At 71.5% G+C, this 55078-nt stretch carries 57 protein-coding genes and 1 pseudogene (2 of these 58 only partly in view); 26 read left to right on the top strand and 32 right to left on the bottom strand.

The window, feature by feature from the left end; all coding sequences use genetic code 11:
• On the bottom strand, positions 1-470 hold the 5' portion of the coding sequence (locus ACIPPS_RS28535) for an ABC transporter permease (RefSeq protein WP_401437696.1). It extends 313 nt beyond the left edge of the window; 470 of the gene's 783 nt are visible here — the first part of the coding sequence; it begins with the start codon at positions 468-470; its stop codon lies off the left edge, out of view.
• Entirely contained in the window at positions 467-1390 is a 924-nt protein-coding gene (locus tag ACIPPS_RS28530; RefSeq protein WP_401437693.1) for an ABC transporter ATP-binding protein, read from the bottom strand. The genes ACIPPS_RS28535 and ACIPPS_RS28530 overlap by 4 nt, the downstream gene beginning before the upstream one ends.
• Positions 1391-1620: 230 nt before the next feature.
• Between ACIPPS_RS28530 and ACIPPS_RS28525 the strand changes: the two genes are divergently transcribed.
• The gene (locus tag ACIPPS_RS28525; protein WP_401437690.1) at positions 1621-2205 is read left to right on the top strand and encodes a GNAT family N-acetyltransferase; all 585 of its coding nucleotides are present in this window, start codon (positions 1621-1623) and stop codon (positions 2203-2205) included.
• Between the two features lie 97 nt (positions 2206-2302).
• On the opposite strand, the gene ACIPPS_RS28520 is transcribed toward ACIPPS_RS28525, so the two are convergent.
• From ACIPPS_RS28520 to ACIPPS_RS28495, 6 genes are all read right to left on the bottom strand, one after another.
• Positions 2303-3979: a type VI secretion protein gene (locus ACIPPS_RS28520; RefSeq protein WP_401437687.1), complete on the bottom strand. Its 1677-nt coding sequence runs from the start codon at positions 3977-3979 to the stop codon at positions 2303-2305.
• A gap of 1 nt (position 3980) precedes the next feature.
• A complete protein-coding gene (locus ACIPPS_RS28515; RefSeq protein ID WP_401437685.1) occupies positions 3981-5381 on the bottom strand; it encodes an ATP-binding protein in 1401 nt (466 codons plus the stop codon).
• Positions 5382-5435: 54 nt separating this feature from the next.
• Entirely contained in the window at positions 5436-6989 is a 1554-nt protein-coding gene (locus ACIPPS_RS28510) for an SCO6880 family protein (protein WP_401437682.1), read from the bottom strand.
• A complete protein-coding gene (locus ACIPPS_RS28505; protein ID WP_401437679.1) occupies positions 6986-8332 on the bottom strand; it encodes a hypothetical protein in 1347 nt (448 codons plus the stop codon). The genes ACIPPS_RS28510 and ACIPPS_RS28505 overlap by 4 nt, the downstream gene beginning before the upstream one ends.
• Entirely contained in the window at positions 8322-9146 is an 825-nt protein-coding gene (locus ACIPPS_RS28500; protein WP_401437676.1) for a hypothetical protein, read from the bottom strand. The genes ACIPPS_RS28505 and ACIPPS_RS28500 overlap by 11 nt, the downstream gene beginning before the upstream one ends.
• Before the next feature lie 104 nt (positions 9147-9250).
• Positions 9251-9559 carry a hypothetical protein gene (locus ACIPPS_RS28495; protein WP_260230621.1) on the bottom strand — a complete coding sequence of 103 codons (309 nt, stop codon included), beginning with the start codon at positions 9557-9559 and terminating at the stop codon, positions 9251-9253.
• 437 nt (positions 9560-9996) lie between these two features.
• On the opposite strand from ACIPPS_RS28495, the gene ACIPPS_RS28490 reads away from it, so the two are divergent.
• From ACIPPS_RS28490 to ACIPPS_RS28475, 4 genes are all read left to right on the top strand, one after another.
• The gene (locus tag ACIPPS_RS28490; RefSeq protein WP_401437674.1) at positions 9997-11025 is read left to right on the top strand and encodes an NlpC/P60 family protein; all 1029 of its coding nucleotides are present in this window, start codon (positions 9997-9999) and stop codon (positions 11023-11025) included.
• A 195-nt stretch (positions 11026-11220) separates the two neighbouring features.
• Positions 11221-11943, top strand: a complete 723-nt coding sequence (locus ACIPPS_RS28485) for a phosphatase PAP2 family protein (protein WP_401437671.1) — start codon at positions 11221-11223, stop codon at positions 11941-11943.
• A 373-nt stretch (positions 11944-12316) separates the two neighbouring features.
• Complete coding sequence (locus tag ACIPPS_RS28480) at positions 12317-13126, top strand: hypothetical protein (protein WP_401437669.1); 810 nt, start codon at positions 12317-12319, stop codon at positions 13124-13126.
• A 125-nt stretch (positions 13127-13251) separates the two neighbouring features.
• Positions 13252-13425: a hypothetical protein gene (locus tag ACIPPS_RS28475; protein WP_401437666.1), complete on the top strand. Its 174-nt coding sequence runs from the start codon at positions 13252-13254 to the stop codon at positions 13423-13425.
• A 34-nt stretch (positions 13426-13459) separates the two neighbouring features.
• On the opposite strand, the gene ACIPPS_RS28470 is transcribed toward ACIPPS_RS28475, so the two are convergent.
• Positions 13460-13834 carry a metal-sensitive transcriptional regulator gene (locus ACIPPS_RS28470; protein WP_401437663.1) on the bottom strand — a complete coding sequence of 125 codons (375 nt, stop codon included), beginning with the start codon at positions 13832-13834 and terminating at the stop codon, positions 13460-13462.
• Positions 13835-14027: 193 nt separating this feature from the next.
• On the opposite strand from ACIPPS_RS28470, the gene ACIPPS_RS28465 reads away from it, so the two are divergent.
• Both ACIPPS_RS28465 and ACIPPS_RS28460 read left to right on the top strand, forming a co-directional pair.
• Positions 14028-14648, top strand: coding sequence for a DUF47 family protein (locus ACIPPS_RS28465; RefSeq protein WP_361436756.1), 621 nt, complete (start codon positions 14028-14030; stop codon positions 14646-14648).
• 6 nt (positions 14649-14654) lie between these two features.
• Positions 14655-15653, top strand: coding sequence for an anion permease (locus ACIPPS_RS28460; RefSeq protein WP_401437660.1), 999 nt, complete (start codon positions 14655-14657; stop codon positions 15651-15653).
• Between the two features lie 268 nt (positions 15654-15921).
• On the opposite strand, the gene pstB is transcribed toward ACIPPS_RS28460, so the two are convergent.
• The 11 genes from pstB to mshD all read right to left on the bottom strand — a co-directional run bounded on the left by pstB (position 15922) and on the right by mshD (position 27638).
• Positions 15922-16698 carry a phosphate ABC transporter ATP-binding protein PstB gene (pstB, locus tag ACIPPS_RS28455; RefSeq protein WP_384513925.1) on the bottom strand — a complete coding sequence of 259 codons (777 nt, stop codon included), beginning with the start codon at positions 16696-16698 and terminating at the stop codon, positions 15922-15924.
• Positions 16699-16725: 27 nt separating this feature from the next.
• Positions 16726-17805, bottom strand: coding sequence for a phosphate ABC transporter permease PstA (gene pstA / locus ACIPPS_RS28450; protein WP_401437657.1), 1080 nt, complete (start codon positions 17803-17805; stop codon positions 16726-16728).
• Entirely contained in the window at positions 17802-18782 is a 981-nt protein-coding gene (pstC, locus tag ACIPPS_RS28445; protein WP_401437654.1) for a phosphate ABC transporter permease subunit PstC, read from the bottom strand. The genes pstA and pstC overlap by 4 nt, the downstream gene beginning before the upstream one ends.
• Positions 18783-18893: 111 nt before the next feature.
• On the bottom strand, positions 18894-20030 hold the full coding sequence (gene pstS, locus ACIPPS_RS28440; protein ID WP_401437652.1) for a phosphate ABC transporter substrate-binding protein PstS: 1137 nt from the start codon (positions 20028-20030) through the stop codon (positions 18894-18896).
• Positions 20031-20296: 266 nt separating this feature from the next.
• Positions 20297-20701 carry an NUDIX hydrolase gene (locus ACIPPS_RS28435; protein WP_401437649.1) on the bottom strand — a complete coding sequence of 135 codons (405 nt, stop codon included), beginning with the start codon at positions 20699-20701 and terminating at the stop codon, positions 20297-20299.
• The gene (locus ACIPPS_RS28430) at positions 20698-21711 is read right to left on the bottom strand and encodes a CHAD domain-containing protein (RefSeq protein ID WP_401437647.1); all 1014 of its coding nucleotides are present in this window, start codon (positions 21709-21711) and stop codon (positions 20698-20700) included. The genes ACIPPS_RS28435 and ACIPPS_RS28430 overlap by 4 nt, the downstream gene beginning before the upstream one ends.
• Complete coding sequence (locus tag ACIPPS_RS28425) at positions 21698-24040, bottom strand: RNA degradosome polyphosphate kinase (RefSeq protein WP_401437644.1); 2343 nt, start codon at positions 24038-24040, stop codon at positions 21698-21700. Before ACIPPS_RS28425 ends, ACIPPS_RS28430 begins: the two co-directional genes overlap by 14 nt.
• A gap of 319 nt (positions 24041-24359) precedes the next feature.
• Positions 24360-25328 carry a hypothetical protein gene (locus ACIPPS_RS28420; protein ID WP_401437641.1) on the bottom strand — a complete coding sequence of 323 codons (969 nt, stop codon included), beginning with the start codon at positions 25326-25328 and terminating at the stop codon, positions 24360-24362.
• Positions 25325-26242, bottom strand: a complete 918-nt coding sequence (locus ACIPPS_RS28415) for an ABC transporter ATP-binding protein (protein WP_401437638.1) — start codon at positions 26240-26242, stop codon at positions 25325-25327. Before ACIPPS_RS28415 ends, ACIPPS_RS28420 begins: the two co-directional genes overlap by 4 nt.
• Positions 26239-26622 carry a GntR family transcriptional regulator gene (locus ACIPPS_RS28410; protein ID WP_401437635.1) on the bottom strand — a complete coding sequence of 128 codons (384 nt, stop codon included), beginning with the start codon at positions 26620-26622 and terminating at the stop codon, positions 26239-26241. The genes ACIPPS_RS28415 and ACIPPS_RS28410 overlap by 4 nt, the downstream gene beginning before the upstream one ends.
• An 89-nt stretch (positions 26623-26711) precedes the next feature.
• A complete protein-coding gene (gene mshD, locus ACIPPS_RS28405) occupies positions 26712-27638 on the bottom strand; it encodes a mycothiol synthase (protein ID WP_401437632.1) in 927 nt (308 codons plus the stop codon).
• 135 nt (positions 27639-27773) lie between these two features.
• Here mshD and ACIPPS_RS28400 point away from each other — a divergent pair, with 135 nt between their 5' ends.
• Positions 27774-29582 (top strand): bifunctional metallophosphatase/5'-nucleotidase, encoded by a 1809-nt coding sequence (locus ACIPPS_RS28400; RefSeq protein ID WP_401437629.1) that lies wholly within the window; start codon positions 27774-27776, stop codon positions 29580-29582.
• A 199-nt stretch (positions 29583-29781) separates the two neighbouring features.
• Positions 29782-30648: a phosphatidylinositol-specific phospholipase C gene (locus tag ACIPPS_RS28395; protein ID WP_401437626.1), complete on the top strand. Its 867-nt coding sequence runs from the start codon at positions 29782-29784 to the stop codon at positions 30646-30648.
• Here ACIPPS_RS28395 and ACIPPS_RS28390 read toward each other — a convergent pair.
• From ACIPPS_RS28390 to ACIPPS_RS28370, 5 genes are all read right to left on the bottom strand, one after another.
• On the bottom strand, positions 30613-32031 hold the full coding sequence (locus tag ACIPPS_RS28390) for a sensor histidine kinase (RefSeq protein ID WP_401437623.1): 1419 nt from the start codon (positions 32029-32031) through the stop codon (positions 30613-30615). The two genes, ACIPPS_RS28395 and ACIPPS_RS28390, sit on opposite strands and share 36 nt — an antisense overlap.
• 8 nt (positions 32032-32039) lie before the next feature.
• Positions 32040-32768, bottom strand: coding sequence for a response regulator transcription factor (locus ACIPPS_RS28385; RefSeq protein ID WP_401437620.1), 729 nt, complete (start codon positions 32766-32768; stop codon positions 32040-32042).
• Between the two features lie 20 nt (positions 32769-32788).
• A complete protein-coding gene (locus ACIPPS_RS28380; protein ID WP_401437617.1) occupies positions 32789-33838 on the bottom strand; it encodes a S1C family serine protease in 1050 nt (349 codons plus the stop codon).
• Between the two features lie 156 nt (positions 33839-33994).
• Positions 33995-35032, bottom strand: coding sequence for a LacI family DNA-binding transcriptional regulator (locus ACIPPS_RS28375; protein WP_401437614.1), 1038 nt, complete (start codon positions 35030-35032; stop codon positions 33995-33997).
• A 24-nt stretch (positions 35033-35056) separates the two neighbouring features.
• Positions 35057-35872, bottom strand: a complete 816-nt coding sequence (locus ACIPPS_RS28370) for a response regulator transcription factor (protein ID WP_401437611.1) — start codon at positions 35870-35872, stop codon at positions 35057-35059.
• Positions 35873-36158: 286 nt separating this feature from the next.
• Here ACIPPS_RS28370 and ACIPPS_RS28365 point away from each other — a divergent pair, with 286 nt between their 5' ends.
• The 6 genes from ACIPPS_RS28365 (at position 36159) to ACIPPS_RS28340 (ending at position 41009) form a co-directional block, all read left to right on the top strand.
• Positions 36159-36962, top strand: coding sequence for an alpha/beta hydrolase (locus tag ACIPPS_RS28365; RefSeq protein ID WP_401437608.1), 804 nt, complete (start codon positions 36159-36161; stop codon positions 36960-36962).
• A 45-nt stretch (positions 36963-37007) separates the two neighbouring features.
• Positions 37008-37262 (top strand): MoaD/ThiS family protein, encoded by a 255-nt coding sequence (locus tag ACIPPS_RS28360; protein WP_401437605.1) that lies wholly within the window; start codon positions 37008-37010, stop codon positions 37260-37262.
• Between the two features lie 10 nt (positions 37263-37272).
• Positions 37273-38523 carry a hypothetical protein gene (locus ACIPPS_RS28355; RefSeq protein ID WP_401437602.1) on the top strand — a complete coding sequence of 417 codons (1251 nt, stop codon included), beginning with the start codon at positions 37273-37275 and terminating at the stop codon, positions 38521-38523.
• Positions 38524-38633: 110 nt separating this feature from the next.
• Complete coding sequence (locus ACIPPS_RS28350) at positions 38634-39323, top strand: DUF2993 domain-containing protein (protein WP_401437600.1); 690 nt, start codon at positions 38634-38636, stop codon at positions 39321-39323.
• A gap of 523 nt (positions 39324-39846) precedes the next feature.
• Positions 39847-40686: a sulfurtransferase gene (locus ACIPPS_RS28345; protein WP_401437597.1), complete on the top strand. Its 840-nt coding sequence runs from the start codon at positions 39847-39849 to the stop codon at positions 40684-40686.
• A 35-nt stretch (positions 40687-40721) separates the two neighbouring features.
• Positions 40722-41009, top strand: a complete 288-nt coding sequence (locus ACIPPS_RS28340; RefSeq protein WP_319311238.1) for a DUF1416 domain-containing protein — start codon at positions 40722-40724, stop codon at positions 41007-41009.
• Positions 41010-41110: 101 nt separating this feature from the next.
• Here the strand turns inward: ACIPPS_RS28340 and ACIPPS_RS28335 are convergent, their stop codons facing one another.
• Positions 41111-41296 carry a hypothetical protein gene (locus tag ACIPPS_RS28335; protein ID WP_401437595.1) on the bottom strand — a complete coding sequence of 62 codons (186 nt, stop codon included), beginning with the start codon at positions 41294-41296 and terminating at the stop codon, positions 41111-41113.
• A gap of 314 nt (positions 41297-41610) precedes the next feature.
• On the opposite strand from ACIPPS_RS28335, the gene ACIPPS_RS28330 reads away from it, so the two are divergent.
• The gene (locus ACIPPS_RS28330) at positions 41611-41880 is read left to right on the top strand and encodes a DUF3099 domain-containing protein (protein ID WP_401437592.1); all 270 of its coding nucleotides are present in this window, start codon (positions 41611-41613) and stop codon (positions 41878-41880) included.
• A gap of 9 nt (positions 41881-41889) precedes the next feature.
• Here the strand turns inward: ACIPPS_RS28330 and ACIPPS_RS28325 are convergent, their stop codons facing one another.
• Positions 41890-42252: a DsrE family protein gene (locus ACIPPS_RS28325; RefSeq protein WP_361960357.1), complete on the bottom strand. Its 363-nt coding sequence runs from the start codon at positions 42250-42252 to the stop codon at positions 41890-41892.
• 104 nt (positions 42253-42356) lie between these two features.
• On the opposite strand from ACIPPS_RS28325, the gene ACIPPS_RS28320 reads away from it, so the two are divergent.
• From ACIPPS_RS28320 to ACIPPS_RS28295, 6 genes are all read left to right on the top strand, one after another.
• On the top strand, positions 42357-43118 hold the full coding sequence (locus tag ACIPPS_RS28320; protein WP_401437589.1) for a hypothetical protein: 762 nt from the start codon (positions 42357-42359) through the stop codon (positions 43116-43118).
• Positions 43115-44065, top strand: a complete 951-nt coding sequence (locus tag ACIPPS_RS28315) for a hypothetical protein (protein WP_401437587.1) — start codon at positions 43115-43117, stop codon at positions 44063-44065. Before ACIPPS_RS28320 ends, ACIPPS_RS28315 begins: the two co-directional genes overlap by 4 nt.
• Positions 44062-45063 carry a hypothetical protein gene (locus ACIPPS_RS28310; RefSeq protein ID WP_401437585.1) on the top strand — a complete coding sequence of 334 codons (1002 nt, stop codon included), beginning with the start codon at positions 44062-44064 and terminating at the stop codon, positions 45061-45063. The genes ACIPPS_RS28315 and ACIPPS_RS28310 overlap by 4 nt, the downstream gene beginning before the upstream one ends.
• A gap of 231 nt (positions 45064-45294) precedes the next feature.
• On the top strand, positions 45295-45867 hold the full coding sequence (locus tag ACIPPS_RS28305; RefSeq protein WP_401437582.1) for an FABP family protein: 573 nt from the start codon (positions 45295-45297) through the stop codon (positions 45865-45867).
• Positions 45868-45916: 49 nt separating this feature from the next.
• Positions 45917-46354: a Fur family transcriptional regulator gene (locus ACIPPS_RS28300; protein WP_401437580.1), complete on the top strand. Its 438-nt coding sequence runs from the start codon at positions 45917-45919 to the stop codon at positions 46352-46354.
• 10 nt (positions 46355-46364) lie between these two features.
• The gene (locus tag ACIPPS_RS28295) at positions 46365-47345 is read left to right on the top strand and encodes a YgfZ/GcvT domain-containing protein (protein ID WP_401437577.1); all 981 of its coding nucleotides are present in this window, start codon (positions 46365-46367) and stop codon (positions 47343-47345) included.
• A gap of 120 nt (positions 47346-47465) precedes the next feature.
• Here the strand turns inward: ACIPPS_RS28295 and dtd are convergent, their stop codons facing one another.
• On the bottom strand, positions 47466-47891 hold the full coding sequence (gene dtd, locus ACIPPS_RS28290) for a D-aminoacyl-tRNA deacylase (protein WP_401437574.1): 426 nt from the start codon (positions 47889-47891) through the stop codon (positions 47466-47468).
• 126 nt (positions 47892-48017) lie between these two features.
• Between dtd and ACIPPS_RS28285 the strand changes: the two genes are divergently transcribed.
• Both ACIPPS_RS28285 and ACIPPS_RS28280 read left to right on the top strand, forming a co-directional pair.
• Entirely contained in the window at positions 48018-48620 is a 603-nt protein-coding gene (locus ACIPPS_RS28285; protein WP_401437571.1) for an ABC transporter substrate-binding protein, read from the top strand.
• 71 nt (positions 48621-48691) lie between these two features.
• A complete protein-coding gene (locus ACIPPS_RS28280) occupies positions 48692-49936 on the top strand; it encodes a GNAT family N-acetyltransferase (protein ID WP_401437569.1) in 1245 nt (414 codons plus the stop codon).
• A 48-nt stretch (positions 49937-49984) separates the two neighbouring features.
• Here the strand turns inward: ACIPPS_RS28280 and ACIPPS_RS28275 are convergent, their stop codons facing one another.
• Both ACIPPS_RS28275 and ACIPPS_RS28270 read right to left on the bottom strand, forming a co-directional pair.
• Positions 49985-50740 carry an ABC transporter permease gene (locus ACIPPS_RS28275; RefSeq protein WP_401437566.1) on the bottom strand — a complete coding sequence of 252 codons (756 nt, stop codon included), beginning with the start codon at positions 50738-50740 and terminating at the stop codon, positions 49985-49987.
• A complete protein-coding gene (locus tag ACIPPS_RS28270; RefSeq protein WP_401437563.1) occupies positions 50721-51668 on the bottom strand; it encodes an ATP-binding cassette domain-containing protein in 948 nt (315 codons plus the stop codon). The genes ACIPPS_RS28275 and ACIPPS_RS28270 overlap by 20 nt, the downstream gene beginning before the upstream one ends.
• 126 nt (positions 51669-51794) lie before the next feature.
• Here ACIPPS_RS28270 and ACIPPS_RS28265 point away from each other — a divergent pair, with 126 nt between their 5' ends.
• Positions 51795-52610, top strand: coding sequence for a TetR/AcrR family transcriptional regulator (locus ACIPPS_RS28265; RefSeq protein WP_401437561.1), 816 nt, complete (start codon positions 51795-51797; stop codon positions 52608-52610).
• Positions 52611-52827: 217 nt separating this feature from the next.
• Here the strand turns inward: ACIPPS_RS28265 and ACIPPS_RS28260 are convergent, their stop codons facing one another.
• Positions 52828-53754 (bottom strand): LysR family transcriptional regulator, encoded by a 927-nt coding sequence (locus tag ACIPPS_RS28260; protein ID WP_401437558.1) that lies wholly within the window; start codon positions 53752-53754, stop codon positions 52828-52830.
• A 24-nt stretch (positions 53755-53778) separates the two neighbouring features.
• Between ACIPPS_RS28260 and ACIPPS_RS28255 the strand changes: the two are divergent.
• A pseudogene (locus ACIPPS_RS28255) lies at positions 53779-54690 on the top strand (DMT family transporter); the annotation flags it as partial.
• Between the two features lie 55 nt (positions 54691-54745).
• Here the strand turns inward: ACIPPS_RS28255 and ACIPPS_RS28250 are convergent.
• Positions 54746-55078, bottom strand: partial view of a DHA2 family efflux MFS transporter permease subunit gene (locus ACIPPS_RS28250; protein WP_401437555.1) — the 3' end only. The gene runs 1314 nt beyond the window's last position; the window shows 333 of its 1647 coding nt (coding positions 1315-1647); its start codon lies beyond the right edge, outside the window; the stop codon is at positions 54746-54748.

Raw genomic sequence — 55078 nt, 5'->3', positions numbered from 1 at the left:
GCGATGGCGGCGAGGACGCCGTCGTCGGCGAGGGAGGCGGCCTGGTCGGTCTCGGAGAGGAAGATCTGCGCCGTGAGGAAGGTGACCAGGGCGGTCACGAAGGAGACGGTGAAGACGGTGGCGGTGAAGACGGCGGCCTTCGCCCACAGGACGGGGGTCCGGCGCGGTACGGCGGTGAGGGAGGCTCTGATCAGACCGGTCGAGTACTCGCCCGCGGTGACCAGGATGCCGAGGACGGCGAGGCAGATGGCGCCGAGTTGGGAGCCGTAGAGGGTGAGGATGACGGTGTCGACGTCGGAGTCGCCGCCGTCGGAGGTGTAGGTGGCGCCCATGAGGATGCCGACGCCGAGGAGGAACGCGGCCGAGGTGAGGAGGGTGATCCAGGTGGAGCGGACCGTCCACAGCTTGTGCCACTCGGAGCGCAGGACGCGGGTGGTGGTGAGGGCGGGGGCGGGGGCGGAAGTGCTCATGCGGTCGCTGCTCCTTGGTATTCGACGGAGTCGTGGGTGAGGTCCATGAACGCCTGCTCCAGGGAGGCGGTCCGCGGGGTGAGTTCGTAGAGCGGTACGCCGTGGGTGGCGGCCGTGCGGCCGATCGCCGCCGCGTCGAGGCCGGTGATGTGGAGGGTGTCGGGGGCGTGGCCGGGCCCGGTGGGCTCCGTGGTGATGCCCGCCTGGGGGAGCAGCTCGCGCAGCCGGTCCGGTTCCGGGGTGACGACCTTGACCGAGGCGCCGCCCGACTCCCGTACGAGCGCGTCGACGGTCGTGTCGGCGAGAAGGCGGCCCTTGCCGATGACGATCAGGTGGTCGGCGGTGAGGGCCATCTCGCTCATCAGGTGGGAGGAGACGAGGACGGTGCGGCCCTCGGCGGCGAGGGATCTGAGGAGGGTACGGATCCACAGCACGCCCTCCGGGTCGAGGCCGTTCACGGGCTCGTCGAGGACGATCGTGCGCGGGTCGCCGAGGAGCGCGGCGGCGATGCCGAGCCGTTGGCCCATGCCGAGGGAGAACCCCTTGACGCGGCGGTGGGCGACCTCGGTCAGGCCGGTGAGGCCGAGGACGTGCTCGACGCGGGAGCGGGGGATGCCGTGGGTGTGGGCGAGCGCCATGAGGTGGTGGTACGCCGAGCGGCCGGGGTGGACGGAGCGGGCTTCCAGGAGCGCGCCGACCTGGGTGAGGGGTGCGGGGTGGGCGGCGTAGGCGTGGCCGTTGATCGTCGCGCGGCCGCGGGTGGGGGCGTCGAGGCCGAGGAGCATGCGCAGGGTGGTGGACTTTCCGGCGCCGTTGGGGCCGAGGAAACCGGTGACGGCGCCGGGGTGGACGGTGAAGCTGAGGTCCTGGACGACGGTCCTGTCCCCGTACCGCTTGGTGAGTTCGTCTGCTCGGATCATGTCCACGACGTTATGGAGCGGGGGGTGGCGGATCGTCAGACCGGGGGTGGGGCGCGGGCGAGGGGCGTAGTACCGGGGTACGACGGGGTGGGGGTGGGGTGTCGGGGTGGGGGTGGGGGTGCGGCGGTGCGGGGTGAGGGGAGGGGTACGGGGCGCGGGGTGTGGGCAGGGGCTGGTGCGCGGGGAGAAAGCAGTTGTCGGGGGTGGGCGGTCGCGCCGAGGATCGGGCCATGAGCTTTCTGATACGTACGATCCGCGCCGAGGAGTGGGAGCAGTGCCGTGAGATACGGCTCGCCTCGCTCCAGGACCCGGTGGCGGAGATCGCCTTCCTCGACACCTACGAAGCCGCCGTGGTCCAGCCCGAGTCGTTCTGGCGGGAGCGGGCGGAGGGCGCTTCGGAGAGGGGGACGAGGGTCCGGCAGTTCGTGGCCGAGACGGTGGACGGGCGCTGGGTGGGCACGATCACGCTGCTGGTGGAGCGGCCGTCCGACGAGATGCGGTTCGGGGACCCGGCGACGACCGACCAGACGCACATCGTGGGCGTCTACGTGCGCCCCGAGGCGCGTGGGACGGGTGTGATCGACGCGCTGTTCCGGGCGGGTGTGGACTGGTCCTGGTCGCTGCCGGAGCCGGTGATCCGGCGGGTACGGCTGTACGTCCACGAGGACAACGCGCGGGCCGCCGCGTTCTACCGGCGGTTCGGGTTCGTCGCGTCGGGCGTGGTCGTGGCGATGCCGGGGGAGGCGGTGGGGCGCGAGGTGGAGTACGAGGTGCTGCGGCCGCCCGCTTCCGAAGGCGGGACAGGTTTGGGCTGAGGCTTTCGCTCCCCCGTCGCGTGGAGCAGCGGAGCAGCGGAGCAACGGACCAGTGGGTCAGTGGATCCGTGGATCAGCGGATCAGTGGATCCGTGGATCAGGCCTGGGGTACCAGGGGTTCCTGCCAGCGGGCGCGGGCCTGTTCCTGGGAGCGCAGGAGGGCCAGCGTCGGCAGGCCGATGTCTTGGCCGGAGGCGAGCAGGTCCGGCAGCTGGGGGAGGGGGGCCACCGCCGCGGCGTCGTCGAGGACGAGGGTCAGTGGTGGGTCGAGCCGACCGTCGGATGACCGTGCGGCCATGCGGCGGCCGTGCTCGACCACGCTTGCGGCGAGGCCGGTGAGCAGAGGCATCGCGCCGGGGCGGCTGCGCGGGTCCTCGATCGGTTCACCGACCACATAGAGCGTGCCCCCTTCGGCGACGAAAGATTCCAGTGTCAGCGAATCAGTTCGATTCGGGGTGCAGGCGTCCCGGATGTGGATCGAGGAGAGCGCGGAGAGCGCCCGTGCGGTCAGCTCCTGGGCGATCTCGCGCCGTTCCGGGTGCGCGGTGAGCGCCGACTCCAGGAGGCCGGCGTGGCCGGAGGCCGCCTTGGGGTGCGTGCGGAGGATCCGTACCGGTTCGTGGGCGCCGGTGCCCTGCGCCCAGCGGTGGACCTGCTTGAACGGCCGGTCGTCCAGGGCGGCGGCGTGCAGCCAGCAGCGCAGGAGCGTTTCCGCGGTGTCGGCGACCGCCGCGTCCAGGCGGGACGGCGGGCGTACGGGGGCGAGGAGGGCGACGGCCCGTTCCTGGGCCCTGGCCGGGTCCGCGCAGCCGGCGGACGGGGACCAGTGGAGGCGGGCGGGGGTGTCGCAGAGGTGACCGGGGTCGTAGACGAGGACCGGGCCCAGCTTGCCGCGGGCGTCCTTGGTGTCGGCCCAGACGGTCGGGTCGGAGGTGACGACGAGGACGGGGCCCTCGGCGTCCTGGAGGGCCTGTAGGGCGGCGGGACGGCGGGTCGCGGGGGCGCCGTACACGAGGGAGCCGGTGGCCGCCGGGGCGATCGGGGGGAGCGGAGCCGTCGCGGCGGCCGTCACCGTCACCATCTGGTCCATGGGCCTGCGCGGCGCCGGTGGGTGTTCCGAGGGCGCGGTGGCGGAGGCGGGCGCGGGTGTTGGGGCGGAGGCGGAGGAGAGTGCGGTGGTGGGCTCCGGCTGCATGGCGGGCGCGGCCTCGGTGGCCGTCGCGACCCCCGGAGCCGTCGCGACCCCCGGAGCCGTCGCGACCCCCGGAGCCGTCGCGCCCCCCGCGACCGGGCCGGCCCCCGCGACCGGGCCGGCCCCCGCGACCGGGCCGGCCGTGGCGCTCGCGGCCTCCGGCGCGTCGACGGTCCCCGTACGCGCGGAGTTCCGTGCCCCCGCCCCGTACGCGCCCTCGCGCCGTCCCGCCCGTACCGATCGCCAGCGTGCCAGCGTCCCCACCGCGAAGACCGTGAGGACCACCAGCACCATCAGCTCACTGATGAGCAGGCCCCAGAACAGCCCGTACCCCGACAGCGCGTCCGCCGGGGTGTCCGGCCAGGCGCCCGCCAGGTCCTGCGGGCTGCCGATCAGGGCGCGGACGGCCATGGGGGTCCGGTTGAAGGTGACCCCGGCCGGCCAGGCGCCCTTCGAGAACAGGGCCGCCAGGCCGGTCGCCGTCCACACGAGCACCGTCAGGCCGAGGACGAAGCCGACGAGGGCGACCACGAGCCCGTCGGGGATGCCGCCCTGCTGCCGCTCCTGCGCGTCCTTCCGCATCTCACGCCACCGTCGACCGGGAGGGGTCGTTCAGCTGCTGCTCGATCAGGGAGGCCCGTTGCTCCGCCTCCCACTCCGCGGCCTGGAGATCGTCCGGGAGGGAGGACTCCGTCATGGCGCGGTCGGTGTAGACGAGCGGCCGCTCCCTCTCGGTGATGAGGTGTTTGACCACCTGCACATTGCCGTTGACGTCCCAGACGGCGATGCCGGGCGTGAGCGTCGGGATGATCTCGACCGCCCACCGTGGCAGGCCGAGCACCCGTCCCGTCGCCCTCGCCTCGTCGGCTTTCTGGGCATAGATGGTCCGGGTGGACGCCATCTTGAGGATGGCGGCGGCCTCCCGCGCCGCCGCACCGTCGACGACGTCCGAGAGGTGGTGGACGACGGCGACGAAGGACAGGCCGAGGCGGCGGCCGAACTTGAGCAGCCGCTGGAACAGCTGCGCCACGAACGGACTGTTGATGATGTGCCAGGCCTCCTCGACCAGGAAGATGCGCTTCTTCCGGTCGGGGCGGATCCAGGTGTGCTCCAGCCACACGCCGACGATCGCCATGAGGATCGGCATGGCGATGGAGTTGCGGTCGATGTGGGAGAGGTCGAAGACGATCAGCGGCGCGTCCAGGTCGATGCCGACCGTCGTCGGCCCGTCGAACATGCCCCGCAGGTCGCCGTCGACCAGCCGGTCCAGGACGAGCGCGACGTCCAGGCCCCAGGCGCGTACGTCGTCTATGTCGACGTTCATCGCCTCCGCCGACTCCGCCTTCGGGTGGCGCAGCTGTTCGACGATGTCGGTGAGGATGGGCTGGCGGTCGGTGATGTGCTCGTTGACGTACGCGTGGGCGACCTTGAGCGCGAAGCCGGAGCGCTCGTCGAGGCCGTGGCCCATCGCGACCTCGATGATCGTACGGAGCAGGGCCAGCTGCCCGGTCGTGGTGATCGAGGGGTCGAGCGGGTTGAGCCGGATGCCGGCGTCGACGGCGACCATCGGGTCGAGGCGGATGGGGGTTATCCCCAGCTCCTGCGCGATGAGGTTCCATTCGCCGACGCCGTCCTCGCCCTGGGCGTCGAGGACGACGACCTGCCGGTCGCGGAAGCGCAGTTGGCGCAGGACGTACGTCTTCTCCAGCGCGGACTTGCCGTTGCCGGACTCGCCGAGGACGAGCCAGTGGGGGGCCGGGAGCTGCTGGCCGTACAGCTGGAAGGGGTCGTAGATGTAGCCCTTGCCGCTGTAGACCTCGCGGCCGATGATCACGCCGGAGTCGCCGAGGCCGGGGGCGGCCGTCGGCAGGTAGACGGCCTGGGCCTGACCCGTGGACGTGCGGACGGGCAGGCGGGTCGTCTCCACCTTCCCGAAGAGGAAGGAGGTGAACGCCTCGGTGAGGGCGGAGAGTGGATCTCGCATGTGCACGGGCCCCTTAGCGGCTGGCGTGGCGTGGCTGGCGGCTAGTGGCGGTGGCTAGCGGCGGATGCCGGTCGCGAACGGCAGGGTGTTCACAAAGGCCCGGTGGTGCTCGCGGTCGCACCACTCCAGCTTCAGGTACGACTTGCCCGCGGAGGCCCTGATCGTGCGCTTGTCCCTGGCCAGGGCTTCGGGCGAGCGCGACGACACAGTGATGTACCCGACGAGGTTGACTCCTGCCGCGCCGCTGGCGAGATCTTCACCCCGCTGGTCGAGCCGGCCGTGCGCGGCGATGTCGCGCGGGTCGACCGTGCGGTTCATCTTTGCCTGGCGGGAGGCCTCGGCCTCGTCGTTGGTCTTCTCGGTGAGCATGCGCTCGATGGCGACCTCGGTGGGTTCGAGGTCCATCGTCACCGCGACCGTACGGATCACGTCGGGGGTGTGGACGAGGAGCGGGGCGAGGAAGTTGACGCCGACGGGGGTCATCGGCCACTCCTTCACCCAGGCGGTGGCGTGGCACCAGGGGGCGCGGGTGGAGGACTCGCGGGTCTTGGCCTGGAGGTAGGTGGGCTCCATGGCGTCGAGTTCGGCGGGCCAAGCGTTTCGTTTCGTCATGGCCTGGATGTGGTCGATGGGGTGGTCCGGGTCGTACATGGAGTGCACGAGGGACGCGAGTCGGGACTGGCCGAGGGGCTGGCGTACGCGGATGTCGGCCTCGGCGAGGCGGGCGCAGATGTCGGTGAGCTCGCGGGCCATGACGACGGCGAGGCCGGCGTCGCGGTCGAGCTTGCGGGCGCCGGAGGTGTGGCGGGCGGCGCGGGCCATGGCGTTGGCCTCGGCGGCGAGCTCGCGGGTGAAGTGCATGCAGGCCACGAGGTAGGCGCGGTGCTGCTCGCTGGAGGTGGAGACCATCGACTGGAGTTGCTCGTACGAGTCCTGGAGCCAGCCGGGGGCCTGCGGGTCGCCGCGCTGGGCGACGTCCTTGGCGTGGGCGTCGGGGTCGGCGGGCAGGGTACGGGCGAGCATCTGGAGGCGGGTGACGAAGCCGTCTCCGTTGGCGACGTGCTTGAGGAGCGTGCCGAAACGGTCCACCAGGGCTTCCTGGTCCTCGCTGTCGCGCAGGCCGACGCCGGGACCCTCGATCTCGATGGCGGCGGTGACGGTGCGGCGGTCGGCGTGCAGGAGGACGGCGATCTCGTCGGGGCCGAAGGGCGCGGCGAGCCAGTTGATGCGGCCGATGCCGGGCGGCGGGCCGACCTCGACCTCGCGGCCGTCGAGGCGGACGCCGGCCTCGGCGGCGGCGGAGCGGTAGGCGGTGCCGCGCTTGAGGGACCGCTTGTAGCTGCGGTTGATCTCGAACCACTTGTAGAAGGTGCGGTGCTTGTACGGGACGTACACGGCGGCGAGCGCGAGGACGGGGAAGCCGACGAGCAGCACGATCCGCAGGGTCAGGGCGGGGACGAGGAGTCCGCTCATCATGCCGAGGAACGCGCCGGCGATGATGAGGGCGATCTCGCCGGTCTCGCGGTTCTTGCCGACGATCGCGTTCGGCCGGGCGCGGCCGATGAGATACGTACGGCGGGGCGCGACCGGCTGGGACTGGGTCGTCAACGCCCTCCACCTCCTGAGTTCTTGCGGTTGCTGTGCGGGGTGCCTGCGGTGGGGCTGCTGCTACGCGGCGGGGGTGCGGCGGAGGGGACAGATCCGCCGCCGCCCCCGGCGCTACCGGCGCTGCCGCGACTGCTGTGCGCGGCGACTCCGCCGGAGAGCGGGTTGGCGGGGCGCGGGGCGCCTCCGCTGTTCTGGGTTCCGCCGCCACCGCCGTCGCGGGTGCTGTGGGTCTTGATGCCCTGGGAGACCAGGGAGGCGGGGGAGGAGAGAACGGCCGCGGCGGCGTTCTCGCCGGCGCGGTGGACGCGGTTGTTGCGGGAGGCGACGATCTCGTCGCCGAAGCCGGGGACGAAGCGGTAGATCATCGCGGAGGCGAAGATGGCGAGCAGGATGATCGCGAGCCCGGAGACGACGGCGGAGAACGAGTCGGGGCCGGTCCCGGAGGAGAGTGCGCCGGCGAGGCCGAGGACGATGACGATGACCGGCTTGACGAGGATGATCGCGATCATGATCCCGGCCCAGCGGCGGACGTGGCCCCACATGTTCTTGTCGACGAGGCCGGAGTAGACGACGACGCCGAGGAGGGCGCCGACGTAGAGCATCACGGCGCGCAGGAAGAGCTCGAGGTAGAGGACGCCGGCGGCGAGGATGCTGACCAGGGAGACGATGATCAGCATGATCGGCCCGCCGCCGATCTGGTCGCCCTTCTGCAGGGCCTCCTTGAAGCTGCCGAAGAAGACGTCGGTCTGCTGACCGGTGCCGGCGGCGATGACCTCGGTGACGGCGTCGGTGGCGTTGACGACGGTGTAGAGGATGAGCGGGGTGAAGGCGGAGGCGAGGACGGTCAGCCAGAGGAAGCCGATGGCCTCGGAGATGGCGGTGGTGAGGGGGACGCCGCGGATGGCCCGCTTGGCGACGGCGAGGAGCCAGAGGAGGAGGGTGAGGAAGGTGGCGGCGGCGAAGACGATGGCGTAGCGGCCGAGGAAGGCCATGTTGGTGAAGTCGACGTCGGCGGTCTCTTTGACGGCGCCGGCGAGGTAGTCGATGGTGGCGACGGCGGCGTCGGCGCATCCGCGCGCGAGGGAGGACAGCGGGTCCAGGGCGGCGGTGGGATCGGGAGCCCGGGTGCCGGCGGAGCCGGGGGTGTCGCCGTTCTCGCAGTAGTCGCGGGCGGGCCCGCGGATCAGGTCGCACGGGTTGTTGCTGCTGGTGGGCGTGGGCGTGGGCGTGGGTGTGGGGGTGGGAGCCGCGAAGGCGCGGCTGGACCACACGATCGCGAACGCTTGGACGGTGCCTGCTGCAGTGGCCAGTGTGAGCGCTCGGCGGGGACGCTTAGCGGGCATAGGTGAACCCTCCGAACTGGTCGACGGCGTCCGCCATCTCCTCGGCACTGGAGGCCGCTTGGTCGCGACCGACCGGCACGGGGCCGTCCTTCTGTTCGAAGTCCGTCACCTTCCAGTCGCCGCCGACCCAACGGAGCTGGTACGTCGTCGTGTACCAGCTTTCGGAGACGGGATTCTGGGACCCCTCTCCAGCCAGGCCGAACAGCGAGGAGAACCAGACGGCGACGGTCGCCCGGTCACCGGTAAATCCCTCGATCTTCGAGCCGACCGGGATGACACGCGAGATGAATGTCAGCCCGTTCGGGGCCTGCCCGCCGTCCGTGAGGCCGATACGCGTCAGGAAGCCCTTGTCCGAGTACACCTTGTCGAGGTCGCCCTGCCGTGCTGCGGCGATGTCCGGGGCGTACACAGCATTGACGATCTCGTGGCGACGAGCTGCGTCGAACATGTCGGCGGACCCGAGGGGAACCGCATAGTTCGACGCCGCACTCTGCGCCCCCTGCTCGTCCCTCGCGAAGCCCGTCGGGATCGTGCCGTTCTTGCCTGTTACCGGGCGGACGCCTGTCGCTGCCGTCGGGGCCTTCTGGCCCGAGGGGGTCGTGGTGTCCGAGCTGTTGTCCGTCGCCGGGTCGCCGCCGCCCCTGTTCGCGAAGGCGATCGCGGCGATCAGGAGCACCACCACGCCGACCGCCGTGATCAGCGAGCGCGAGCCGCGTGGGCGGCGGGCGGGGGCGTACGGGTCGCCCGTGCCGCCTTCGGGGAGGCGGGTGCGGGTCTGCCCCGAGCCGCCCATGTCGTCGTCGCCGAGGCTCATGACGGGTACGCCCCCTCAACCGTTCGCGGGTACGACAGAAGCCGTGCTGGTTTCCGCGCGGGCGCGGTGTGGTGACTGGACATCAGGGAACGTGACCTCGGTGGTTAGACGGCCATCCCGTACACGATCGTGAACAGCGTCCCCAGCGAGCCGATGATGAAGACGCCGGTCAGGCCGGCCACGATCAGGCCCTTGCCCTGTTCGGCGCTGAACGTGTCCCGGAGGGCGGTCGCGCCGATGCGCTGCTTGGCCGCCCCCCAGATGGCGATGCCGAGGCAGAGCAGGATGGCCACGGCCATCACGACCTCGATCATCACCTTGGCTTCATTGCCCAGGCTCCCGAAAGGCCCCCAGTTCGGGGCGATTCCACCGATGATGGTGGTGATGTCGCCCTCTTCGGCCGCCAGGTACATGTAACTCACCGCCCCTGTTGGGTAGTTCGTCGCCCTTGCCCGATGGCATGGGTCATCGCCCTATCTTCGCTGATGAAACCGCCCGCGTGTGACGGCTTGGCGGCTCTCTTTACCCGATCCCCGCACATGTGACCGATCCGACCGCCTTGACCTGCGGCGGTGTGGCCGGTTTCTATGCGAGGAAGCGTATGGTCACTCTGTGTATCACGGAGGGTGACTCCGGGCAATGACTGTCGTTGTTGCACTCTTGGGGTGGTGGCCTGGTGGTCGCCCGGCGGTCGCCCGGTGGTCGCCAGACGGGCGCCCGCCCGTTCCCCGTCCCGCTTCCGAGCGGCTGACTTTGTCCGAATCGGGTGTCCGGTGGCCCCTCCTCCGCACGGGTCCCGCCCCTAGACTTGTCGCTCGATGGACTGCCAAGACCCCAGGGGTGGTTGACGGTGCGTAAGGCGCGCAGGGCCTGGCTGGTGGCCGGTGGGCTCGTCGGCGTGTGCGTCAGCTTCGTCGCGCTGCTCGTGGTCGGTACGTACTCCGCCGCCGCCGGCCTCATCGGGGGCGCCGGGAACGCCAAGAACGGCACCGTGGGGCTGGCCAAGGGGGCCGTGCCCGCCGCGTACCAGGGGCTCGTGCAGCAGTGGGGGAACCTCTGCCCCGCCATCAACCCGGCCCTGCTCGCCGCCCAGCTCTACCAGGAGAGCGGCTGGAACCCGCGGGTCGTCTCGCCCGCCAACGCCATGGGCATCGCCCAGTTCATCCCCGGCACCTGGGCCGGGCACGGCATCGACGGGGACGGCGACGGCGACCGGGACGTGTGGGACCCCAAGGACGCGATCCCCTCCGCCGCCACCTACGACTGCGAGCTCGCCGGCTATGTGAAGAAGGTGCCCGGCGACCCGACGGACAACATGCTCGCCGCGTACAACGCCGGCGCCTACCGGGTCATCAAGTCCGGTGGCGTGCCCCGCATCACCGAGACCCAGAACTACGTACGCATCATCCGGACGCTGGAGAAGAGCTTCGCCCGGCCCGTCGGTCGCGTCGAGCCCTCGCGGCAGGCGGCGGGTGCGATCTACTACGCGCAGCAGAAGCTCGGAACCCCCTATCTCTGGGGCGGCACCGGGACGGCGGCTCAAAATGGCCGATTCGACTGCTCCGGGCTGACCCAGGCCGCGTACCACTCCGTCGGGATCGAGCTGCCGCGTGTCGCCAACGACCAGTACAACGCGGGCCCCCATCCCTCCCGCGACGAACTGCTCCCCGGCGATCTGGTCTTCTTCTCCGACGACCTGACGAACTCCCGTGCCATCAGGCATGTCGGCATCTACGTCGGCGGCGGTTACATGATCGACGCGCCGCGCACCGGGGCCGTGATCCGCTTCGACAAGATCGACACGCCTGACTACTTCGGTGCGACACGGGTCACCAAGGATGGTGCCGCGGCCCTGCCGACGCACCTTCCGCAGGCCTGACGTACCGTCGGAACGGTCGGGCTTCGTTGGCCGGAACTCTCTGTTGAGCACGGGCCCTGAGCTGCGACGACGTGTCACTCTTCGGTAACGTCAGGGTGATCGTCGAGGAAGAGCGGAACGCACGCCTCAGGCGGATCGTTCCCTGAACCGACCGCCCATGGTCGACTCACGTGACAAGGCAAGGGGCCGCGACAGATGGCTGGACTCGCATCGGATGGTTCGAACCCCGATGTCAGCCTGCTCTACGACATCAACGGGCTGGCGCGGGAAGCCCCGCCCTGGTTCGACCGTGTCATGGGCTTCGTCGGCGAGTACGGGATCATGCTCGCCCTCGTCCTCGTCGCGCTCTGGTGCTGGTGGAGCGTCCGCCGCCGGGACACCCTCGCCGACGCCGTCTCCGGCGCCGTCTCGCTCGTCTGGGCGCCGCTGGCCGCCGGTGTGGCGGTCCTCGTCAACATCCCCATCCGCGGCTTCGTGGAGCGCCCACGGCCGTTCAACGACCACCAGGGCCTCGACGTCCTCGTCGACGGCAAGACGGACTTCTCCTTCGTCAGCGACCACGCCACGCTGGCGATGGCCATCGCCGTCGGGGTCTTCATCGCCCACCGCAGGCTCGGCCTTATCGCCATCGCCCTCGCCTTCGCCGAGGGCTTCTGCCGCGTGTACATGGGGGTCCACTACCCGACCGACGTCGTCGGCGGCTTCGCCCTCGGTACGGCGGTGGCGCTGCTCCTCGCCCCCGTCGCCCACGCGCTGCTGACGCCGCTCGTCGCCGCGATCGCCCGTTCCCGCCGGGGGGCCCGCCTGGTCCGCTCCCGGCGCGCCGCCGAACGCTCCGCCGTGGCCGGGACGCTCGGCATCCCCGAGCCCCGGATCGGCTCCGGGGCGGGGGCCGGGGAGAACGACCTCGCCGCCTAGGGAGGGCGTCGAGCCCGGGGGTTTCGTCCGGAGGGTGTCCGGGCGGAATCTTTCCGTCCGGAGGTGCGACGGCCGTAGGCCTACGCCGACGTCCGGAGGTTTGACGCCGTAGGCCTACGCCGTCGTCCGGAGCGCGTCCGTGTGGGACGCCGCGTCCGTCCGTGCCTTGTCCCGTGACCTTCGCGCGGGTCCCGTCCAGCCGCAGCTGCACCGGGCGACCGCGAAGGAGCCGCGTTCCGTGGTGGTCGTGTGATGCGGGGCTCGCTCGTGCACGCATCAACCGTACTGCGCGTGACGGGTCGCCCGAGCCGTCGTTATGCGGATCGGGCGGGTCCCGGACAGGCAGCGGTACGGCGTTGGGGGTTGGCAGGCGATGGTGGTGCAGCGGTACGGGCGCAGAGGCGGGGCCTTGGCCGTCGCCGCGGCACTGATGGCCGGTGGATGCGCCGGCCCCGAGGACGACCCCCGTCCCGGCGGCGATCCCACCCGGACCGTGCGGGACGCGGCCGCGGTGCTGACCCGGGCCGGCAGCGCCAAGGCGAGTACCAGCATGGAGATGGCGACCGGTGGGACGCGCGTGACCATCCGCGGCGAGGGCGGCTACGACTTCCGGCGCCGTACCGGCCGGCTCCAGGTCGTCCTGCCCAAGGACGCCGCCGGGACCGACGAGCACCGGCCCATCACCGAACTCCTCGCGCCCGGCGCGCTCTACATGAAGAACCGCGGCGCGGGCGTCCCGGCGGACAAATGGGTCAGGGTGGACACCACCACGCTGGACGACGGCAACCTCGTCACGGGCGGGGCCACCGACCCGGCGGTCGCCGCCGAGCTGCTGCGCGGCGCGCAGCAGGTGACGTACGTCGGCCAGGTCGATCTGGCAGGGGTGAAAGTCGGCCACTACCGGGGTGTCGCGGACCTCGCGGCGGCCGCCCGGGTCGCCTCGCCGCAGGTGCGCGGCGCGCTCGCCGCGGCGGCGAAAGGGTTCGCCAAGGACGCCGTGCCCTTCGACGCGTACTTCGACGCGGAGGGGCGGCTGCGCAAGGTCCGGCACCAGTTCAGCTTCGCCAACCAGGGGCGTACCACCGCCGTCGCGTCGACCACCCTGCTGTACGCCTTCGGCACCCCCGTCGACGTGCGGCTGCCGGGCCGTGCGGACCTCTACGCCGGAAAGATCAAGGTGTAGCCGGGGCCTCGCGGGCGCCGAGACCACCCGCAGGCCATCGCCAAATGGTCCGGACGAGTCATGCGCGGTGCGTGGCGCGCTCCCTACGCTGGGAGACCGACGCCGGCAGGAAGAGGTGAACGCGCGTGGCTCCGCCCAGTACCGCGACAGTGCCCACTGACCAGGACTGCGTCGCTCTCGCCGAGATCGAGCTGTGCGGTGAGTTGATCATCGCCGCGTCGGCGGCCGATGGGGAGCGGCTCAGTGCGGACCGCATCGACGAGGTGTTACGGGTCGCGGAGCGGGCAACTCCCTGCTGACCGGCCGGGGCCGTCGTCCGGCGGCCCCGGGCTCTCAGGTGCGGAGCATCCGGGCGATGGCCTTCGTGGCCTCCTCGACCTTGGCGTCGATCTCGTCGCCGCCCTTGGTCGCGGCGTCGGCGACGCAGTGCCGCAGGTGCTCCTCCAGGAGCTGGAGCGCGAAGGACTGGAGGGCCTTCGTGGAGGCCGAGACCTGCGTGAGTATGTCGATGCAGTACGTGTCCTCGTCGACCATCCGCTGCAGCCCGCGGATCTGGCCCTCGATCCGGCGCAGCCGCTTGAGGTGCTCGTCCTTCTGCTTGTGGTAGCCGTGCACACCGTGATCGTGGTCGGTCGTGGGTGTGGTGGCGGGTGCCGGGCTGGGTGCGGAGGTGTCGGGGGTGACCTCGGCCGCCTCGGTGGTCGTCATCGCGTCCTCCCGTTGTCCAGAAAGGGTATGTATACCCCTCGTGGGTATATGGTACCGATCCCCGCCGGTCCGGGCGGGGGCCCGTGCAGATCACTGTGCCTGATGGGCGACACTGAAGGGACGCCGGTTAGCCGTGGCCGGATGATGCGCCTAGCATCAGCCTGACCGAAACCCAGCACCCCGAGGACCCCACGTGCGATTTCGTCTGACCCCCAGGGAGACGAGCTTCTACGACATGTTCGCCGCGTCCGCGGACAACATCGTCACGGGCTCGAAGCTCCTGATGGAACTGCTCGGAGCGGAGCCTTCCGCCCGGGCCGAGATCGCGGAACGGATGCGGGCGGCGGAGCACGCGGGTGACGATGCTACCCACGCGATCTTCCACCAGCTGAACTCCTCGTTCATCACACCCTTCGACCGCGAGGACATCTACAACCTCGCGTCGTCCCTCGACGACATCATGGACTTCATGGAGGAGGCCGTCGACCTGGTCGTCCTCTACAACGTCGAAGAGCTCCCCAAGGGCGTCGAGCAGCAGATCGAGGTGCTGGCGCGGGCGGCGGAGCTGACCGCCGAGGCGATGCCGCACCTGCGGACGATGGACAACCTCACCGAGTACTGGATCGAGATCAACCGGCTGGAGAACCAGGCCGACCAGATCCACCGCAAGCTGCTCGCCCACCTCTTCAACGGCAAGTACGACGCCATCGAGGTGCTCAAGCTCAAGCAGATCGTGGACGTCCTGGAAGAGGCGGCCGACGCCTTCGAGCACGTGGCGAACACCGTGGAGACCATCGCGGTCAAGGAGTCCTGAGGCTTCGTGGACACCTTTGCGCTGATCGTGACCATCGGAGTCGCGCTCGGCTTCACCTATACCAACGGGTTCCACGACTCGGCCAACGCCATCGCCACGTCGGTCTCGACCCGGGCGCTGACCCCGCGGGCCGCGCTCGCGATGGCCGCCGTCATGAACCTCGCCGGTGCCTTCCTCGGCAGCGGGGTCGCCAAGACCGTCAGCGAGGGGCTGATCGAGACGCCGCACGGCGACAAGGGGATGGGCATCCTCTTCGCCGCGCTGGTCGGCGCGATCATCTGGAACCTCGTCACCTGGTACTTCGGCCTGCCGTCCTCCTCCTCGCACGCGCTGTTCGGCGGCATGGTGGGCGCGGCGCTGGCCGGTGGCACGGAGGTCATCTGGGAGGGCGTGCTCGACAAGATCGTCATCCCGATGTTCATCTCGCCGGTCGTCGGCCTGGTGGCCGGTTACCTGGTCATGTGCGCGATCATGTGGATGTTCCGCAAGTCCAACCCGCACAAGGCGAAGCGCGGTTTCCGTATCGCCCAGACGGTGTCGGCGGCGGGCATGGCGCTCGGCCACGGCCTGCAGGACGCCCAGAAGACGATGGGCATCGTGGTGATGGCCCTGGTCATCGCCGACGTGCAGCAGGCGGGCGACGACATCCCGGTGTGGGTGAAGATCGCGTGCGCCGTGATGCTCTCGCTGGGTACGTACGCGGGTGGCTGGCGGATCATGCGGACGCTCGGCCGGAAGATCATCGAGCTGGACCCGCCGCAGGGGTTCGCGGCGGAGACGACGGGCGCGACGATCATGTTCGGCTCGGCGTTCCTCTTCCACGCGCCGATCTCGACGACGCACGTCATCACCTCCGCGATCATGGGCGTGGGGGCGACGAAGCGGGTGAACGCGGTCCGGTGGGGCGTGGCGAAGAACATCATCCTCGGATGGTTCATCACGATGCCGGCGGCGGGATTGGTCGCGGCGCTCAGCTATTACGTGGTGCAGCTGTTCTTCGGCTGACGGGCTGATGGCCGGTCGGCCGGCGGGTGGCGCTCGCGCCGTGAGTTGCTGGGGGTCCGGGGGTTATCCCCCGGGGGATGCAGTATCACGATGCCGGCGGCGGGATTGGTCGCGGCGCTCAGCTATTACGTGGTGCAGCTGTTCTTCGGCTGACGGGCTGAGGGGCCGGTCGGCCCGGGGGACGGTAAATGGTTGGGCCCGGCTCTCCTGTGGGAGAGCCGGGCCCTTCGTCATGCGGTGGCACCGCCATGCAGCACCGCAGACGTGTTTATCCGAAGCGGCCCGAGATGTAGTCCTCGGTCGCCTGGACGGTCGGGTTGGAGAAGATGCGCTCCGTGTCGTCCAGCTCGATCAGCTTGCCCGGCTGGCCCACGGCCGCCAGGTTGAAGAACGCCGTACGGTCCGAGACGCGGGCGGCCTGCTGCATGTTGTGCGTCACGATGACGATCGTGAAGCGCTCCTTCAGCTCGCCGATCAGGTCCTCGATCGCGAGCGTCGAGATCGGGTCGAGGGCCGAGCAGGGCTCGTCCATCAGCAGGACGTCGGGCTCGACCGCGATGGCGCGGGCGATGCACAGACGCTGCTGCTGACCGCCGGAGAGGCCGGAGCCCGGCTTGTTCAGGCGGTCCTTGACCTCGTTCCAGAGGTTCGCGCCCTTGAGGGAGCGCTCGACGATCTCGTTGAGCTCGGCCTTCTTGTAGCTGCCGTTCAGTCGCAGACCCGCCGCCACGTTGTCGAAGATCGACATGGTGGGGAACGGGTTCGGGCGCTGGAACACCATGCCGACGGTGCGGCGCACGGCGACCGGGTCGACCCCGGCCCCGTACAGGTCCTGGTCGTCCAGGAGGACCTTGCCCTCGACGCGGCCACCGGGGGTGACCTCGTGCATGCGGTTGAGGGTGCGCAGGAACGTGGACTTGCCGCAGCCGGAGGGGCCGATGAAGGCCGTCACCGAGCGGGGCTCGACCGTCATGGAGATGTCGTCGATCGCCTTGTGGGCGCCGTAGTACGCGGAGAGGCCGCTGACGTCGATTCGCTTGGCCATATCAATTCACTTCCAGGGTGGCCGCGGTCAGCGGCTGGTCTTGGGGGCCTTCCAGCGGGCGATGCCGCGAGCCACCAGGTTGAGGATCATGACGAAGGCGATCAGGACGAGCGCCGCTGCCCAGGCACGGGACACGGCGGCGTCGGTGCCGACCGCGTACTGCTCGTACACGTAGAGCGGCAGCGAGGACTGGGCGCCTTCGAAGGGGTTCGGGTTGATCAGCTTCGTACCGAACACGAGGAGCAGGACGGGGGCCGTCTCACCGGTGATGCGGGCGACCGCGAGCATGACGCCCGTGGTGATGCCGCCGATCGCGGTGGGCAGGACCACCTTCAGGATCGTGCGCCACTTCGGGATGCCGAGCGCGAGGGAGGCCTCGCGCAGCTCGTTCGGGACGAGCTTGAGCATCTCCTCGGTGGAGCGGACCACGACCGGCATCATCAGGATCGCGAGGGCCATCGCGCCGGCGAATCCGGAGGGCCCGAAGCCCAGCATCAGATTCCAGGTGGCGAGGATGAACAGACCCGCGACGATCGACGGGATGCCCGTCATGACGTCGACGAAGAAGGTGACCGCCTTGGCGAGCTTCCCACGCCCGTACTCGACGAGGTAGACCGCGGTCAGCAGGCCGATCGGCGCGGCGATGAGCGTCGCGATGCCGACCTGCTCGATCGTGCCGAGCAGCGCGTGGTAGACACCGCCGCCGGCCTCGGCGTCGAGGACGCCGTTCATCGAGTGGGAGAGGAAGTACGGGTCGAGGACCGCCAGGCCCTTGCTGATCGTGACCCAGGCCAGCGAGAGCAGCGGGATCACGGCCAGGATGAAGCAGACCCAGACGAGGCTGGTGGCCACGCGGTCCTTGGCCTGACGGCGGCCCTCGACCTTGGTGGTGATCGCGTACGTCCCGAGGACGAAGAAGAGCGCGGCGATCAGGCCCCACTGGATGCGGCTGTGCCATCCGGCCGCGAGGCTGAGGCCGACAGCGGCGGCGATCGAGCCTATGGCGGTGGCGAGCGGGGTCCAGCCGGGGAGCCGGGAGTGCTTGAGCGGGTCGTGCTTCACGGCGACGGTCACGCGCGGACGGTCCTGTATGGCGTTGTGGCTCATGCGTTGGCCCCCGAGTACTCCTTGCGGCGACCGATGATCCACCGGGCCGCGCCGTTGACCAGCAGGGTGATGACGAAGAGGACCAGACCGGAGGCGATCAGGGCGTCGCGGCCGAAGGAGTCGGCCTCGTTGAACTTCGCCGCGATGTTCTGGGCGAAGGTGCCGCCGCCCGGGTCGAGGAGGTGGCCCGAGAGGACGAAGCTGGGCGACAGGACGACGGCGACGGCCATCGTCTCGCCGAGCGCGCGGCCGAGGCCCAGCATCGAGGCGGAGATGATGCCCGAGCGGCCGAAGGGCAGCACCGACATCCGGATGACCTCCCAGCGCGTGGCGCCGAGGGCGATGGCGGCCTCTTCCTGCATCTGCGGGACCTGGAGGAAGACCTCACGGGTCACGTTGGTGATGATCGGCAGGATCATGATCGCCAGCAGGATGCCCACGGTGAAGAGGTTGCGGGCGACGCCGTCGCTGGCCTTGTCGAAGATGTACGTCCAGCCGAAGTACTCGTCGAGCCACTTGTTGAGGCCGTCGAGGTACGGGACGAGGAAGATCGCGCCCCACAGGCCGTAGATGATGCTGGGGACGGCGGCGAGCAGGTCGACCACGTACGCGAGCGGCTTGGCCAGCTTGCGCGGGGCGTAGTGCGAGATGAAGAGCGCGATACCGATCGCGACCGGCACGGCGATGAGCATCGCGATGATCGACGAGACGACCGTGCCGAAGGCGAGGACCGCGATGCCGAACACCGGCGGGGCGCCGGCCGGGTTCCACTCGAAGGTGGTGAAGAAGTTCGTGGAGTCCTTGGAGATCGCGAGGACGGCGCGATAGGTGAGGAAGCCCGCGATCGCGGCCATGATCACCAGGAGGGTGATGCCGGAACCACGGGACAGCCCGAGGAAGATCTTGTCCCCCGGGCGCGTCGCGTTCTTGGCGCGGCGGCTGTTGCGTATGGGCGGTGGCGTGGTTGTCGTAACCATCGGTCTCTCCGGTCTGCGGAGCCGGCACGTGCGTACGGCTCCTGGCGGCGGTGCACCGGATGCCGGGACCGGTCCGTCACCTGTGGGTGGTGGACCGGCCCCGGCCGGGGATCAGGACAGGGTGGGGACGATCTCGCGGACCTTGGCCGCGATGTCGGCCGGGAGCGGGGCGTAACCGGCCTCGGAGAGGATCTTCTGACCCTCCTCGGAGACGGTGTAGTTGAGGAACGCCTTCAGGGTCGGCAGGGTCTCCGCCTTGTTGCCCTTGTCGCAGGCGATCTCGTAGGTGACGAGGATCAGCGGGTAGGCACCCTCGGCCTTGGTGGCGTAGTCGAGGGAGAGCGCCATGTCGGAGCCGGTGCCCTTGACCTTGGCCGCGGCGATCGCCTTGGAGGCGTTCTCCGAGGTGGCCTCGACCGGAGCGGAGGCGCCGGTGTTCAGCTTGACCGTGGAGATCTTGTTCGCGGTGGCGTAGGAGAGCTCGAAGTAGCCGATGGAGCCCTCGGCGTCCTTGACCGCGGTGGCGACACCGGAGGAACCGTTGGCGGCCTGGCCACCCTGGGCCGGCCACGACTTGGCCTTCGGGTCGTGCTTCCAGTCGGCCGGGGCGGCCGTCGAGAGGTACTTGCCCAGGTTCTGGGTGGTGCCCGACTCGTCGGAGCGGTGGAACGCCTGGATGTTGCTGTCGGGCAGCTTGGCACCCGGGTTCAGCTTGGCGATCGCCGGGTCGTTCCACTTGGTGATCTTGTTGTCGAAGATCTTCGCGAGGGTGGAGGCGTCCAGGACCAGGTTGTCCACGCCGTCCAGCTTGTAACCGATGGCGATCGGGCCACCGACCATCGGCAGGTTGACGCCCTTGCCGGTCTTGCAGATCTTCGCGGACTCGGCGACCTCCTCCTCCTTCAGCGCGGAGTCGGAGCCGGCGAACGCGACCTGGCCCTGGTTGAACTTGGTGATGCCACCACCGGAACCGATGGCCTGGTAGTTGACCTCGACGCCCTCACAGGCCGCCTGGAAGTTCTTGACCCAGAGGTCCATCGCGCCCTTCTGCGCGGAGGAGCCCGCGGCGAGGAGCTGGCCCTTGGCGCCGTCGCACTTGATGTTCGACGCGGCAGCCGAGGTCTTCTCGCCGTTCGGCGTGGCGCCGCTGTTGTTGTCCGAACCACACGCCGAGAGGACGAGGGCGCCGGAGACGACGAGGGCACCGATCGCGGAGGCGCGAAGCCCGTTCATGCGCGAAAGCTTCACTTTCGGGTGTTCCTTCCAGAAGCCGCCAGCCGCGGACGGGTGTCCTGAACGTTGTACGGCGGCGTGTGTCGGGGTGTGAGGTGCAGCGCTGTGCTTGTGCACCTTGTACAGCCGAAATTAGGCAGAACAGGTGAAGCGGTCTGCGGGGGAGGGTGAACGGAAAGTGAACCGTGCCGGAAGGCCGGGTGCGGGGCCCTGGGGCGGGCGGCAGCCGTGGGGGCGCCCACACGGGGGGCGGGGCGGGGTCAGCGCGGGGCGGGGCGGGGTCAGTCCCGGGTGGACAGGTGGGCGGTCAGGAGGTCTCTGTCCCTGGGTTGGGTCAGGGTCGTGCGGGCCTGTTCCGGGGGGAGCCAGAGCATGCGGTCGACCTCCTTCGAGGGGACGAACGACCCGCCGAGGGCCCGGGCCGACCAGTACGTGACCTCCTTCGGGCGGCCGTTCGCCAGGTAGCGGGCCGTCGGGAGGCGGGGGCCCAGGGTGCAGGACTGGCCCGTCTCCTCCCGTACCTCCCGCAGCGCGCACTCCTCCAGTGTCTCGCCGCGCTTCAGCTTCCCCTTCGGGTGCGACCAGTCGTCGTATTTCGGCCGGTGGACCAGCGCTATCTCGATGCCCGCGCCCGAGGGGGCGGGGCGCCACAGGACGCAGCCCGCCGCCAGGACCGGCTGGTTCACGGGACCGGCGCCGTGGCGTGCTGCCAGGCGCGTTGGAAGGCGAAACGGGCGGCTTCGACCTCGTGGCGTTGGTCCGCGTGCAGGACGCCCAGCGCGTACGCGGTCGCCGGGGCGATCCGGGGCGTACGGGCGGCTCCCGCCGCCGCTGCGGCGGCCTCGGAGGCGTCGCGGTGCCGGTTCAGGGCCCGGCCGGCCTCGTCGAGGACCGGGTCCGGCGGGGCGTCGCCCTGGAGCACCTCGCAGGCGTACCGGTGCAGCCGCAGCAGCAGCCGGGTCTGGTGCCAGGGCGCGTCCTGGGACTCACCGGCCGCGAGGGCGAGGGCGTCGGCGTTGTACGGGTGCGCCGCGCGGGCCAGCGGCAGGATGCCCACCGCGTCGAGAAGGCGCCGTTCGACGACCGCGGCCGGCGCGTCGAGGACCTCGACCGCCTGGGCCGCCCCCGCGGGGCCCAGCGGAACCTCGGAGGCCAACAGTGCGACCGCGTCCGCGACGGCGTGGAAGCGGGAGGAGCCCAGCGCCTGGAGGGCCGCCGAGTGGGCCCGCGTACGGGCCAGGGTGAGCTGGCGTTCCAGCAGGGCGCCGGCCCTGGCGGCGCCGACCGTCAGGCCGGAGCTCTCCGCGCCGCGCGCCGCCGGCACGGCCCCGCCGCTCCCGCCGCCGCTCGACAGGCGGGACAGCGCGTCCACCAGCCGGACGAGCCGTGCCGTGCAGGCGTGCTCCAGGGCGAGCGTCCCGGAGAGCCAGGCCAGCTCCGTGCGCAGCTGGTCGGCCCAGGGGGACTCCAGGAGCGGCCGGAAGGTGTGCAACGTTCCGCCAATGCGCCGGGCGGCCGCTCGCAGCGCGCGGGCGGCCTCCTCCGCACCGGTGGTGTCCGCCCCGGCCTCCGTGTGCAGGCGCAGGGCGCGCAGGAAGTCCCCGGCCCGCGCCTGGAGGTAGGGGGAGAGGACCTCTCCCGCCGTGACGCCCGTGGTGACGTCCGCGGTGGCCGCGTAGTGGTCAGGGTTGTGCACGCCGGCGCCTCCGCGCGTCGATGAGCATCTCCTGGACGTGCCGCAGCGGCTGGCCGTCGGGGTCGGTCGCGTGCCGCGTCCAGTTCCCGTCGGGACCGAGGTGCCAGGAGGAGGTGGTGTCGGACATCCCGGTCTCCAGGAGCCGGGAGAGGGCCGCCCGGTGGGCCGGGTCGGCGACCCGGACCAGGGCCTCGATGCGCCGGTCGAGGTTCCGGTGCATCATGTCGGCGCTGCCGAGCCAGACCTCGGGCTCGCCGCCGTTGCCGAAGGCGAAGATCCGGGAGTGCTCCAGGAAGCGGCCGAGGATCGAGCGGACCCGGATGTTCTCCGAGAGGCCGGCGACGCCCGGGCGGATCGCGCAGATGCCGCGGACCCAGATGTCGACCGGGACGCCCGCCTGCGAGGCCCGGTAGCAGGCGTCGATGATCGCCTCGTCGACCATCGAGTTGACCTTGATCCGGACGTACGCCGGGCGGCCCGCGCGGTGGTGGGCGATCTCCTTGTGGATCCGGGAGACGAGGCCGTCGCGCAGCGACTTCGGCGCGGTGAGCAGCCGGCGGTAGGTCTCGCGGCGGGAGTAGCCGGAGAGCCGGTTGAACAGGTCGGAGAGGTCGGCGCCCACCTGCGGGTCGGCGGTGAGCAGGCCGAGGTCCTCGTAGAGCCGGGCCGTCTTCGGGTGGTAGTTGCCGGTGCCGACGTGCGAGTACCGGCGCAGGACGTCGCCCTCCTGCCGGACGACGAGCGACAGCTTGCAGTGCGTCTTCAGACCGACGAGGCCGTAGACGACGTGGCAGCCCGCCTCCTCCAGCTTGCGCGCCCACTTGATGTTGGCCTGCTCGTCGAAGCGGGCCTTGATCTCGACGAGGACGAGGACCTGCTTGCCGCTCTCGGCGGCGTCGATCAGGGCGTCCACTATCGGGGACTTGCCGGAGGTGCGGTACAGCGTCTGCTTGATCGCGAGGACGTCCGGGTCGGCGGCCGCCTGCTCCAGGAAGGCCTGGACGGAGGTGGAGAAGGAGTCGTACGGGTGGTGCAGCAGCACGTCCCGCTCGCGCAGCGCCATGAAGATGTCGGGCGCGGAGGCCGACTCGACCTCGGCGAGGTCCCGGTGGGTGCCGGCGACGAACTTCGGGTACTTCAACTCGGGCCGGTCGAGGGAGGCGATGCCGAAGAGGCCGGTGAGGTCGAGCGGGCCGGGCAGCGGGTAGACCTCGGCGTCGGAGACCTTCAGCTCGCGGACGAGCAGGTCGAGGACGTACGGGTCGATGGACTCCTCGACCTCCAGGCGGACCGGCGGGCCGAAGCGGCGGCGCAGCAGCTCCTTCTCCAGGGCCTGGAGCAGGTTCTCGGCGTCGTCCTCCTCGACCTCCAGGTCCTCGTTCCGGGTCACCCGGAACATGTGGTGGGCCAGCACCTCCATGCCGGGGAAGAGCTCCTCCAGGTGCGCCGCGATGACGTCCTCCAGCGGGACGTACCGCTCCGGGGAGGCCTCCAGGAAGCGGGAGAGCAGCGGGGGCACCTTGACGCGGGCGAAGTGGCGGTGGCCGCTGACCGGGTTGCGGACGACGACGGCCAGGTTCAGCGAGAGGCCGGAGATGTACGGGAAGGGGTGCGCGGGGTCCACGGCCAGCGGGGTGAGGACCGGGAAGATCTGCTGGCGGAACAGGGTGAAGAGGCGCGCCTGCTCCTTCTCGGTCAGCTCCGGCCAGCGGATGAGGTGGATGTTCTCGTCGGCGAGGGCGGGGGCGACGTCCTGCTGGTAGCAGGCGGCGTGCCGGGCCATGAGCTCGCGCGAGCGGGTCCAGATCAGCTCCAGGACCTCGCGGGGCTGGAGACCGGAGGCGGAGCGGGTCGCGACGCCGGTGGCGATGCGGCGCTTGAGGCCGGCCACCCGGACCATGAAGAACTCGTCGAGGTTCGACGCGAAGATGGCGAGGAAGTTAGCCCGTTCGAGGAGGGGGGTGTGGGGGTCCTCGGCGAGTTCGAGGACGCGCTCGTTGAACGCGAGCCAGCTGCGCTCGCGGTCGAGGAAGCGGCCCTGGGGGAGTTCGCCGGAGGAGCCGTCGTCCTCGTAGCCGTCGAGGTCGGCGTCCAGGTCGCGGTCGAGGTCGGAGCCCTGGCCGCCCGGGTTGATGGTGTGGGGGCGGTGTGCGGCTATGGATCCGACGGTCGGCTGCGCGGCCGGTTCGCCGTTCCCCGCACTGTTCGCGGGCTTCTTCCCGGGCGTCCTGGCGCTCTTCGCGGACGGGGTCGCGGGGGGTGTCGCGGGCGACGTGGCGGAAGAAGCGGCGGACGGCTGGACCGGGACCTCGGCGGGCTGCTTGCTCATGGGCCCATTCTTCCGCGCGAACGGCTGGTCGGGCGCGTCGGAGCGGGCCGTGGACGCGGGCAGCCTCCCTCTCGGGAGCGCCTGGGCGGGAGGAGGCACGGCGGGCTTCATTGCGTGAGCGTCGCAAGCGCATCTGAATGGCCGATGACGACGACATGACGTACAGGAATCGGGGGCGGGGCCCCTGGAGGGCCCCACCGGCCGATTCTCCATGGCCGAATTCGTACGGTACGACTCCGGGGGCCGCCTTGGCTACGGGGGCCGCTCCGGTGACGAGGGCGGGCGGTCTGCCCGTGCCGGAGGCGGCGGCCGTGGTGGGTCACCCGTGCCGGGTGCGCAGGAGCCGGAAGGCGGCGAGGAGGGCGAGGGCGGTGACGGCGAGGCAGACGCCCGTCTCGACCAGCTGGAGCGGCCAGAAGTGGCTGGAGGGGTGGAAGTCGGCGTAGTCGGCGACGCCGCCGCGCCCGGTCATGCACGCCAGGCTCTCCCCCGCGTAGGTGTGGCAGGCGTCCCACCCGATCCGCTCGCCGGACGCGGTGACCATGCCGTTCTCCAGCACCCAGGCGTCGGACACGCGGAGTGACAGTTCGCGGCCGGTGAGGGTCTCGACGGGCCACAGGCCCGGGCGTGCCCAGGCGAGGGCCGCCAGTGCCAGCCCGGTGACCAGCGCCGCGACCCCCATCGCGACGACCGTGCGCCGGACCAGCAGTCCGACGGCGGTGCCGAGGCCGAGCCCCAGCAGCGCGTGCGCCAGGGGCACGACACCGTGCGAGGCGTAGACGTTCGGGTCGTACCAGTAGGTGGGGTAGTCGTTGGCGGGTCCCGTCCGCCAGGCCCAGGAGAAGAGCAGGCTCAGCAGCGGGACGAGCACGACGACGAGCGCGGCGGGCACGGCCAGCTTCGCCGCGAGCCAGCGCGCCGGGGAGACGGACTGCGTCCACGCCAGCTTGTACGTCCCGGACTCCAGCTCCCGGGCCAGCATCGGGCCCGCGACGAAGGCCCCGACCAGGCCCGGCAGGACGAGCATGCCGAGCGCGGTGTACTCGACGAGGTGCCGGGCCGTCCACAGGCCGTCCCAGTACTCGCGCTCGGCCTGGAAACAGGCGCGGTCCGTGCTGCCGACCGCACACCCGGCCGCACGCAACGCCTCCACCGTGCCGTCCGCCCACAGGCGGGAGGTGACCAGCGCCGCCGCCGCCGGCACCGCGAGGGCGATCACCACCCACAACGCCTTCCGGTGCTGGCGGGTGGTCGTCCAGTACGGGCCCTTGAGGGCGATCGTGCTCACGCGGTGGCTCCTTCGGGGGTCTTCGCGGCGCGGAGGTGGGCGAGGAGGAGGTCCTCCAGGGTGGGCTGCGTGGTTTCCCACGGGCCCTCGACGCGGCCCTCGCGGCGGACCAGGGCCGTCAGTTGGCGGCCCGTCGTGCGGGAGTCGACGACCGTGTGCGGGGCGAGGTCGGCGACCGGGCCGCGCAGGAGTACGTGCGCGGCGAGGAGGTCCTCGATCGTGCCGTCGAGGCGGACGCGGCCGTCGTCGACGAGGAGCAGGTGGTCGCAGGCGCCCTCCAGCTCGGTGAGGATGTGCGAGGACATGACGACGGTCGTGCCGCGCTCGGCCGCGTCGGCCATCAGGGCGCCCATCAGTTCGTGGCGGGCCAGCGGGTCGAGGTCGGCCATCGGCTCGTCCAGGAGCAGGAGTTCCGGGCGCTTGCCGAGCGCCAGGGCGAGGGCGACGCGGGTGCGCTGGCCGCCCGAGAGGGAGCGGATCCGGGCCGCGCGGTCCAGGGGGCCCGCCTCGACGACCCGCTCGGCGACGGCGTCGTCCCAGCGGCCGGGGTTGAGCTCCCGGCCCATGCGCAGGGTCTCGGCGACGGTGAACTGCGGGTAGAGCGGCTTGTCCTGGGCGACGTAGGCGAGGTTCTCCCGGGCGGGGGCGTGGACCGTGCCCTCGGTGGGCCTCAGCAGGCCCGCCGCGAGGGCCAGGAGGGTGGACTTGCCGGAGCCGTTGGGGCCGACGAGCGCGCAGATCCGGCCGGCCGGGAGGGCGAAGGAGCACTCCCGCAGCGCCCAGCCGCCGGCTCCTCCCCGCAGCAGTCGGCTGCCGGCCGCTCCCCGGGGCGCCGAGCCGCCGGCCCCTCCCCGCACCCCGCCGCCGTACCGCTTGCCGAGGCCCTCGGTGCTCAGGGCCGTCCCTCTGGTCATGCGTCCCCCTCGAAGAATTCCTTCAGTACGGAAGTGAACAGCGCGGCCACGTCCTCGCGCTCCAGGCCGTCCGCGCGGGCCCGCCGGGCCCAGTCGGCGAGTTCGCCGCGCAGGGGCGACTCGGCGGGGGCGGCTCCGAGCGTCGCGCGGACGAACGTGCCCAGGCCCCGGCGGGCCTCGACGAGGCCGGCGCGCTCCAGCTCCCGGTAGGCCTTGAGGACCGTGTTCGGGTTGATGGCCGTCGACTCGACGACCTCGCGCGCGGTGGGAAGCTGGTCGCCGGGCTCCAAGAGGCCCATGCGGAGGGCCTGTTCGGTCTGCTGGACGATCTGGAGGTAGGTGGCGACCCCGCTGCGCCGGTCGATCCGGTACTCGAGCACGTTCCCCTTCACCACCCTTTCACTAATCAAGTAGTGAAAGGGTGGTGCAAGGGAGGGGGCGGTGTCAACCGCCCCCTCCCGCAGGCCCGTCAGGACTCCGTGCGGTACATCAGGTCCACCTCGTGCGTGACGAACCCCAACCGCTCGTAGACCTTCAGCGCCGCCGTGTTGTCCGCGTCCACGTACAGCATCGCCGTCGGCAGCCCCTGCGCCGCCAGATACCGCAGCCCCGTCGCGGTGAGCGCCTTGCCGAGGCCGCCGCCCTGCGCCTCCGGCAGGATGCCGACCACGTACACCTCGCCGAGCTGGTCCTCCGCGTGGGTCTTCGTCCAGTGGAAGCCGACCAGTCGGCCCTCCTTCTCCGCGAGGAAGAAGCCCTTCGGGTCGAACCACGGCTCCGCCGTCCGGTCGTCGAGGTCCCGCTGGGTGAGCGAGCCCTGTTCCGGATGGTGGGCGAAGGCCGCCGCGTTGACGGCCAGCCAGGCCGCGTCGTCCTGGCCGGGCACGAAGGTGCGGATCGTGACGCCCTCGGGCAGCACCGGCTCGGCGATGTCGAGCGGGACCAAGGGGCGGCGCAGCTGTCGCAGTTCGCGGAAGAGGGTCAGGCCGAGCACCTGCGCCAGGTGCCGGGCCGCCGACTTCCCGCCGTGCGCCCACACCCGCAGCCGCTTGCCCGAGGCGGCGAGCAGCGCGGTGCCGAGCGCCCTGCCGTGGCCGCGGCCGCGGTGCGAGGGGTGGACGACGAGCTCGGCTGCCGGGGCCTCGACGGGGTCGGTGTCCTCCAGTTGGGCGTAGCCGTAGAGGTGCGGGCCGACGGTGAGCAGGAAGTGCCGTACGCCCTCGCGTCGGCCGTGCCGCAGATAGAGCCGCCCCTGCTCGGACACGGCGTGCACGCCGTCCCCGCGATCGGCCGCCTCCAGCAGGTCGAGGACGTCGCTCACCTGGTCGGGCGAGAGCTCGTCGAGGGTGTGGATCTGCCGGCCGGGTTCGAGGGCCGGTGCCGCGTCAGGAGTCATGGCTCCGAGCCTACGGAATCAACCTAGTTGTAACCCGGTACCCCCTGTTGCGCTACGCGCGTTGACTCTAGGCTGCGCTGGCTGGTCAGCAGTCGAGAGGGCGCGCTCGCAAGGGGCGCGGGGACAAGGGGAGCGATGTCAGCGACACCGAAGAAGAAGAGGACAGCGGGGCGGATACTCGCCGTCGGCGCGGGGCTCGCCACCATCGGCGCGCTCGTGGCCGCGCTGCCCGCGGGCGCCTCGGGGACCAAGGGAGACGGGTACGGCCACGGCCACGGGCGCTACGTCGACGTGCAGCTCCTCTCCTTCAACGACCTGCACGGGAACCTGGAGCCGCCGACGGGCTCGGCCGGTCGGGTCACGCACACCAACGAGGACGGCACGACCAGGACCATCGACGCCGGTGGCGTCGAGTACCTCGCCACGCACCTGCGCGAGGCCCGCAAGGGCAACCCGTACTCCGTCACCGCCGCCGCCGGCGACATGATCGGCGCCTCCCCGCTGGTCTCGGGCCTCTTCCACGACGAGCCGACCGTCGAGGCGCTCAACCGCCTGAAGCTCGACGTGAGCTCGGTCGGCAACCACGAGTTCGACGAGGGCGCGCGCGAGCTGGCCCGGATACAGAACGGCGGCTGCCACCCGACCGAGGGCTGCTTCGAGGAGGGCAAGCGGTTCAAGGGGGCCGACTTCCCGTACCTCGCGGCCAACGTGACGGACGAGAAGACCGGCCGCCCGATGCTCGACCCGTACTTCGTCTGGGAGCGCGACGGGGTCAAGGTCGGCTTCATCGGCGTCACCCTGGAGGGCACCGCCGACATCGTCTCCGCCGAGGGCATCAAGGGCCTGACGTTCGGCGACGAGATCGAGACGATCAACAAGTACACCAAGGTCCTGGAGCGCAAGGGCGTCAAGTCGATCGTCGCGCTGCTCCACGAGGGCGGCGTGCCGGTCTCGGGCTCGTACAACTACGACTGCGACAGCCCCGGCCCCGGTGACGGCATCTCGGGCCCGATCGTCGACATCGCGAAGAAGGTCAGCCCGCAGGTCGACGCGCTGGTGACCGGCCACACGCACCAGGCGTACGCGTGCACCGTCCCGGACCCGGCGGGCAAGCCGCGCACGGTGACCTCGGCGGCCTCCTTCGGCAAGCTGTACACGGACACGACGCTCACCTACGACCGGCGCTCGAAGGACATCGTCCGTACGGCCGTCTCCTCCGCCAACCACGTCGTCACCCGTGACGTGCCGAAGGCGCAGGACATGACCCGGCTGATCGATCGCTGGAAGACGCTGGCGGCCCCGATCGCGAGCCGGCCCGTCGGTTACATCTCCGGCGATGTCGACAACCCCTTCGACGCGCCCGAGAAGCCGCTGGGCAACCTGATCGCCGACGCGCAGCTGGAGGGCATGGCCCCGGCCGACAAGGGCGGCGCCCAGCTGGCGCTGATGAACCCGGGTGGTGTGCGCGCCCCGCTGGTCCACAAGGCGTCCGCGGGTGAGGGCGACGGTGTGGTGACCTACGGCGAGGCGTACACGGTCCAGCCGTTCACCAACATGATGACGGCGGTCGACCTGACCGGCGCCCAGCTCCTCACCGCGCTCCAGCAGCAGGTCAGCGGCCCGAACCAGGCGGCTCCGAAGATCCTCCAGGTGTCGAACGGCTTCACGTACACCCTGGACATGACGAAGACCGGCGCCGACCGGATCGTCACCTCCTCGGTGCGGCTGAACGGTGCGGCGATCGACCCGTCGAAGACCTACCGGGTCGCGATGAACGAGTTCCTGGCCGGTGGCGGCGACGGCTTCGCCGTCCTGAAGGAGCACAAGAACAAGCTGGTCGGCGCGTCCGACCTGGACCTGTTCACCGCCTACCTGGGCGCGCACTCCTCCGCGAGCGCCCCGCTGGCTCCGCCGGCGACGGGCCGCATCACGGTCGTGAAGTAGCTCCGCACGCGGTCCCGAGGGGGCGGCGGATCGTTTCGACGGTCCGCCGCCCCTTCCGCGTGACCCGTTCCGCATGACCCCTTCCGCGTGGACCCCCGGCGCGTGACCCCTTCCGCGTGACCTGTTCCGCGCCCTGGTGCCGACTGACCCACGCCCCGCCCCTGGTGCTGTTTGACGCGTACCCGTCATACTCCCGGCCATGGACCGACGACGCTTTCTCGCGGGTGCCGCGGCGACCACCGCCACCGTCCTCATCGGAGCCGCGCCCGCCCGGGCGCGCACCCGGGGAGCCCTCGGGCTCCAGGACTGGATGGCCGGCCACGGCGACCCCACCCCGCTCCAGCGGCTCACCATCCCCGGCACCCACGACTCCGGCGCCCGCTTCGGCGGCCCCTGGTCCGAGTGCCAGAACACCACCGTCGCGCAGCAGCTCGCCGCCGGGATCCGCTTCCTCGACATCCGCTGCCGGGTCACCGGCGGCTCCTTCGCCATCCACCACGGCGCCTCGTACCAGAACATGATGTTCGGCGACGTCCTCGTCGCCTGCCGCGACTTCCTGGCCGCCCACCCCTCCGAGACCGTCCTCATGCGGGTCAAGCAGGAGTACTCGTCGGACTCCGACGCCACCTTCGCCGCGATCTTCGCCGACTACCTCGACAACCGGGGCTGGCGCTCCCTCCTGCGCATCGGCGACACGGTCCCCACCCTCGGCGAGGCCCGCGGCAAGGTCGTCCTCATCGCCGACAACGGCGGCCTGCCCGGACTCAAGTGGTGGGACGGCGGGGCGATCGCGATCCAGGACGACTGGAACGCGCTGCCGAACGCCAAGTACCCGCAGATCGAGGCCCACTTCCGCCGGGCCGTCGAGCAGCCGGGCAAGCTGTACATCAACTTCGTCAGCACGTCCGCCTCGCTGCCGCCGCGCTGGAACTCCGACAACCTCAACCCGCGCGTCCACGGCTTCCTCGACGGTACGGCGAACGGCTGGAAGGGCCTCGGGATCGTCGTGATGGACTACCCCAACACCCGCTCAGGCCTGGTCGACTCCCTCATCCGCCACAACTGACGGCGGGGGCGTCGGCGCGCCCGGCAGTCGCAGGACCGCCGCCGTGCCGCCGCCCTCGGCCGCCGCCAGCGTCACCGTGCCGCCGGCCTGCTGGACCGTACGGGCCACGATCGACAGACCGAGTCCCGAACCGGGCAGGCTGCGGGCGGACGGGGAGCGCCAGAAGCGGTCGAAGACGTGCGGGAGTTCGTCCGGCGCGACGCCCGGGCCGTGGTCGCGGACCGTCAGCTCGCCGCGCATCAGGGTGACCTCGATCGTGTCCCGGGGCGGCGAGAACTTCACCGCGTTGTCCAGGACGTTCACCAGCGCACGCTCCAGGGCGGCCGGCTCCGCCCGGACGTACCAGGGCGCCAGATCCGTGACGAAGGTCAGCTCTGGCCCGCGCAGCCGCGCCCGGTCCAGGGCCGAGCGCAGGAGCGTGTGCAGCGGCACGACCTCCAGGGGCCCGGGCTGCGCCGCGTCCGGGCGCGCCAGCTCCTGGAGGTCGCCGATGAGCGCGGCCAGCTCCGTCATCTGCGCCTTCACCGACGCCATCAGGGCCCGCCGGTCCTCGGGCGGCAGGGCGCGTCCCGTCTGCTCGCTGCGGGCGAGCAGCTCGATGTTGGTACGCAGCGAGGTGAGCGGGGTCCGCAGCTCGTGGCCGGCGTCGGCGATCAGCTGCGACTGCCGGTCACGGGAGACCGCGAGCGCGGCCGTCATCGCGTTGAAGGAGCGCGAGAGCCGGGCGATCTCGTCCTCGCCCTCGGCCGGGATGCGGACGGTCAGGTCCTCGGTGGCCGCGACGTGCTCCACGGCGCCGGTCAGGCGGTTCACCGGTTCGAGCCCGGTCCGCGCCACCCACAGACCGGCCGCCCCGGCGCCGACGACACCGATCCCGGAGACCAGGAGCAGGACCCAGCGCAGGGTGGACATCGAGTTGTCGATCTCGGACAGCGGCCGGGCGACGGAGGCGCCGATGCCGAGCGGCCCCTGCTGCACGGGATACGTGTAGACCCGCATCTCGCTGCCGTCCTCGGCCGTCGTCGTGTGCAGCGCGTCCGGCACCTGCGCGCGCGCCACCGCGAGGTCGTCCGGCTGGGCCGGGATCGCCGCCGGGCCGTACGTACAGACCTTGCCGTTGCTCAGCACGAGCTGGACCGTCGCGGTGTACGAGCCGGTGAGCTGGACCGGCGAGTCGTCGCCGCGCGCGCAGGCGAGGGCCAGCGTGTTCGCCACCCGGTCGTCCAGCTTGAGGCTGCGCAGGGACGAGTCGAGCTCCGCCTCCAGCTGCGCCCGCGTCACGAACCAGCACGCCAGCGAGACCGCGGCGACCGCCATCGCGACGGCCGTCGCCGTCAGCAGCGCCAGCCGTGACCGCAGCGGCCGCGACCGGAACCACGTCACAGGACCTCTCACTCCGGACCTCCGCCGCGCAGGACGTATCCCACGCCCCGCACCGTGTGGACGAGGCGCGGTTCGCCGCCCGCCTCGGTCTTCCGCCGCAGGTACATCACGTACACGTCGAGCGAGTTCGAGCTCGGCTCGAAGTCGAAGCCCCAGACGGCCTTCAGGATCTGCTCACGGGTCAGCACCTGGCGGGGATGCGCGAGGAACATCTCCAGGAGCGTGAACTCCGTGCGGGTCAGCTCCACCGCCCGCCCGGCCCGCGTCACCTCGCGCGTCGCCAGGTCCATCCGCAGGTCCCCGAAGCTCAGCACGTCGCCGTCCTCGAAGGGGGCGCCGGCGGCGCTCGCGTACGAGCTGCGCCGCAGCAGCGCCCTGATCCGGGCGAAGAGCTCGTCCAGCTCGAAGGGCTTCACCAGATAGTCGTCGGCGCCCGCGTCGAGCCCCGTCACCCGGTCGCCGACGGTGTCCCGGGCGGTCAGCATCAGGATCGGCACCGTCGAGCCGGACGCCCGGATCCGGCGCGCCGCCGTCAGCCCGTCCATCCGGGGCATCTGCACGTCGAGCACGACGAGGTCCGGGGCGTACGACTCCATGCGGGCGAGCGCGTCGACCCCGTCGACGGCCTCCTGCGTCCCGTACCCCTCGAAGGCGAGGCTGCGGCGCAGCGCCTCGCGCACGGCGGGCTCGTCGTCGACGATGAGGATGCGGTCGCCTGCGTTCTCCGGGCCAGTCATGGGCCCAGCCTCGCACGCGTTCAGTTCGAACCGCCGTCGCGGAGACCGTCCAGGTCGGCCTTGAGGGTGTTCACCGGAATCGCGAATCCGAGACCGACACTGCCGGCCGAAGAACCGTTCGAAGAACTCGGCGCGTACATCGCCGAATTGATCCCGATGATCTCGCCGTCCATATTGATCAGCGCGCCGCCGGAATTCCCCGGGTTGAGCGAGGCGTCGGTCTGGAGCGCCTTGTACGTCGTCTTCGACGAGCCGGTGTCCCCGTTGAACTCCTGCCCGCCGAACTCGAAGGGCCAGCCCTGGCGCGGGTCGTACTGCGGCTGTTGCTGGTCCTGGCCGTCGTCCTTGGCGACCGTCACATCGCGGTCGAGCGCGGAGACGATGCCGCTGGTGACCGTGCCGGTCAGGCCCTCGGGGGAGCCGATCGCGACGACCTCGTCGCCGACCTTCACCTGGTCGGAGTCGCCGAGCGTGGCCGCCTTCAGGCCGGACGCGCCCTCCAGCTTGATCAGGGCGAGGTCCTTGTCGGGGTCCGTGCCGACGACCTTCGCCTGGTACGTCCTGCCGTCGGAGAGCTGGACGCCGATCGAGGAGGCGCCGGAGATCACGTGGTTGTTGGTGACGATCTCGCCGTCGCCCGTGATGATCACGCCGGAGCCGGTGGACTTGCCGGAGGAGCCGGTGGCGGAGATCTCCACGATCGAGGGCGAGACGGCCTGGGCCACCCCGGAGACGGTGCCCTTGCTGCTCGCGGAGACGTTCGTGCCGCTGACGCCGTTCGCGGCGGGTGCGGTGTCCGCGGTCAGCTGCTGGACGAGGGTGGCGGTGCCGCCGCCGATCACGGCCGCCGCGATCGCGACGGCGGCGAGCAGACCGACGCCCCGCCTGGCCCGCCGGTGCGGGAGGGGGGCGGCCGCGGCGGGCGCGGGCGGGGGAGTGACGGTGGGCGGAGGCACCTGACCGCCGGACGGCCAGATCGTCGTACCCGGCTCGGTCGAGACCGGCTGCGTGGGGTCGTACGGGGGGCGCGGCGGGTAGTACGGCTGCGGCTGCTGCTGGAAGTCCGTCATGGCTATGACTCTCGGAGCCGTAGATGAGAGCACGCTGAGGACGACCTGAGAAGCCCGACAGAACCCTGTATGCCCTAAATAAGGGCGCGGGGAGTCACGCCCTGGAGGGGAGGGCGGGGAGTCACGCCCTGGAGGAGGGCGCGGGGGGTCACGTCCTCATCGGGCGGGTGGAGTCCCGCAGCCGCAGGAGCGGCGGACCACCAGCGCGGAGGGGAACTGCTTCACCCGCTCGCGCTTCGAACCGGCCACCCGCAGCGAGTCGTCGAGGACGAGGTCCACCGCCGCCCGGGCCATCGCCGGGCGGTCCGAGGAGATCGTCGTCAGCGGCGGGTCCGTCAGCGCCGCCTCCTTCACGTCGTCGAAGCCCGCCACCGCGAGCTCCGTCGGCACGTCGATCCGCAGCTCGCGGGCCGCCCGCAGCACGCCGAAGGCCTGGTCGTCCGTCGAGCAGAAGATCGCCGGCGGCCGGTCCGGGCCGGAGAGCAGCTTCAGCGCGACCTGGTACGCGTCGTAGCGGTTGTACGGGGCCTCGAAGAGCCGCCCCTCGACCGACCGGCCGGACTCCAGCATCGCGCGCCGCCAGCCCTCCACGTGGTCCGCGACCGGGTCGCCGACCGCCGGGGTGTTCGGGACGCCGCCCAGGCAGGCCACGTACGGGTGGCCGTGCTCCAGGAGGTGACGGGTGGCGAGCTGTGCGCCGCCGACGTCGTCCGTGACGACGGCGACGTCGTCCAGGGCCTCGGGCCGCTCGTGCAGCAGCACCACGCGCGCGTCCCAGGCCTCGATCTCGCTCGCGGCCCGTTCGCTCATGCCCTGGCTGACCAGGATCAGCCCGGAGACCCGCATCCCGAGGAAGGCGCGGAGGTAGTGGACCTCGCGCTCGTCGCGGTAGTCCGAGTTGCCGACGAGGACCATCTTTCCGCGCTCGGCGGCGGCCTGCTCCACGGCGTGCGCCATCTCGCCGAAGAACGGCTGGCGCGCGTCCGGCACGATCATGCCTATGAGGTCCGTGCGCCGGGACGCCATGGCCTGGGCCACCCGGTCCGGGCGGTACCCCAGCTCCTTGATGGCGGCGAGGACACGCTCGCGCGTGGCCGGGGCGACCGGCCGGGGTCCGTTGTTGATGACGTAACTCACGACCGCGGTCGAAGTACCCGCAAGTCTCGCTACGTCATCCCGCGTCACCTTGGCCACGCGCGGCAGTCTACGCGGGGTGACCTACCTACCGGCAGGTCGCACTGTGGCCTGCGCCACGTTCCTGTCCTCCGAAGGGGTGACCTCCCGCGCGGTGGCCTTGACCCGGGCCTGTTCCTTGGCCCGCGCCTCCTCCTTCGCCCTGGCCTCCTCGGCCGCCCGCTCCACCTTCTCCGGGGTGACGAAGCGGTAGCCGACGTTACGGACGGTGCCGATCAGCGACTCGTGCTCGGGGCCGAGCTTGGCGCGAAGTCGCCGTACGTGGACATCGACCGTACGGGTGCCACCGAAGTAGTCGTACCCCCAGACCTCCTGCAGGAGCTGGGCGCGGGTGAAGACCCGGCCCGGGTGCTGCGCGAGGTACTTCAGGAGCTCGAACTCCTTGAACGTCAGGTCCAGGACCCGGCCCTTGAGCTTGGCGCTGTACGTCGCCTCGTCCACGGAGAGATCGCCGTTGCGGATCTCCATCGGGGAGTCGTCCGAGACGATCTGCTGCCGCCCCATCGCGAGCCGCAGCCGCGCCTCGACCTCGGCCGGACCCGCGGTGTCGAGCAGCACGTCGTCGATGCCCCAGTCGGCGGTGACGGCCGCGAGACCGCCCTCCGTGACGACGAGGATCAGCGGGCAGCCGGGCCCGGTCGAGCGGAGCAGCTGGCAGAGGCTGCGGACCTGCGGGAGATCGCGCCGCCCGTCGATCAGGATGACGTCCGCCCCGGGGGTGTCCACGAGCGCGGGGCCCTCGGCGGGGGCCACCCGCACGTTGTGCAGCAGCAGGCCGAGTGCGGGAAGCACCTCGGTCGACGGCTGGAGGGCGTTGGTGAGGAGCAGCAGAGAACTCATCGCGCCCCTCCCGCAAGCTCTCGGCTGCGCTCGAGCAGGGGAGGCCCCCACCCCCACGGGGTCGACTGCGTCGGTCGGTCGTGCTCGGTTCGCTCGTCCATGACGTCGGTTCCTCCTCGGTCCCTGCGAGGACTGCTGCGGCACTTGCTCACTGCTGCATGACTTGCATCACTGCGGCTCTCGCGCCCTGAGAGCTTTTGTTCATCCGTCCGTAACAACGGACGGAAAACGCAAAAGGACCCGGGGGCTGCGTCGCCCGGATCCTCTGGCAAGCAGAATAGCCCACATGAGTTCCGAGGCAGAGGGCCGATTTCACATCGTGGATGTCTCCTCGACCACATCCGGCTTCCAGCGTGCCACTCTGCTCACCGCCGACGGGGTTCGCATCGAGGCTGTTTACGAACCCTGTACACAGGGCGTCACCGATACGGCCGTCGTCCTGGCCCACGGCTTCACCGGGTCGGCCGACCGGCCCGCCGTCCGCCGCGCCGCCCGGACACTCTCCGCGTACGCCGCCGTCGTCACCTTCTCCTTCCGGGGACACGGCCGATCGGGTGGCCGCTCCACCGTCGGCGACCGGGAGGTCCTCGACCTCGCGGCGGTCGTCCGCTGGGCCCGTGAGCGCGGCCACGCGCGCGTGGTGACCCTCGGCTTCTCCATGGGCGGCTCGATCGTCCTGCGCCACGCCGCCATGGAGCGGGGAACCGGCGCCCACACGGACGCCGTGGCGGCCGTCAGCGCCCCCGCGCGCTGGTACTACCGGGGCACGCCCCCGATGCGCCGCGTCCACTGGGTGATCACCCGCCCCTTCGGGCGCCTGATCGGCCGTTACGGCCTGCGGACCCGGATCGACAACCGCGACTGGGACCCCGTACCGCTCTCGCCCGTCGACGCGGTCCCGATGATCGCGCCGACCCCGCTGCTGATCGTGCACGGCGACCGCGACCCGTACTTCCCCGTCGACCACCCCCGGATGCTGGCCGAGGCCGCCGGGTGCGAGCTGTGGCTGGAGCGCGGCATGGGGCACGCCGAGAACGCGGCGGGCGAGGAGCTGCTGCGCCGTCTGGGGGACTGGCTCACGCGCGGATAGCCCATGATGGACAGCGGCGCGCACACGAACGAAGGGAGCGCCGCTATGGCAGCGGGAACCATCCGCTACTGGGCCGCGGCCAAGGCCGCCGCCGGTGTCGCCGAGGAGCCGTACACCGCCGAGAACCTGGCCGAGGCGCTGGAGGCCGCCCGCGCGAAGCACCCGGGCGAGCTGGTCGGCGTACTCCGGCGGTGTTCGTTCCTCATCGACGGTGACCCCGTCGGGACCCGCGCGCATGAGACCGTACGCCTTGCCGAGGGCGGCACGGTCGAGGTGCTCCCGCCGTTCGCAGGAGGGTGAACCGCACAGCATGAGCAGCGATCAGCAGCAGCCGCACGAGCCGTACGAGCAGCCGTACGACCCGTACGCCGGGCACCAGCAGCAGCCGCCGCAGCAGTACGCGCAGGGGCAGTACGCGCAGGAGTACGGGCAGCCGCAGGAGTACGGGCAGCAGCAGCCGTACGGTGAGCCGCAGTCGTACGGGCAGCAGCAGTCGTACCAGGACCCTCAGGTCACGCAGACCTGGCAGGGCCAGACCTGGGACACGCAGTACCAGCCGGTGGTCCAGCCGGTCGCCGCCGACCTGGCGTACACGCAGCCGCAGCAGCCCGCCACGGCCGGCTACCTGCCGCCGGAGGCCTACGAGGCGCCTGGGGGGCCCGGGACGTCTGCGGGCCCTTCCGCGCCCGCAGCAGCGCCCACAGCGCCCGCGGCCGCCCCCGCCGCCCCCGCCGCCCCTGAGGGCGCCGCCGAGCCGGACGCCGGGCCCGGGTGGTCCTCGCCGACCGTCTCGGGTCACACCCGCCTCACCGACGCCCAGCGCGCGCGGGCCGAGGGCCGGTCGCCGATCATCCCGCCCGGGATCCAGCCGGCCCTGCTGACGGCCGGCCTCGGCGTGCTGCTCGCCGTCGGCGCCGCCCTCGGCTCGTACGGGCTGCTCGTCCCGCTCGTGCTGCTCCAGGCCGTCACCGCCGCAGGCTGGTTCCGGCTCAACGGCATGTGGCCGGCCCGGCAGGGCATCGCCCTCGCCTTCGCCGGCGGCCTGGCCGCCGACGTCGTGCTGCTCGCCGCCGGCCGGGAGAACGCGCCCGCCGCGATCATGGGCACGCTCGGCGTCTGGGTGCTGCTCACCCTCGTCCTCCAGCTGCGCAGCCACGCGGACCCGGACGAGCGGATGTACGGGCTGATGGCGACGGTCGCCTCGGCCGCGCTGACGATCGTCGCCGCCGGGCACCTCGGCGCCGCGCCCGACGCCGTGGTCGTCGGCGGCCTGGCGGTCGCCGCCGCCGCCGTCGCCCGGGCCCTGCCGCTGCCGGGCGCGGTCTCCGTCGTCGTGGCGCTGCTCGCCGCGGCGGGCGCCGGGGTCGCCGCCGGCGCCCTCACCGACCTGGGCGCCTCCGGTGCCCTGCTCGGCCTCGGAGCCGGGGTGGGCGCGCTGGTCGGCCTGCGGGCCGCGAGCTACGACTACCCGTCGCGCTTCGTGCACATGACGGCCGGTGTCGCCCTCCCGCTGACCCTGGCCGCCCCCGCCGTCTACCTCCTCGGACGCGCGCTCGGCTGAGCCCCGGACCGCGTCTTTGGTTCACGCGTTCGGGAACCATCCGGCCCCACGACACGTCGATCTTTCGTGTCGGGGGCCGGATTCTTTTCATGGTGGGGGGCGAGCAGACCGTGCGAGCACTGCGCATCTTGCTGATCGTGGCCGTCGTGCTCGGCGGGATCTTCGTGGGCGTCGACCGTCTGGCGGTCTCGTACGCCGAGACGGAGGCGGCCGACCGGATCCGCCTGGGCGCCGCGCGGGCCGGCTCGACCGAGGTCGACATCAAGGGCTTCCCCTTCCTGACCCAGGTCATGAGCAAGCGGCTCGACGAGGTCGACGTGCGGGTGACCGGCGTCGAGGCCACGGCCGGCGACCGGAAGATCCGGATCAGCGAGATGACCGCCGCCCTGCGCGACGTGACGGTGAACGACGCCTTCACGAGCGCCCGCGCGCGCAGCGCGAGCGGTACGGCCCTCGTCTCGTACGCCGACCTGATGGCGGCCGCCGACCGTGACGTGCAGATCGCCTACGGCGGCGAGGGCAAGGTGAAGGTCACCGGCGGTGTCGAGATCCTCGGCCGTACGGTCACGCGCAGCGTCCTCTCCTCGGTGACCCTGGTCGACGGCGACACGATCCGGGTGCGTGCCGACGCGGTGCCGGGCGAGGGCATACCGGGCGTGGAGTCCCTGATCCGCAAGCGGACGGACTTCGACCGCGAGATCGGCGGCCTGCCGGCCGGCCTGAAGCTGGACAAGGTCGAGGCCCGCCCGGACGGCGTGGCGATCGGTGTGACGGGCACGGACGTGACGCTGGCGGGGTGACGTCGGCCGGTCGGTGCTTCTGACGGGGAGGTCTCGGCCGGGTGGCCGGTCCGGGAGGTCCTGGCCTTCTCCCGACCCGCCCGTGTCCCGACAGGGCTTCTCGCGTCGCTCCGCCACATGCTGAGACGGCCCCGTCCGGACCGTAGAAAAACCAGCCGTCGCCCCCGCTCGCAGGCGGGTCGCGCGGCTCTTCCCCGTGATCGCGTCCCACATCTCGGACGATCGCGTCTCAAAATACGACACACCGGTGACACGGCCGCCTGTCCGTCCCTACGATCGAGGGCATGAAGCGACAGGCGGATCTCACGAAGCGGCGGGCAGTAGACCTGTGCCGCATCGCCGCCATGCTCTGTCGTTCTCTCTGAGCGGGACCCCCGAGTCCCGTATTCCTCGGGCCCTTCGACCTCCGGTCGGGGCCACCCCGTGTAGCCCGTGCGCGGCCCTGACGCGTACCCGCACCACCCCTGCGTGACACCCGCAGCACCGCACCACACCGCCGAACACTGCCCCGGAGGAGAAACAGATGAGCCGCAGCGACGTCCTGGTAGACGCCGACTGGGTCGAGGCGAACCTCGACAACCCGCAGGTTGCCGTCGTCGAGGTCGACGAGGACACCTCGGCGTACGAGAAGAACCACATCCGCAACGCGATCCGGATCGACTGGACCAAGGACCTGCAGGACCCGGTCCGCCGCGACTTCATCGACCAGGAGGGCTTCGAGAAGCTCCTCTCGGCCAAGGGCATCGGGAACGACACCACGGTCGTCCTCTACGGCGGCAACAACAACTGGTTCGCCTCCTACGCGTACTGGTACTTCAAGCTCTACGGCCACCAGGACGTGAAGCTCCTCGACGGCGGCCGCAAGAAGTGGGAGCTCGACTCCCGCGACCTCGTCGCCGAGGTCCCGTCCCGCCCGGCCACCGAGTACAAGGCCAAGGCCCAGGACACCTCCATCCGCGCCTTCCGCGACGACGTCGTCTCCGCGATCGGCGCCCAGAACCTCGTCGACGTACGGTCGCCCGACGAGTTCTCCGGCAAGCTGCTGGCCCCGGCCCACCTCCCGCAGGAGCAGTCGCAGCGCCCCGGCCACGTGCCGAGCGCCCGCAACATCCCGTGGTCGAAGAACGCCAACGACGACGGCACCTTCAAGTCGGACGACGAGCTCAAGGCCCTCTACGAGGACGAGCAGGTCGACCTGGCGAAGGACACCATCGCCTACTGCCGCATCGGTGAGCGCTCCGCGCTGACCTGGTTCGTGCTGCACGAGCTGCTCGGTGTCGAGAACGTCAAGAACTACGACGGCTCGTGGACCGAGTACGGCTCCCTCGTGGGCGTGCCGATCGAGCTCGGCGCCAACAAGTAAGACCCTCCGGACTCTTCGACCGTAAGGACAGCAACATGTGTGGAGCGCAGCCCGGCGGGCCCGACGCCTCGACGATCAAGCCCGGTGAGACCACCATCCAGGGCTTCGTGACCAAGGACGGCGAGCCCGTCACCGGCTACGTCCGTCTCCTGGACTCGACCGGCGAGTTCACGGCCGAGGTCCCGACCTCCGCCACCGGCCAGTTCCGCTTCTACGCGGCCGAGGGCACCTGGACCGTCCGCGCCCTGGTCCCCGGCGGCACCGCCGACCGTCAGGTCGTGGCGCAGCACGGTGGCCTCGCGGAGGTCGCCATCGCGGTCTGATCCACCGCACGTACGCCGGCCGAAGGGCCGCACCTCTCTGGGGGTTGGACGCTTCCTGGAACCCGAGGTGCGGTCCTTCGGTCTTTTTCCCGGCAGACGGCTCAGCCGAAGAGCACCGAGCGCACCTTCAGCCGCTCGGAGGCCTGGCCCCCGGGACGGAGGGTGAAGCTGTCACCCGTGCAGTCGGACTCGGTGAAGACCACGGCCGGCGCGTCCGTGCCGTTGCGCGGGGAGTGCGCCGGCGCCGACGTGTCGGGGTCGGCGACCTCCGGCAGGGCGACGCACACGCCGCCGCTCTCCGGGTCGGACGTTGGTCCGGGAGTTCCGGCCGAGCCGGTCGAGCCGGTCGAGCCGGTCGATCCCGATGTTCCGGCCGACCCGGCGGACCCGGACGTCGGTCACGGGTCGAGCCTGCCTCGCCGACCGGCGTCTCGTCCCTGGTCAGGGTGGGGGAGTCAGCCGAACGGCAGCCGCCGAAACGACCCTCCACGGCAAACGGGTGACGCGCTCCTGCCGGTGTTCCGGCGCCGCGGGCCCGGTGTCCCGCGTCCGGAGCCACGCTCCCGTGGGCACGCGCGCGTCCGCGACTTACGCTGGAGCCATGTTCGCGCGTCGACGGCACGCCTACTTCTGGATGATGGGCATCTGCGTGGTGCTCTTCGTACTGGCCTGGGCCGTCGTGCGCCTGTTCTCGATGCCGGTGGCGATCGGGATGTGCGTCGTCGCCATGGTCATTCCGCCGGTCGCCGCGATGGTCGCGAACCGGCGAGGGCCGGAGGACCGCTGGTGGGACGATCCGTCCGGCGACCCGCAGTCCGACGAGTGGTGGGACGAACTGGACGGCAAGAAGCGCCGCCGCGAGGACCAGTAGCCGCCGGGGTCAGTACACGAGCGCCTGGGTGTCGTCCGTCATGGCCTCCTGGACGAAGACCTGGGCGCCCGCGATGCGGACCCCCTCCAGGACGTCCTTCTCGGTGATCTCGCGGCGGGCCGCGCACTGGGTGCAGAGGGTGATCCGGCCGGCCGCCAGGATCGAGTCGATGAGGTCCGGAAGCGGCGCGGCGTGCGGGAGGTCGAACTCGGCCGCCCGGCCCGGGAGCGCGAACCAGGAGGACTCTCCGGTCAGCCAGAGCGAGACCTCGACCCCGCTGGCGACGGCGACCGCCGCCACGGTGAAGGCCTGGGAGCAGCGTTCGGGGGCGTCGGCCCCGGCGGTCACCTTGATCACGAGCTTCTTCGCCATATACCGAACTGTAATGCGGACCTCTGCAACCTCATGCATCCCTCACGTGTCAGGGGTGTGCGCGGGTAACGGAACCCGTGCTTCAGGTCTCGTGGGGGGACCCTTTGGAAGCCATCGAAGTACCCGTCGACGCGCCGCCGCCGCGGCGCCGTCGCATCGGGCGGGCGGTCGGGCTGATCGCCGTCGCCGCCGTCCTCGGCCTGGTCGGCGGCACCGCCGTCGGCTACGGCATACAGGCGGAGCGCGAGCCGACACCGCTGCCGGCCCTGAACCAGCCCGGCCTCGCCTACCCGAAGCCGCTGCCCGCGGGGCAGAAGCCCGCACCGCTCCCGGTCTCCGAGGACCGCAAGATCAAGACGGACGGCGACCTGCGCAAGCTGCTGGTGCCGAAGCCGGCGGGCGCGAAGAAGCTGGAGGTCGGTGGCTCGGACGGCTGGCTGACCGTGCCGGAGTACGCCGGCGACTTCAACAGCCCCGGTGGCGCGCTCAGCGACCAGCTGGGCTGGGGCGTTCGCCGCATCGCCGGTACGTCGTGGGGGACGGGCCCGTACCGCACCACCACGATCAACCTCGTGCAGTACCGGTCCAACGACCAGCTGGGCGCGCAGGAACACGCCGAGGAGCAGCGGGACTACATGCCCGATGAGGACTACGCCCGCTCCGAGGGCGAGCCGATCAAGGGTTCCGCCAGCGGTCGGTACTACGTCTTCCCGGTTCATCGGGTGGCGGGATACATGGACTTCTATGAGGCCAGGGCGTACTTCCACCGCGGTGACGTCATGGTCGCGATCTTCATCCACGACACCAAGAAGATCTCAGCGGCCGACATCCGTTCGCTGGCCGAGAAGCAGCTGGGGCGCCTGTGAGCGAGGAACTGAGCAACGTGACCGCACCGGAGCCCGAGCCTGTGACCGCACCGGAGCCGGAGCCTGCGACCGTACCGGAGCCCGAGCCTGTGACCGCACCGGAGCCGGAGCCTGCGACCGCACCGGAGCCCGAGACCGTGACCGCGCCCGAGTCGGCGCCCGCGGCCGAGAAGCAGGCGCCTCGCCGCAGGAGCAAGGTGCTGACCGTCGTGCTGCCGGCCGTCCTCGTGCTCGGGGCGATCGGCGGCGGTGTGACGTACACCGGCGTCACCGTCCGCTCCGCCGACCGTAGCGCCGAGACGATCGTCTGGGCGGACGACGAGACGCCGCCCCAGGACGACCCCGCCTCCCGCGAGGCGAACTACGGCAAGGCGTCGACCCCGCTCAGCAAGCTGCTGCTGCCCACGCCCCAGGGATACGTCCTCGGCCCCGACACCGAGTCGTACGGCAACGACGACGAGGTGGGGCCCGCGGAGGCCGCCGCCCTGATGAAGCGGGAGGGCCAAGGGCTCTCCGGCAAGAAGCGCCGGGAGTACGAGAAGCGGGTCGACAAGCTCGGCCTCAAGGGCATCGCGGTCCGCACGTTCGTCTCGGACGACTCCGAGACCGTGGTGTACCTCCGGGTCACGCAGATGAAGGACAAGAAGCAGATCCGGGCGGCCTTCGAGCTGAAGAACGACTTCTTCGAGTTCCTCGAGTTCCCCAAGGGGCCGAAGATCAGCGGCCACAAGAACTCCGCCTGCTTCAAGGCCCCGGAGGTCAGGGGCCTGGACAAGAAGGAGAAGAGCAGGCAGCTCGACCAGGTGGTCTGCTCGGCCTACGACTCCGAGGTCGAGGTCACGATCACGGTCTCGGGCCGCAAGGGCCATCTCGACGAGGAGTCCGAGGTCGCGCAACTGATGAAGAAGCAGTTGGACCACATCACGTCTCCGGGGGAGTACGTATGACGACCGAGCAGCAGACGGAGACCGAGACGGTGCCGCAACAGGCTCCCGCGCCGGTCGCGGAGCAGACGCCCGAACGGCCGGAGCCCACGCCGGAGCCCGTCGCCGCCGAGCCCGTCGCCGAGCCCGCTCCCGAGCCCGTCGCCGAGCCCGCTCCCGAGCCCTTCACGGAGCCCGTCGCCGCGCTCGTCCCGGTGCCCACCGCCGTCCCCACCGCCGAGCTCGTCGCCGGACCGGCGCCGAAGCGGTCCCGTAAGCCGATCCTCTGGGCCGTCGCCCGGTGGACCGCCGCCGTGCTCGTCTGCGGTGGCGTCGGTGCGGGAGCCACGGCCGGGATCACCGCCCTGGAGCGGACCGACGTGCCGGGCCTCGCCACCGAGAGCGACGGGCGGTGGGAGTACCCGAAGATCAGCCTGCCGGCCCTCCCGGCGGGCGTGCCGCAGCCGTACACCCCCGCCAACCCGGGTGAGGTCCACCACGCCGACCTGCGCAAACTCCTGCTGCCCGCGCCGGCGGGCGCCACGGTCGACCCGAAGCTGAACGGTGGCTGGGTCGGCGTCGCCCAGTTCGCGTCCCAGTACCGTGCGGACGACCGGACCGAGCTGACCGAGCCGCTCGCCGAGTCCGCGCTGCGGCACATCGCCGCCCGGGGCTGGACCATGCCGGACGGCACCACGACCCGGATCCACCTGCTCCGGTTCAACTCGGTGGCCTTCGCGGAGGCGTTCCGGGACGACGCGCTGAAGGGGAGCGCGGTCGACGGCCCGCTCCTCGACGGGGTCGAAGGGGTGGAGATCGACGGCGACCTGCCCCTGGAGGTGGAGGTGCCCAACACCGACCTGTACGCCTACGTGGAGCTCCCCCAGAACGCCGACCAGACCCGCTGGGCGTACATCCAGGCCGGCGACACCCTCGCGGTGATCACCCAGACCCGTAAGGGCGAGGCGCTCGCCGTGCCGTTCCAGCAGACCGTCGCGCTGCAGAACCAGCTCCTGGGCTGATCCGAGGGCGGTAGCAGAGCCTCGCAGAGAGGGCCGGGTCCCCGCAGACTAAGCTGGGGTCCGGCCCGTTCTGCCTTCACGCTCATCCGAGGAGCACCCGTGATCATCTTCTTCGAAGTCCTCCTGGCCCTGGTCTGTGTTGCCGTGCTCGCGTTCACCGGTCTGGCCGTGAAGAAGCTGTACCAGGGCCAGCGCTGACCACCCCACGTCTACGGAACGACAGAGCTGCTCATGATCGAGATCCCGTCCGACCTCAATCCGGACCTCGTCCCCCTCGCGTTCCTCCTCGGAACGTGGGAAGGCGCGGGCGTGGCCGACTTCCCCGGTGCGGAGAAGTGCAACTTCGGTCAGTCCGTGACCTTCAGCCACGACGGCCGTGACTTCCTCGAGTACCACTCGCACTCCTGGGTCCTCGACGGCGACGGCAACCAGGTCCGTCCGCTGGAGAGCGAGAGCGGCTACTGGCGGATCGACAAGGACCGCAAGGTCGAGACCGTCATGGTCCGCGACCAGGGCATCGTCGAGATCTGGTACGGCGAGCTCGCCGACAAGAAGCCGCAGATCGACCTGGTCACCGACGCCGTCGCCCGCACCGCGGCCTCCGGGCCCTACAGCGGTGGCAAGCGGCTCTACGGCTACGTCAAGGGCGACCTGATGTGGGTCGGCGAGAAGGCGACCCCCGAGGTCCCGCTGCGCCCGTACATGTCGGCGCATCTGAAGAAGGTCGTCACGCCCGAGGAGGTCGCGGAGATGGCCCGTGGCCTGGGCGATCTGCCGGACGACGGCATCGCCTTCTTCAAGTAGAGCCTCCGGGCCACAGCCGGGTGCGGCCACGCCCTTCTACACTGGGGGCGTGGTGAGCACCGACTGGAAGAGCGACCTGCGGCAGCGCGGCTACCGGCTGACGCCTCAGCGCCAGCTTGTCCTGGAGGCCGTGGACACCCTGGAACACGCGACGCCCGACGACATCCTGGGCGAGGTCCGCAGGACGGCCTCCGGTGTGAACATCTCCACCGTGTACCGGACCCTGGAGCTCCTGGAGGAGCTCGGTCTCGTCTCCCACGCCCACCTCGGGCACGGGGCGCCGACGTACCACCTCGCCGACCGGCACCACCACCTGCACCTGGTCTGCCGGGACTGTACGGACGTCATCGAGGCGGACGTGGAGGTGGCGGCGGAGTTCACCGGGAAGCTGCGGGAGACCTTCGGCTTCGAGACGGACATGAAGCACTTCGCGATCTTCGGCCGCTGCAAGGACTGCTCCTCCAAGGACACCGGCACGCAGTCGTAGGCTTGCCCCTATGCAGCGACATTCAACGACCAGCCCTCTGCTGTCCCTGCCCGGCGCGGTCCCCGCGGAAGGCCGTGACGAAGGCGTCGCCGCGCACTACGGCGACCTGTTCCGCGAGCAGCGCGCCCTCGCCGCCGGTGACGGCTTCGTCGACCTCTCGCACCGCGGTGTCGTCGCCGTCTCCGGTGACGACCGGCTGAGCTGGCTGCACCTGCTGCTCACCCAGCACGTCAGCGATCTGCCGACCGGCGCGGCGACCGAGGCGCTGATCCTCTCGGCGAACGGCCACATCGAGCACGCGCTCTACCTCGTCGACGACGGCGAGACGGTCTGGGCGCACGTCGAGCCCGGCACGCGGGAGGAGCTCATCGCGTATCTGGAGTCGATGAAGTTCTTCTACCGGGTCGAGGTCGCCGACCGTACGGACGACGTCGCCGTCGTCCATCTGCCGGCCGGCTCCATCGCCGAGGTGCCGGAGGGCGTCGTCGTACGGGAGACCCCGCACGGCCGCGACCTGTTCCTGCCCCGCGCGGACCTGGAGTCCTTCGCGGGTACGCACGGGCCGGCCGCCGGGATCCTCGCGTACGAGGCGCTGCGCGTCGAGACGCACCGGCCGCGGCTCGGCTTCGAGACCGACCACCGGACCATCCCGCACGAGCTGGGCTGGATCGGCAGCGCGGTGCATCTGCAGAAGGGCTGCTACCGCGGTCAGGAGACCGTCGCGCGCGTCCACAACCTGGGGAAGCCGCCGCGCCGCCTCGTCTTCCTGCACCTGGACGGCAGCGAGGTGCACCTGCCGGGCCACGGCACCCCGATCCGGCTCGCTGCGGACGGTGCCGAGGGGCGCCAGCTCGGCTTCATCACCACCTCGGCCCGCCACCACGAGCTGGGGCCGATCGCGCTGGCGGTGGTGAAGCGGAACGTGCCGGTGGACGCGGAGCTGATGGCGGGGGACACCGCCGCCGCGCAGGAGACGGTGGTCGAGCCGTAGGGGGCTGTAGGAGCTGTAGGAGCTGTAGGAGCCGTGGGAGCCGGGGAGGCCGTGGGAGCCGTAGGAGGACTACTGTTCCATAGGACGGACACTGCTCCAGCGGACTGCTTCACCGGGCCGCTACACCTCCACGAGCACCGTGAACGGGCCGTGATTCGTGAGCGAGACGCGCATGTCCGCTCCGAACCGGCCCGCCTCCACGTGCGCGCCCAGCTCCCGCAACCGCGCCACCACCTCGTCGACGAGCGGCTCGGCGACCGGGCCGGGCGCGGCGGCGTTCCAGGTGGGCCTGCGGCCCTTGCGGGCGTCCCCGTAGAGGGTGAACTGCGAAATCACCAACAAGGGCGCATTGGTGTCCGAACAGGATTTCTCACCCTCCAGAATCCGGACGGACCACAGCTTTCGGGCAAGCTGCGCCGCCTTCTCCGGGGTGTCGTCGTGGGTGACTCCCACCAGCACACACAGCCCTTCACCGACGATCTCGCCGACGGTCTCGCCTGCGACGACGACGCTCGCGCCGTCCACTCTCTGCACCACTGCACGCATACAGACCAACCTACCGACCGGCGCATAGGGGCTGAACGGGTGCAGAGCGCCTGCACACGCACGTGCGGGAGTGGCACCATGCCTGTCAGGCGGTGCGCTTCCGCACCGGTCGAGGGGACGATTCACATGAGTGCACCTGGCGCCGGGCAGACGCCGGCCCGATTCGGTTCCGGAGTGGGCGTACGTCCGCCCGTGCAGCGGACGGCCGAGCCCGCGCTGTCGGCGCGGGCCCGCCCGGACCTGGCCGCGCTGCGGCTGCCGGAGCTGCGCGCGCTGCGCCGTGACGCGCAGGGCGACGAGGCGGACCTCAGCTACGTACGGCGGATGCTGCAGGGCCGTATCGACATTCTGCGGGCGGAGCTGGCCCGGCGGACCGACCCGGAGTCGCCGGTCCTGGACCGGGAGTCGCCCGTCCTCGACCGGCTGTCGGAGATCCTCGCGGACGCGCCCTCGCGGCGCGGTTCGTCGGCGCGGCACGTGACGCTGTCGACGCCCCGGAGCGAGGAGTTCCGGCGGCTCGCGGCGGAGATGCTCTCGGAGGTCGAGCTGTCCGACCTCGGGGCGCGCACGGACGAGGAGTTGCACACGGCGATGGGCCGGCTGGCGGGGTACGAGCAGCAGGTCTCGCGCCGCCGCCAGGAGCTCCAGCGGACGGCCGACGACTGCAGCGCGGAGATCGCCCGCCGCTACCGCGAGGGCGAGGCCCAGGTCGACGACCTGCTGGCGTGAGCGGGTCCGTCCGGCCCCCCCCCGGAAAACTGGGGTGCGGGCGGTCGGGTGGCCGTCCTAGCCTCGTCGGCATGAGTCTTGAGGTGCGCCCCGTGGACGAGGCCGAGTTGGGCGAGTGGCTGCGTGCGGTCAGGACCGGTTTCCTCCGGCCGCCCGTCGTCACCGACGAGGAGATCGAGCAGCGGCGCTCGCACCTCGACCTCTCCCGGACCCTCGGTGTCTTCGACCGGGGCCGGGTCGTCGCCACCTTCCGTACGTTCACGCAGGAGCTGTCCACCGTCGGCGGCGGCTCGCTCGTCGCCGACGCCGTCACCCAGGTGACCGTCTCGCCGTCCCATCGCAGGCGCGGGGTGCTCAGCCGTGTGATGGCGGGCGACCTCGCCGCCGCGAAGGAGCGGGGCGACGCCGTCGCGTCGCTGATCGCCGCCGAGTACCCGATCTACGGGCGGTACGGCTTCGGCCCCGCCGCCTGGACCACCGAATGGTCCGTCGACGTCACCCGCGCCGGGCTCGACCCGCGCCGCACCGGGCAGCCCGAGGACGGCGGCTCGATCGAGCTCTCCGACGGCGCCGAGATCCGCAAGATCGGCCCGGAGGTGCACCGCCGCATGGCCCGCGTGCGGGCCGGCGTGCCGAACCGCGCCGCCCGGGAGTGGGAGCGCGGCACCGGCCTCGGTCACCAGACCGACCCCTGGATCGAGCCGTTCTACGCGGTGTACCGCTCCGCGTCCGGTGACGTCCAGGGCTTCGTCGCGTACCGCAGCGACGACAAGTGGGACGACGCCAAGCGGCCGGTCAACACCGCCACCGTCGGGGATCTGATCGCCTGCACCCCGGCCGCCGAACGCGCGCTCTGGCGGTACCTGTGCTCCCTCGACTGGGTGACCACGGTCCGCTCCGGACTGCGCGCCCCCGACGACGTCCTCCCGCTGCTGCTCCCCGACCCGCGCGCCGCCCGGGTGGTCAGCAACGCCGACATGCTGTGGGTCCGGGTCCTGGACGTCGCCAAGGTCCTGACCGGGCGTACGTACGCGAGTTCCGGCCGCCTCGTCCTGGAGGTGCGGGACACCGCCGGGCTGGTCGGTGGGCGCTACCGGCTGGACGCCTCGCCGGAGGGGGCGAAGTGCTCCCGTACCACAGCGTCCGCCGATCTCGCCCTGGACGTCGCCGAGTTGGGCACGCTCTCGCTCGGCGACGAGTCGGTCGTGCGGCTCGTGGAGCTGGGCCGGGTCGAGGAGCTCACAGCGGGCGCGGCCGTCCGCGCGGACGTGCTGCTGCGGGCCGCGCGCCGGCCGTGGTGCCCGGACGTCTTCTGACGCCCGCCTCGCCTCGCCCCGCCTCGCCCCGCCTCGCCTCACCTCGCCTCACCGTGTCCGGAGCCGGAAGAGGGCTCCGGACGCGGCGACCGCCACCGCCAGGATGCCCGCGCACCAGGCGAGTGCGATCCAGGGCGTGTCGCCGACGGGCTGGTCGAGCAGCAGGCCGCGCATCGACTCGATGAGCGGGGTGACGGGCTGGTGTTCGGCGAAGCCGTGGAGCCAGCTCGGCATGGTCTCGATGGGGACGAACGCGCTGCTCGGGTAGGGCAGGAACATCATGAAGAAGGTGATCCCGCCCGCCGCCTCGGGCGTGCGGGTGAGCAGTCCGAGCGCCGCCGCGAACCAGGAGATGGCGGTGATGAAGGCGATGAGCAGCCCGAGCGCGGCGAGCCAGCCGAGCGGGGTCGCGGTGGGCCGGAAGCCGATGGCGAAGGCCACGCAGAGGACGAGCGTGGTGGCGACCAGGTTGCGGGCGACGCTGGCGCCGACGTGGCCGGCCAGGATCGGCGTACCGCCGATGTCGAGCGAGCGGAACCGGTCGACGATCCCGCCCTTCATGTCCTCGCTGACCCCGACGGCGGTCCCGGCGGAGCCGAAGCCGGAGCAGAGGATGAGGACGCCGGGGACGACGTACGTCACGTAGGCCGTGCCGGTGTCGATCGCCCCGCCGAAGAAGTAGACGAAGACCAGCATCAGGATGATCGGCAGCATCATCGAGGTGATGACGGCGTCGATGTTGCGGCGGCCGAGGCGGAGTCCGCGGCCGGTCATCGTGAGGGCGTCAGACACGGGCGTCGACATGGACGGGCTCCTTCTCCGTGAGGGCGAGGAAGACGTCGTCGAGCGTCGCCGTGCGCAGCGCGAAGCGGACGATGTCGGTGCGGTGGGGGTCGAGTTCGTCGAGGAGCGCCCGGACCTGGGCGGCGGTGCCGTCGGTGGCGACGCCGAGGGTGAGCGTCTCGGGCTCGTGGTGGACGGCCCGGCCGGAGAGCCGGAGGTAGGCGTCCCGGTCGCGCAGGGCGAGGTCGAGGCGGTGGTCGGCGAAGCGGGCCTTGAGCGTCTGCGCGGTGCCCTCGGCGACGACCCGCCCGGCGTCCATGACGGCGATGCGGTCGGCGAGCCGGTCGGCCTCCTCCAGGTACTGGGTGGTGAGGAAGACCGTCGTTCCGCCGTCGCGGAGGGCGCGGACGATCTCCCAGAGCTCCTTGCGGCTGCGCGGGTCGAGGCCCGTGGTGGGCTCGTCGAGGAAGATCACCTCGGTGTCGCCGGGGTCGCGGACGAGTCCGGCGGCGAGGTCGAGGCGGCGCCGCATGCCGCCGGAGTACGTCCGGGCGAGGCGCCAGCCGGCGTCGGAGAGGCCGAAGCGCTCCAGGAGCTCGGCGGCGCGCCGGTCGGCGGCCGGGCGGGAGAGTCCGGAGAGCCGGGCCATCATGCGCAGGTTCTCGGCTCCGGTCTGCATCTCGTCGACGGCGGCGAACTGGCCGGTGAGGCTGATGGCGCGGCGCACCCGGGACCGCTCGGCGGCGATGTCGTACCCGGCCACGCACGCGTGCCCGGCGTCCGGCTCGGTGAGGGTGGCCAGGATGCGGACGGTGGTGGTCTTGCCGGCGCCGTTGGGGCCGAGCAGGGCGAAGACGGTGCCCTGGTCGACCCGGAGGTCGAGGGAGTCGAGGACGGGGACGGGGCCGTAGGCCTTGCGCAGGCCGGTGGCTTCGATGGCCGGAGACATGGCTGTGCTCCTCGGGAGAAGAGACGGGAGACGTGTGCACGCGTACTGCGTATGCCTTACGCGTTACTGTGTAAGGGTTACGCATTACTAGGATGGCCGTCAAGCGAGCGGAGAAGGGCGGTTGCGGTGGCGGACCGGAAGAGTGGCGACGGCGGCGAGGGCTCCGGAGGCAAGGACGGTGCGGGCGCCGCCGGGGGCGGTGGGGGTTTTCTGCCGCCCGGCATCGAGGCCGCCTGGGGGCTGCGGGAGCGCCCCTCGAAGGGCCCCAAGCCCGGGCTCACCCTCGACCGGATCGTGACGACGGCCATCGGCGTCGCCTCGGCGGAGGGCCTCGACGCGCTCTCCATGGGGCGGATCGCCAAGGAGCTCGGCGTCTCGACCATGTCCCTCTACCGCTACGTCGGAGCCAAGAGCGAGCTGTACGTCCTCATGCAGGACGCGGCCACCGGCCCGCCGCCCGCCCCGCTGCGCGCCGGCACGGACTGGCGCGAGGCGATCGAGCACTGGGCCGCGTCGATCCGCGAGGTCTACCACCGCAACCTCTGGATCCTCCGTGCCCCGCTCTCCGGCCCTCCCTCCACGCCGAACGCCGTCGCGTGGTGGGAGCGCGCCATGGCCGCACTGGAGGGCACCGGCCTCGACGAGGGGACCAAGGTCTCCGTGGTCATGCTGGTCGGCGGCTTCGTTCGCAACGAGGCGCTGATGATGGCCGACATCAGCGCCGTCGTCGGCGCCACCGGGCAGAGCCCCGAGGAGGTGCTCTCCCGCTACGGCCACACCCTCCGCCGGCTGGCCGACCCGGACCGCTTCCCGGCGGTGGCGCGCATGCTGGACGCGGGTGTGATGGACGAGGCCGACGAACCGGACTACGAGTTCCGGTTCGGCCTCGCGCGGATCCTCGACGGCGTCGCGCTGCTCGTGGAGGGGCGGGGGTCACGGTGAGCGGGTCTGCGTGAGAGGGCGGAGGGGCGGACGGAGGGGCGGACGGAGGCGCGGGCGGGGTAACGGGCCCGGTGGGCGGTGGTCGGCGGTGGTGGACCTCGCCCCGGGCGTCAAGATCATCAAGGGGCAGGCTTCTGCATGCCGCCGGAGGCGGCCTCGGGGCAGCGTCCTACGGAAAGGGCTGCGTGACGGCCCTGGGGGCGGGTTGCGGCGCGGGCTACGGGGCGGCCTTTGCGGTGGGCCGTGGCGCGGGCCTGGTCGCCGAGGTTGCGGACCAGGCCTCCTGAAGCGCCGTCAGGAGGCCCCGTACGGGGGGCAGGGCGAGCGAGGACTCCCGTACCGCCGCGTGGATCGAACGGACCGGCTCCGGGCCCCGGAGCCGGCGGACGACCACGTTCGGGTGGCGACTGCCCAAGCCCATCAGCGGGACCAGGCTGATGCCGAGCCCCGCCGCGACGAAACCCTGGGCGGTCGCGTACTCCTCGCACTCCACCGCGATGTCCGGCGAGAACCCGGCCGCCGCACACGCCTCCAGGACGGCGTCGAGGCAGGGGCCGGGCCGCTCGCTCCCCACCCACGGCTCGTCGGCCAGTTCGGTCAGGTCGACGAGCCTGCGGTCGGCGAGCCGATGACCCTTGGGGAGCACCGCGCGGTACGGGTCGTCGGCGAGGTGGACCAGCCGTAGACCCTCCCCGACCCGCGCGCCCCGCCCCCGTACGACCAGCGTGACATCGGCCTCCGGGTCGGGCCGCGCCCCTTCGGCGATCCTCAGGTCCACCCGTACGCCCGGGTGCTCGGAGCGGAAGCGGGCCAGGGCGGGGGCGACGAGGTCGGCGCCTGCCGTGGCGAAGTACCGCACGGCCACCTGGCCGGTGCGTCCGGCCCGCAGGTCGGCGAGGGCGGTCTCGGCCTCGGCGACCTGGCGGCCGATCAGGGCCGCGTGCTCGGTGAGCAGCAGCCCGGCGGCGGTGGGCCGCACGCCCCGGCCGAACCGTTCGAGCAGCGCGATGCCGGCCTCCTTCTCCAGGGCGGCGATCTGCTGGCTCACGGCGGAGGGCGTGTAGCCGAGGTTCGCGGCGGCGGCGGTGACGGAGCCACTGGTGACGACGGCCCGGAGCACCTGCATACGTCTCACATCCAGCATGTAGCACAGCTTAACGCTGAATGCATGATCCTTCGCTTGTCCTGTCAGGTCGGGCGGTGGACCGTGGAGTCCATGACAAAGGCACCGGCTTCGGCTTCGGTCTCCACGGCTTCCAAGGCTCCGGCTTCCAAGGCTTCGGCCTCCGCGCGCTCGGCGGTACGACTGGGAGTGCTGGCCATGCTCTGGGGCTCGGGCTTCCTCTGGATCAAGCTGGCCCTCGACCACGGCCTCTCGCCGGGGTGGATCACCTTCTTCCGGTGCCTGCTCGGCGCGGGCGTGCTGCTGGCGCTCGCGTACGCGGCCGGACAGCGGCTGCCTCGGGACCGGCACACGTGGGGGCGGCTGCTCGTCGCCGCCTTCTTCTGCAACGCCCTGCCGTTCCTGCTCTTCAGCATCGGCGAGCAGACCGTGGACAGCGGCGTCGCGGGCGTCCTCAACGCCACCACCCCGCTCTGGTCCCTGCTCATCGGCATGGCCCTGGGCGCGGAGCGGCCGCTCTCCGCCGCCCGGCTCGGCGGTCTGGTCCTCGGCTTCGCCGGGGTGTTGCTGATCTTCGCCCCCTGGAGCGGGGGCATGAGCCTGCTGAGCGGGGGTGCGCTGGCGCTGCTCGGTGCGTCGGCGAGTTACGCGGTGGCCTTCGCGTACATGGCCCGGCGGCTGGCCGGCCGGGGCACCGCGCCGCTGGCGCTGTCGGCGGCCCAGCTGCTGGCGGCGACCGCGTTGAGCGCCCCGGCGCCGGTGGCGGTGGGCGGAGGGGTGGGGGCGGTCGACGCGGTCGGGGTGGGGGCGGTCGTGGTCCTGGGGATCTTCGCGACCGGGCTGACCTTCCACCTCAACTACCGCATGATCGCCGACGAGGGCCCGACGAGCGCCGCGACGGTCGGCTATCTGCTGCCGGTGGTGTCGGTGGCGCTCGGGGCCCTCGTGCTCGACGAGCCGTTGACGGTACGGGTGGTGGCGGGGATGGCGGTCGTCCTGGCGGGGGTGGGGCTTACGCGACGGGCGCGGGGCGGTGACGGGGCTGTCCCTGCGCCTGGCCCTGGTTCGGTTCCGGATCCTGGTTCTGTTCCGGGCGCGGGCCCTGGTTCTGGTTCGGTTCCGGATCCTGGTCCTGTTCCGGGCGCGGGCCCTGGTCCTGGTCCTGGTCCTGGTCCTGGCCCGGACCCTGCCGAAGGCCCTCGTTCGCAGACCCCTCCCGGCCGGGCTTCGGCTGTCGCAGGACCGTGAGGGCGACCGCGAAGGCGGCGACGAGGAGGCCGGCGCCGACGCCGAAGGCGAGGTGGTGACCGCTGGTCAGAGCCTCGGCGGCGGGGCGCCCGGCCTC

The organism is Streptomyces sp. NPDC090127 (genome assembly GCF_044746945.1).
Classification (GTDB): domain Bacteria; phylum Actinomycetota; class Actinomycetes; order Streptomycetales; family Streptomycetaceae; genus Streptomyces.
The sequence above is the reverse complement of the archived record's forward strand: the minus strand, read 5'-3'. Positions and strand labels throughout refer to the sequence as shown.

Coding starts and splice junctions, on each gene's coding strand:
- ACIPPS_RS28530 (WP_401437693.1), bottom strand. CDS start 1,390: ATGATCCGAGCAGACGAACTCACCAAGCGGTACGGGGACAGGACCGTC.
- ACIPPS_RS28275 (WP_401437566.1), bottom strand. CDS start 50,740: ATGTCGACGCCCGTGTCTGACGCCCTCACGATGACCGGCCGCGGACTC.
- ACIPPS_RS28330 (WP_401437592.1), top strand. CDS start 41,611: ATGTTCGCGCGTCGACGGCACGCCTACTTCTGGATGATGGGCATCTGC.
- ACIPPS_RS28395 (WP_401437626.1), top strand. CDS start 29,782: ATGGACCGACGACGCTTTCTCGCGGGTGCCGCGGCGACCACCGCCACC.
- ACIPPS_RS28305 (WP_401437582.1), top strand. CDS start 45,295: ATGATCGAGATCCCGTCCGACCTCAATCCGGACCTCGTCCCCCTCGCG.
- ACIPPS_RS28280 (WP_401437569.1), top strand. CDS start 48,692: ATGAGTCTTGAGGTGCGCCCCGTGGACGAGGCCGAGTTGGGCGAGTGG.
- pstC (WP_401437654.1), bottom strand. CDS start 18,782: ATGGTTACGACAACCACGCCACCGCCCATACGCAACAGCCGCCGCGCC.
- ACIPPS_RS28485 (WP_401437671.1), top strand. CDS start 11,221: ATGGCTGGACTCGCATCGGATGGTTCGAACCCCGATGTCAGCCTGCTC.
- ACIPPS_RS28325 (WP_361960357.1), bottom strand. CDS start 42,252: ATGGCGAAGAAGCTCGTGATCAAGGTGACCGCCGGGGCCGACGCCCCC.
- ACIPPS_RS28385 (WP_401437620.1), bottom strand. CDS start 32,768: ATGACTGGCCCGGAGAACGCAGGCGACCGCATCCTCATCGTCGACGAC.
- ACIPPS_RS28295 (WP_401437577.1), top strand. CDS start 46,365: ATGCAGCGACATTCAACGACCAGCCCTCTGCTGTCCCTGCCCGGCGCG.
- ACIPPS_RS28380 (WP_401437617.1), bottom strand. CDS start 33,838: ATGACGGACTTCCAGCAGCAGCCGCAGCCGTACTACCCGCCGCGCCCC.
- ACIPPS_RS28425 (WP_401437644.1), bottom strand. CDS start 24,040: ATGAGCAAGCAGCCCGCCGAGGTCCCGGTCCAGCCGTCCGCCGCTTCT.
- dtd (WP_401437574.1), bottom strand. CDS start 47,891: ATGCGTGCAGTGGTGCAGAGAGTGGACGGCGCGAGCGTCGTCGTCGCA.
- ACIPPS_RS28470 (WP_401437663.1), bottom strand. CDS start 13,834: ATGACGACCACCGAGGCGGCCGAGGTCACCCCCGACACCTCCGCACCC.
- ACIPPS_RS28500 (WP_401437676.1), bottom strand. CDS start 9,146: ATGAGCCTCGGCGACGACGACATGGGCGGCTCGGGGCAGACCCGCACC.
- ACIPPS_RS28310 (WP_401437585.1), top strand. CDS start 44,062: ATGACGACCGAGCAGCAGACGGAGACCGAGACGGTGCCGCAACAGGCT.
- pstB (WP_384513925.1), bottom strand. CDS start 16,698: ATGGCCAAGCGAATCGACGTCAGCGGCCTCTCCGCGTACTACGGCGCC.
- ACIPPS_RS28355 (WP_401437602.1), top strand. CDS start 37,273: ATGAGCAGCGATCAGCAGCAGCCGCACGAGCCGTACGAGCAGCCGTAC.
- ACIPPS_RS28365 (WP_401437608.1), top strand. CDS start 36,159: ATGAGTTCCGAGGCAGAGGGCCGATTTCACATCGTGGATGTCTCCTCG.
- ACIPPS_RS28415 (WP_401437638.1), bottom strand. CDS start 26,242: ATGACCAGAGGGACGGCCCTGAGCACCGAGGGCCTCGGCAAGCGGTAC.
- ACIPPS_RS28345 (WP_401437597.1), top strand. CDS start 39,847: ATGAGCCGCAGCGACGTCCTGGTAGACGCCGACTGGGTCGAGGCGAAC.
- ACIPPS_RS28370 (WP_401437611.1), bottom strand. CDS start 35,872: ATGAGTTCTCTGCTGCTCCTCACCAACGCCCTCCAGCCGTCGACCGAG.
- mshD (WP_401437632.1), bottom strand. CDS start 27,638: ATGACTCCTGACGCGGCACCGGCCCTCGAACCCGGCCGGCAGATCCAC.
- ACIPPS_RS28260 (WP_401437558.1), bottom strand. CDS start 53,754: ATGCTGGATGTGAGACGTATGCAGGTGCTCCGGGCCGTCGTCACCAGT.
- ACIPPS_RS28480 (WP_401437669.1), top strand. CDS start 12,317: ATGGTGGTGCAGCGGTACGGGCGCAGAGGCGGGGCCTTGGCCGTCGCC.
- pstA (WP_401437657.1), bottom strand. CDS start 17,805: ATGAGCCACAACGCCATACAGGACCGTCCGCGCGTGACCGTCGCCGTG.
- ACIPPS_RS28285 (WP_401437571.1), top strand. CDS start 48,018: ATGAGTGCACCTGGCGCCGGGCAGACGCCGGCCCGATTCGGTTCCGGA.
- ACIPPS_RS28505 (WP_401437679.1), bottom strand. CDS start 8,332: ATGCCCGCTAAGCGTCCCCGCCGAGCGCTCACACTGGCCACTGCAGCA.
- ACIPPS_RS28270 (WP_401437563.1), bottom strand. CDS start 51,668: ATGTCTCCGGCCATCGAAGCCACCGGCCTGCGCAAGGCCTACGGCCCC.
- ACIPPS_RS28340 (WP_319311238.1), top strand. CDS start 40,722: ATGTGTGGAGCGCAGCCCGGCGGGCCCGACGCCTCGACGATCAAGCCC.
- ACIPPS_RS28495 (WP_260230621.1), bottom strand. CDS start 9,559: ATGTACCTGGCGGCCGAAGAGGGCGACATCACCACCATCATCGGTGGA.
- ACIPPS_RS28515 (WP_401437685.1), bottom strand. CDS start 5,381: ATGCGAGATCCACTCTCCGCCCTCACCGAGGCGTTCACCTCCTTCCTC.
- ACIPPS_RS28525 (WP_401437690.1), top strand. CDS start 1,621: ATGAGCTTTCTGATACGTACGATCCGCGCCGAGGAGTGGGAGCAGTGC.
- ACIPPS_RS28520 (WP_401437687.1), bottom strand. CDS start 3,979: ATGCGGAAGGACGCGCAGGAGCGGCAGCAGGGCGGCATCCCCGACGGG.
- ACIPPS_RS28360 (WP_401437605.1), top strand. CDS start 37,008: ATGGCAGCGGGAACCATCCGCTACTGGGCCGCGGCCAAGGCCGCCGCC.
- ACIPPS_RS28400 (WP_401437629.1), top strand. CDS start 27,774: ATGTCAGCGACACCGAAGAAGAAGAGGACAGCGGGGCGGATACTCGCC.